The sequence below is a fragment of the Streptomyces sp. NPDC021100 genome (assembly GCF_044333095.1).
In the GTDB taxonomy this organism is placed as follows: domain Bacteria; phylum Actinomycetota; class Actinomycetes; order Streptomycetales; family Streptomycetaceae; genus Streptomyces.
Genome location: NZ_JBIRQH010000017.1, coordinates 114499 through 168775 on the forward strand (window position 1 = coordinate 114499; position 54277 = coordinate 168775).

At 73.4% G+C, this 54277-nt stretch carries 57 protein-coding genes, 4 tRNA genes and 1 riboswitch (2 of these 62 running past the window's edge); of the genes, 37 read left to right on the forward strand and 24 right to left on the reverse strand.

Annotated elements, in window-relative coordinates; genetic code table 11:
* The 3 genes from rph to rdgB form a co-directional block, all read left to right on the forward strand.
* On the forward strand, positions 1-486 hold the 3' portion of the coding sequence (gene rph, locus ACH4PU_RS26740; protein ID WP_398277050.1) for a ribonuclease PH. The gene continues 246 nt to the left of window position 1, outside the view; only the last 486 of its 732 coding nucleotides appear in the window; the start codon falls outside the window, past its left edge; it ends in the stop codon at positions 484-486.
* A gap of 80 nt (positions 487-566) precedes the next feature.
* Positions 567-989, forward strand: coding sequence for a hypothetical protein (locus ACH4PU_RS26745; RefSeq protein WP_398277053.1), 423 nt, complete (start codon positions 567-569; stop codon positions 987-989).
* Between the two features lie 90 nt (positions 990-1079).
* Positions 1080-1682, forward strand: a complete 603-nt coding sequence (gene rdgB / locus ACH4PU_RS26750; protein ID WP_185944241.1) for an RdgB/HAM1 family non-canonical purine NTP pyrophosphatase — start codon at positions 1080-1082, stop codon at positions 1680-1682.
* 71 nt (positions 1683-1753) lie between these two features.
* On the opposite strand, the gene ACH4PU_RS26755 is transcribed toward rdgB, so the two are convergent.
* A tRNA-Leu gene (locus ACH4PU_RS26755) sits at positions 1754-1826 on the reverse strand.
* A gap of 376 nt (positions 1827-2202) precedes the next feature.
* Here ACH4PU_RS26755 and ACH4PU_RS26760 point away from each other — a divergent pair.
* Both ACH4PU_RS26760 and ACH4PU_RS26765 read left to right on the forward strand, forming a co-directional pair.
* Positions 2203-2739: a hypothetical protein gene (locus tag ACH4PU_RS26760; protein ID WP_398277057.1), complete on the forward strand. Its 537-nt coding sequence runs from the start codon at positions 2203-2205 to the stop codon at positions 2737-2739.
* Positions 2739-4013 (forward strand): sensor histidine kinase, encoded by a 1275-nt coding sequence (locus tag ACH4PU_RS26765; RefSeq protein ID WP_398277060.1) that lies wholly within the window; start codon positions 2739-2741, stop codon positions 4011-4013. Before ACH4PU_RS26760 ends, ACH4PU_RS26765 begins: the two co-directional genes overlap by 1 nt.
* A 22-nt stretch (positions 4014-4035) precedes the next feature.
* Here ACH4PU_RS26765 and bcp read toward each other — a convergent pair whose 3' ends face one another.
* A complete protein-coding gene (gene bcp, locus ACH4PU_RS26770; protein ID WP_398277063.1) occupies positions 4036-4503 on the reverse strand; it encodes a thioredoxin-dependent thiol peroxidase in 468 nt (155 codons plus the stop codon).
* A gap of 170 nt (positions 4504-4673) precedes the next feature.
* Between bcp and ACH4PU_RS26775 the strand changes: the two genes are divergently transcribed.
* From ACH4PU_RS26775 to ACH4PU_RS26785, 3 genes are all read left to right on the forward strand, one after another.
* On the forward strand, positions 4674-5000 hold the full coding sequence (locus tag ACH4PU_RS26775) for a DUF3618 domain-containing protein (protein WP_004951101.1): 327 nt from the start codon (positions 4674-4676) through the stop codon (positions 4998-5000).
* A 250-nt stretch (positions 5001-5250) separates the two neighbouring features.
* Entirely contained in the window at positions 5251-5553 is a 303-nt protein-coding gene (locus ACH4PU_RS26780; RefSeq protein WP_051072711.1) for a co-chaperone GroES, read from the forward strand.
* 57 nt (positions 5554-5610) lie between these two features.
* Positions 5611-5675: riboswitch (guanidine-III (ykkC-III) riboswitch) on the forward strand.
* Between the two features lie 31 nt (positions 5676-5706).
* Complete coding sequence (locus ACH4PU_RS26785) at positions 5707-6027, forward strand: DMT family transporter (protein WP_398277067.1); 321 nt, start codon at positions 5707-5709, stop codon at positions 6025-6027.
* Positions 6028-6100: 73 nt separating this feature from the next.
* On the opposite strand, the gene ACH4PU_RS26790 is transcribed toward ACH4PU_RS26785, so the two are convergent.
* Entirely contained in the window at positions 6101-8377 is a 2277-nt protein-coding gene (locus ACH4PU_RS26790) for a transglycosylase domain-containing protein (RefSeq protein WP_398277070.1), read from the reverse strand.
* Between the two features lie 305 nt (positions 8378-8682).
* Here ACH4PU_RS26790 and ACH4PU_RS26795 point away from each other — a divergent pair, with 305 nt between their 5' ends.
* The 4 genes from ACH4PU_RS26795 to ACH4PU_RS26810 are packed head-to-tail and all read left to right on the forward strand — an operon-like array spanning position 8683 to position 11971.
* A complete protein-coding gene (locus tag ACH4PU_RS26795; RefSeq protein ID WP_398277073.1) occupies positions 8683-9483 on the forward strand; it encodes an ABC transporter permease in 801 nt (266 codons plus the stop codon).
* A gap of 4 nt (positions 9484-9487) precedes the next feature.
* Positions 9488-10300 carry an ABC transporter permease gene (locus ACH4PU_RS26800; RefSeq protein ID WP_398277249.1) on the forward strand — a complete coding sequence of 271 codons (813 nt, stop codon included), beginning with the start codon at positions 9488-9490 and terminating at the stop codon, positions 10298-10300.
* 2 nt (positions 10301-10302) lie between these two features.
* Positions 10303-11301, forward strand: a complete 999-nt coding sequence (locus tag ACH4PU_RS26805; protein WP_398277076.1) for an ATP-binding cassette domain-containing protein — start codon at positions 10303-10305, stop codon at positions 11299-11301.
* Between the two features lie 25 nt (positions 11302-11326).
* The gene (locus tag ACH4PU_RS26810; protein ID WP_398277079.1) at positions 11327-11971 is read left to right on the forward strand and encodes a DUF1707 domain-containing protein; all 645 of its coding nucleotides are present in this window, start codon (positions 11327-11329) and stop codon (positions 11969-11971) included.
* Between the two features lie 169 nt (positions 11972-12140).
* Here the strand turns inward: ACH4PU_RS26810 and ACH4PU_RS26815 are convergent, their stop codons facing one another.
* Positions 12141-13472 carry an SGNH/GDSL hydrolase family protein gene (locus ACH4PU_RS26815; RefSeq protein ID WP_398277082.1) on the reverse strand — a complete coding sequence of 444 codons (1332 nt, stop codon included), beginning with the start codon at positions 13470-13472 and terminating at the stop codon, positions 12141-12143.
* A gap of 525 nt (positions 13473-13997) precedes the next feature.
* Between ACH4PU_RS26815 and ACH4PU_RS26820 the strand changes: the two genes are divergently transcribed.
* On the forward strand, positions 13998-15443 hold the full coding sequence (locus ACH4PU_RS26820; RefSeq protein ID WP_398277085.1) for a DUF445 domain-containing protein: 1446 nt from the start codon (positions 13998-14000) through the stop codon (positions 15441-15443).
* Positions 15444-15470: 27 nt separating this feature from the next.
* On the opposite strand, the gene ACH4PU_RS26825 is transcribed toward ACH4PU_RS26820, so the two are convergent.
* Positions 15471-16640, reverse strand: coding sequence for an FAD-dependent oxidoreductase (locus tag ACH4PU_RS26825; RefSeq protein ID WP_398277088.1), 1170 nt, complete (start codon positions 16638-16640; stop codon positions 15471-15473).
* A 96-nt stretch (positions 16641-16736) separates the two neighbouring features.
* Between ACH4PU_RS26825 and ACH4PU_RS26830 the strand changes: the two genes are divergently transcribed.
* The 10 genes from ACH4PU_RS26830 to ACH4PU_RS26875 all read left to right on the forward strand — a co-directional run bounded on the left by ACH4PU_RS26830 (position 16737) and on the right by ACH4PU_RS26875 (position 24860).
* Positions 16737-17342 (forward strand): PadR family transcriptional regulator, encoded by a 606-nt coding sequence (locus ACH4PU_RS26830; RefSeq protein WP_398277091.1) that lies wholly within the window; start codon positions 16737-16739, stop codon positions 17340-17342.
* 457 nt (positions 17343-17799) lie between these two features.
* Positions 17800-18000 carry a DUF3311 domain-containing protein gene (locus ACH4PU_RS26835; RefSeq protein WP_398277094.1) on the forward strand — a complete coding sequence of 67 codons (201 nt, stop codon included), beginning with the start codon at positions 17800-17802 and terminating at the stop codon, positions 17998-18000.
* Positions 18001-18044: 44 nt separating this feature from the next.
* Positions 18045-19538, forward strand: coding sequence for a sodium:solute symporter (locus tag ACH4PU_RS26840; protein WP_398277252.1), 1494 nt, complete (start codon positions 18045-18047; stop codon positions 19536-19538).
* A gap of 128 nt (positions 19539-19666) precedes the next feature.
* Positions 19667-19984, forward strand: a complete 318-nt coding sequence (locus ACH4PU_RS26845; protein ID WP_185944256.1) for a DUF6412 domain-containing protein — start codon at positions 19667-19669, stop codon at positions 19982-19984.
* Positions 19985-20326: 342 nt separating this feature from the next.
* Positions 20327-21145 carry a YidC/Oxa1 family membrane protein insertase gene (locus tag ACH4PU_RS26850; RefSeq protein ID WP_398277097.1) on the forward strand — a complete coding sequence of 273 codons (819 nt, stop codon included), beginning with the start codon at positions 20327-20329 and terminating at the stop codon, positions 21143-21145.
* Positions 21146-21356: 211 nt separating this feature from the next.
* A complete protein-coding gene (locus ACH4PU_RS26855) occupies positions 21357-22214 on the forward strand; it encodes a fumarylacetoacetate hydrolase family protein (RefSeq protein WP_398277100.1) in 858 nt (285 codons plus the stop codon).
* A 96-nt stretch (positions 22215-22310) separates the two neighbouring features.
* Positions 22311-22811 (forward strand): hypothetical protein, encoded by a 501-nt coding sequence (locus ACH4PU_RS26860; protein ID WP_398277103.1) that lies wholly within the window; start codon positions 22311-22313, stop codon positions 22809-22811.
* Between the two features lie 115 nt (positions 22812-22926).
* Entirely contained in the window at positions 22927-23382 is a 456-nt protein-coding gene (locus ACH4PU_RS26865; RefSeq protein WP_398277106.1) for an SRPBCC family protein, read from the forward strand.
* 131 nt (positions 23383-23513) lie between these two features.
* Positions 23514-24089 carry a GNAT family N-acetyltransferase gene (locus ACH4PU_RS26870; protein ID WP_398277109.1) on the forward strand — a complete coding sequence of 192 codons (576 nt, stop codon included), beginning with the start codon at positions 23514-23516 and terminating at the stop codon, positions 24087-24089.
* Between the two features lie 237 nt (positions 24090-24326).
* Entirely contained in the window at positions 24327-24860 is a 534-nt protein-coding gene (locus ACH4PU_RS26875) for an FtsX-like permease family protein (protein ID WP_398277112.1), read from the forward strand.
* A 37-nt stretch (positions 24861-24897) separates the two neighbouring features.
* Here the strand turns inward: ACH4PU_RS26875 and ACH4PU_RS26880 are convergent, their stop codons facing one another.
* Both ACH4PU_RS26880 and ACH4PU_RS26885 read right to left on the reverse strand, forming a co-directional pair.
* Positions 24898-25113: a DUF397 domain-containing protein gene (locus ACH4PU_RS26880; RefSeq protein WP_398277115.1), complete on the reverse strand. Its 216-nt coding sequence runs from the start codon at positions 25111-25113 to the stop codon at positions 24898-24900.
* On the reverse strand, positions 25110-25991 hold the full coding sequence (locus ACH4PU_RS26885; RefSeq protein ID WP_398277118.1) for a helix-turn-helix domain-containing protein: 882 nt from the start codon (positions 25989-25991) through the stop codon (positions 25110-25112). Before ACH4PU_RS26885 ends, ACH4PU_RS26880 begins: the two co-directional genes overlap by 4 nt.
* A gap of 205 nt (positions 25992-26196) precedes the next feature.
* Here ACH4PU_RS26885 and ACH4PU_RS26890 point away from each other — a divergent pair, with 205 nt between their 5' ends.
* Positions 26197-26535, forward strand: a complete 339-nt coding sequence (locus ACH4PU_RS26890; RefSeq protein ID WP_398277121.1) for a hypothetical protein — start codon at positions 26197-26199, stop codon at positions 26533-26535.
* Positions 26532-26747, forward strand: coding sequence for a DUF6255 family natural product biosynthesis protein (locus ACH4PU_RS26895; RefSeq protein WP_398277124.1), 216 nt, complete (start codon positions 26532-26534; stop codon positions 26745-26747). Before ACH4PU_RS26890 ends, ACH4PU_RS26895 begins: the two co-directional genes overlap by 4 nt.
* A 51-nt stretch (positions 26748-26798) precedes the next feature.
* On the opposite strand, the gene ACH4PU_RS26900 is transcribed toward ACH4PU_RS26895, so the two are convergent.
* On the reverse strand, positions 26799-27365 hold the full coding sequence (locus ACH4PU_RS26900) for a GNAT family N-acetyltransferase (RefSeq protein ID WP_398277127.1): 567 nt from the start codon (positions 27363-27365) through the stop codon (positions 26799-26801).
* A gap of 119 nt (positions 27366-27484) precedes the next feature.
* On the opposite strand from ACH4PU_RS26900, the gene ACH4PU_RS26905 reads away from it, so the two are divergent.
* On the forward strand, positions 27485-27697 hold the full coding sequence (locus tag ACH4PU_RS26905) for a VOC family protein (protein ID WP_398277130.1): 213 nt from the start codon (positions 27485-27487) through the stop codon (positions 27695-27697).
* A gap of 278 nt (positions 27698-27975) precedes the next feature.
* Positions 27976-28134 carry a hypothetical protein gene (locus tag ACH4PU_RS26910; protein WP_398277133.1) on the forward strand — a complete coding sequence of 53 codons (159 nt, stop codon included), beginning with the start codon at positions 27976-27978 and terminating at the stop codon, positions 28132-28134.
* Positions 28135-28192: 58 nt separating this feature from the next.
* Here ACH4PU_RS26910 and ACH4PU_RS26915 read toward each other — a convergent pair whose 3' ends face one another.
* A complete protein-coding gene (locus tag ACH4PU_RS26915; protein WP_398277136.1) occupies positions 28193-29275 on the reverse strand; it encodes a Gfo/Idh/MocA family oxidoreductase in 1083 nt (360 codons plus the stop codon).
* A 56-nt stretch (positions 29276-29331) separates the two neighbouring features.
* Between ACH4PU_RS26915 and ACH4PU_RS26920 the strand changes: the two genes are divergently transcribed.
* From ACH4PU_RS26920 to ACH4PU_RS26950, 7 genes are all read left to right on the forward strand, one after another.
* Positions 29332-30393 carry an ROK family protein gene (locus ACH4PU_RS26920; protein WP_398277139.1) on the forward strand — a complete coding sequence of 354 codons (1062 nt, stop codon included), beginning with the start codon at positions 29332-29334 and terminating at the stop codon, positions 30391-30393.
* Between the two features lie 179 nt (positions 30394-30572).
* Entirely contained in the window at positions 30573-30878 is a 306-nt protein-coding gene (locus ACH4PU_RS26925) for a hypothetical protein (RefSeq protein WP_398277142.1), read from the forward strand.
* Between the two features lie 211 nt (positions 30879-31089).
* A complete protein-coding gene (locus ACH4PU_RS26930; protein WP_398277145.1) occupies positions 31090-32034 on the forward strand; it encodes a hypothetical protein in 945 nt (314 codons plus the stop codon).
* Positions 32035-32259: 225 nt separating this feature from the next.
* The gene (locus ACH4PU_RS26935; protein WP_185944270.1) at positions 32260-33039 is read left to right on the forward strand and encodes an HAD-IIA family hydrolase; all 780 of its coding nucleotides are present in this window, start codon (positions 32260-32262) and stop codon (positions 33037-33039) included.
* A 166-nt stretch (positions 33040-33205) separates the two neighbouring features.
* Positions 33206-33841 carry a hypothetical protein gene (locus ACH4PU_RS26940; RefSeq protein ID WP_398277149.1) on the forward strand — a complete coding sequence of 212 codons (636 nt, stop codon included), beginning with the start codon at positions 33206-33208 and terminating at the stop codon, positions 33839-33841.
* A 19-nt stretch (positions 33842-33860) separates the two neighbouring features.
* The gene (locus ACH4PU_RS26945; RefSeq protein ID WP_398277152.1) at positions 33861-34523 is read left to right on the forward strand and encodes a class F sortase; all 663 of its coding nucleotides are present in this window, start codon (positions 33861-33863) and stop codon (positions 34521-34523) included.
* A gap of 163 nt (positions 34524-34686) precedes the next feature.
* Positions 34687-35766, forward strand: coding sequence for a glycoside hydrolase family 6 protein (locus ACH4PU_RS26950; RefSeq protein ID WP_398277155.1), 1080 nt, complete (start codon positions 34687-34689; stop codon positions 35764-35766).
* A 30-nt stretch (positions 35767-35796) separates the two neighbouring features.
* Here the strand turns inward: ACH4PU_RS26950 and ACH4PU_RS26955 are convergent, their stop codons facing one another.
* From ACH4PU_RS26955 to ACH4PU_RS26970, 4 genes are all read right to left on the reverse strand, one after another.
* Entirely contained in the window at positions 35797-37815 is a 2019-nt protein-coding gene (locus ACH4PU_RS26955; protein ID WP_398277158.1) for a galactose oxidase-like domain-containing protein, read from the reverse strand.
* A complete protein-coding gene (locus tag ACH4PU_RS26960) occupies positions 37812-39668 on the reverse strand; it encodes a glycosyltransferase family 2 protein (protein WP_398277161.1) in 1857 nt (618 codons plus the stop codon). The genes ACH4PU_RS26955 and ACH4PU_RS26960 overlap by 4 nt, the downstream gene beginning before the upstream one ends.
* Positions 39669-39872: 204 nt before the next feature.
* Complete coding sequence (locus ACH4PU_RS26965; RefSeq protein ID WP_398277165.1) at positions 39873-40559, reverse strand: FadR/GntR family transcriptional regulator; 687 nt, start codon at positions 40557-40559, stop codon at positions 39873-39875.
* Between the two features lie 125 nt (positions 40560-40684).
* Positions 40685-40758: transfer RNA gene (locus tag ACH4PU_RS26970), tRNA-Lys, on the reverse strand.
* A gap of 397 nt (positions 40759-41155) precedes the next feature.
* Here ACH4PU_RS26970 and ACH4PU_RS26975 point away from each other — a divergent pair.
* Complete coding sequence (locus ACH4PU_RS26975; RefSeq protein WP_398277168.1) at positions 41156-41926, forward strand: C40 family peptidase; 771 nt, start codon at positions 41156-41158, stop codon at positions 41924-41926.
* Positions 41927-42020: 94 nt separating this feature from the next.
* Here the strand turns inward: ACH4PU_RS26975 and ACH4PU_RS26980 are convergent, their stop codons facing one another.
* The 5 genes from ACH4PU_RS26980 to ACH4PU_RS27000 all read right to left on the reverse strand — a co-directional run bounded on the left by ACH4PU_RS26980 (position 42021) and on the right by ACH4PU_RS27000 (position 45226).
* On the reverse strand, positions 42021-42836 hold the full coding sequence (locus tag ACH4PU_RS26980; protein WP_398277171.1) for a cytochrome c biogenesis CcdA family protein: 816 nt from the start codon (positions 42834-42836) through the stop codon (positions 42021-42023).
* Complete coding sequence (locus ACH4PU_RS26985; protein ID WP_398277174.1) at positions 42833-43699, reverse strand: DsbA family protein; 867 nt, start codon at positions 43697-43699, stop codon at positions 42833-42835. The genes ACH4PU_RS26980 and ACH4PU_RS26985 overlap by 4 nt, the downstream gene beginning before the upstream one ends.
* A 77-nt stretch (positions 43700-43776) precedes the next feature.
* Positions 43777-44205, reverse strand: a complete 429-nt coding sequence (locus ACH4PU_RS26990; RefSeq protein WP_398277177.1) for a hypothetical protein — start codon at positions 44203-44205, stop codon at positions 43777-43779.
* Positions 44206-44297: 92 nt separating this feature from the next.
* Positions 44298-44371: transfer RNA gene (locus tag ACH4PU_RS26995), tRNA-Lys, on the reverse strand.
* Between the two features lie 93 nt (positions 44372-44464).
* The gene (locus ACH4PU_RS27000; RefSeq protein ID WP_398277180.1) at positions 44465-45226 is read right to left on the reverse strand and encodes an IclR family transcriptional regulator; all 762 of its coding nucleotides are present in this window, start codon (positions 45224-45226) and stop codon (positions 44465-44467) included.
* Between the two features lie 330 nt (positions 45227-45556).
* On the opposite strand from ACH4PU_RS27000, the gene ACH4PU_RS27005 reads away from it, so the two are divergent.
* On the forward strand, positions 45557-46663 hold the full coding sequence (locus ACH4PU_RS27005) for an LLM class flavin-dependent oxidoreductase (protein ID WP_398277183.1): 1107 nt from the start codon (positions 45557-45559) through the stop codon (positions 46661-46663).
* A gap of 645 nt (positions 46664-47308) precedes the next feature.
* Here ACH4PU_RS27005 and ACH4PU_RS27010 read toward each other — a convergent pair.
* The gene (locus ACH4PU_RS27010) at positions 47309-49069 is read right to left on the reverse strand and encodes a putative bifunctional diguanylate cyclase/phosphodiesterase (RefSeq protein WP_398277185.1); all 1761 of its coding nucleotides are present in this window, start codon (positions 49067-49069) and stop codon (positions 47309-47311) included.
* 395 nt (positions 49070-49464) lie between these two features.
* On the opposite strand from ACH4PU_RS27010, the gene ACH4PU_RS27015 reads away from it, so the two are divergent.
* Positions 49465-50700 carry a M6 family metalloprotease domain-containing protein gene (locus ACH4PU_RS27015; RefSeq protein WP_398277188.1) on the forward strand — a complete coding sequence of 412 codons (1236 nt, stop codon included), beginning with the start codon at positions 49465-49467 and terminating at the stop codon, positions 50698-50700.
* Between the two features lie 61 nt (positions 50701-50761).
* On the opposite strand, the gene ACH4PU_RS27020 is transcribed toward ACH4PU_RS27015, so the two are convergent.
* The 5 genes from ACH4PU_RS27020 to ACH4PU_RS27040 all read right to left on the reverse strand — a co-directional run.
* Positions 50762-50835 (reverse strand) — tRNA-Lys (locus ACH4PU_RS27020).
* A gap of 18 nt (positions 50836-50853) precedes the next feature.
* A complete protein-coding gene (locus tag ACH4PU_RS27025; protein WP_398277191.1) occupies positions 50854-51435 on the reverse strand; it encodes a bifunctional DNA primase/polymerase in 582 nt (193 codons plus the stop codon).
* Positions 51436-51592: 157 nt separating this feature from the next.
* Entirely contained in the window at positions 51593-51970 is a 378-nt protein-coding gene (locus tag ACH4PU_RS27030; protein WP_398277194.1) for a hypothetical protein, read from the reverse strand.
* Positions 51971-52190: 220 nt separating this feature from the next.
* Positions 52191-53576, reverse strand: coding sequence for an AAA domain-containing protein (locus ACH4PU_RS27035; protein WP_398277197.1), 1386 nt, complete (start codon positions 53574-53576; stop codon positions 52191-52193).
* A gap of 14 nt (positions 53577-53590) precedes the next feature.
* Positions 53591-54277 carry the final stretch of a hypothetical protein gene (locus ACH4PU_RS27040; protein ID WP_398277200.1) on the reverse strand. Its footprint extends 882 nt past the window's final position, so only the last 687 of its 1569 coding nucleotides appear in the window; its start codon lies beyond the right edge, outside the window — the gene reads right to left on this strand; its stop codon occupies positions 53591-53593.

A 54277-nucleotide genomic window follows, 5' to 3' on the forward strand; every position in this document is an offset into this window, starting at 1 on the left:
AAGATCGGCGGGCGCACCCACGAGATCTCCCGCCTCATCGGCCGCTCCCTGCGCGCCGTCATCGACTACAAGGCGCTCGGCGAGAACACCATCGTCCTCGACTGCGACGTCCTCCAGGCCGACGGCGGCACCCGCACCGCCGCCATCACCGGCGCCTACGTCGCGCTGGCCGACGCCGTCGCCTGGGCCCAGCGGAAGAAGCTGGTCAAGCACGGCCGCCACCCCCTCACCGGCACGGTCTCCGCGGTCAGCGTCGGCATCGTCGACGGCGTCCCGCTGCTCGACCTCCGCTACGAGGAGGACGTCCGCGCCGAGACCGACATGAACGTCGTCTGCACCGGCGACGGCCGTTTCGTCGAGGTCCAGGGCACCGCCGAGGCCCAGCCCTTCGCCCGCGCCGAGCTCGACGCCCTCCTCGACCTCGCGGTCAAGGGCTGCGCCGACCTCGACGCCGCCCAGCGCGCCGCCCTCGAGCAGACGTTGTAGCTACCATGCTGGAGGGTGCGGCGAGGGGTCCGTGCCCCCGTGACCACCGGGCAGCACGCCCACCGGAGGGGAACCGTCGCATGGCCTCGCGCCACCACCGTCCGCGCCGCACCACCGCCGTCGCGGCCCTCGCCGCGGCGGCCCTCGCGCTGCCCGCCGTGACCTCCTGCTCCCAGGCGCGGGCGGCGGCGGACTGCGGCGCCCTTGCCAAGGACGTCCAGCGCGACGTCCAGGACCTGCGGCGGACCATCGCCGACGACTCCAAGGACCCGCAGAGCGGCCAGGAGTTCATCGACAAGATCAACCGGGATCTCGGCGAACTGACCCGCAGGACCGGGGCCGACACCGACAGCGACGGCGAGTCCCCGGTGAAGGACGCCATCGGCGCGCTCACCGCGGCCGTGGACGACATCCAGGACAGCGTCGGCGACGGCGAGCGCCCCGACGTGACCGCCCTCACCAAGGCGGCCGGTTCGCTGACCGCGGCGTGCATCAAGGGCTGACGCCGTCCGCGGTGCGCGGCGGGGCCGACGCCGTCCGGCGGCCGAGGGCGGAACGGGACGTACCGCGTCCGGCGTGAATAATCGGGCCCCATGAAGCGCCTGATCCTCGCCACCCGCAACGCCCACAAGGTCACCGAACTGCGCTCGATCCTCACCGGGTCCGGCCTCGACGTCGAACTCGTGGGCGCCGACGCCTACCCCGAGATCCCCGACGTCAAGGAGACCGGCGTCACCTTCGCCGAGAACGCCCTCCTCAAGGCGCACGCTCTGGCCCGGGCCACCGGGCTGCCCGCCGTGGCCGACGACTCCGGCCTCTGCGTGGACGTCCTGAACGGCGCCCCCGGCATCTTCTCCGCCCGCTGGGCGGGCCGGCACGGCGACGACAAGGCCAATCTGGACCTCCTCCTCGCCCAGCTCTCCGACATCGCCGCCCCGCACCGCGCCGCGCACTTCGCCTGCGCCGCCGCGCTGGCCCTGCCGGACGGCACCGAGCGGGTGGTCGAGGGACGGCTGCGCGGCACCCTCCGCACCGAGCCCGCCGGCAGCGGCGGCTTCGGCTATGACCCGATCCTCCAGCCCGACGGCGAGACCCGCACCTGTGCCGAGCTGACCGCCGAGGAGAAGAACGCCATCAGCCACCGCGGCCAGGCCTTCCGCGCGCTGGTGCCGGTGGTGCGGGAGCTGCTGGGCTGACGCCCGCGACTCTCCCGGACGTGCCGACGGCCCGGCCCGCAGTCGACTGCGGGCCGGGCCGTCGGCCTGGGTGCGCCCGGTCGGATTCGAACCGACAAACACGACCACCTAAAGATCGCCGCTCAGCCCTTGGCGTACGGGCGCCGGTGCCGTGCCTACTGTACTGGGCCGGGCCGCGCGCGGGAGAGGAGAGTCCGGCCACGTCCGGGAACCGTCCGGGGGCCGGTGCGGGGCCCGGTGACGGAGCGTCGGCGGCGCCCGGTCCCGCGTGCGCCGCGGAACGTTTCGCCTCCGACGCGTCGTACGCGCGTGCGGCGCGTCACACGCCCACGTACCCGCGCGAACCGGTCCCTCCGGAAGGGAACGCGGCCCCCGATTTACCCGTCCCTCACACCGGGGGAGAGACGGGCCCGCCGCGCCGCGGACCGGCCGCCCGCCACCCGGCCGCTCCCGCCGTTCACGACTGTCCCGGTGCGGCCGCCTCCGACCGCCCGGCCGCCCGACCGAGGAAGAGAGTCCGATGACCGACCGTGCCGTGCCCCGTCGGCGGGTCCGCGCGCGCACCCTCCTGGGGATATCCGGCGCGGCGGCGGTACTGGCCCTCGGGGGCTTCTGGCTGGGGCAGGGGGCGGACCGGGCGAACGCCGTGTCCGACGCGCCGCAGACGGCGCGGGCCAAGAAGGAGCAGCAGGGGCAGCGGGACCGGGCGTCGGCCTCGGCCCAGTTCGGCGCCGCCCAGGAACTGCCGGGCGTCCGTGACTGCGGGTACGGCGAGCTGCTGCTGGAGCCGAAGATCATCACCCTGAGCTGCGCCAACGGCGGCGCGGTGGCGAGCGACATCGAGTGGGACACGTACGCCACGGACAAGGCCGAGGGCGACGGCGTGGTGCTGGTCTCCAGCGGCGCGAACGGCTCGGCACGCACCTCGTTCCCGGCGCGGCTGACGCTCTCCCGGCCGCGGAAGGTCGACGGGATGCTGGCGTTCACCTCGGTGGAGGTCGTCTACACGGGGCTCACCCCGGCCGGGAAGACGACCGAGACGTACTCGATCACGTGATGGGCATCCGTGGCCGGATCGCGCTGGCGATCTCCTCCGTCACCGCGCTGGCGGTCGTCCTGCTCGGCGTGGCCGTGCACCACGTCTCCGGGCTGGAGCGGGACCGCCAGGCGCGGGCCCAGCAGGACCGGCTGCTGAGCTCCGCCCTCCAGCTCTACCAGCGGGAGGGCCAGGTGACGCTGAACGCCCAGCTCGACGACGCGGCGCTGCCGGCGCCGCTGGCCAAGGCGGTGGCGCAGGGGCGCTCGGGCACGTACATCAGCGGCGGTGAGGACCCCCGGGTGTGGGCGGCGACGGGCGTGGGCTCCGGCAAGGTGCTGTCGGTCTCGGCGTCCTTCCCCAAGCGGGACGCGTTCCAGCGCGCCCTGGACTGGGCGCTCCTGCTGGCGGGCGCGGTGACCGTGGTGCTGATGGCGGTGGTGGGCTGGTTCGTGGCGCAGGGGCTGTCCCGGCGGCTGCGGCTGAGCGCGGCCGAGGCGCGCCGGATCGCGGCGGGCGAGGCGCCCGTGGCGGGCGGGACCGGGCCCGTGGGCCGGGACGAGGTGGCGGAGCTGGAGCGCTCGGTGCGGGCGATGGCGACGGCGCTGGCGGCCCGGGTGGAGGCGGAGCGCGAGTTCACGGCCGACGTGGCGCACGAGCTGCGCACACCGGTCGCGGGCCTGGTGGCCTCCGCCGAACTGCTGCCGCACCCGCGCGCCGTGGAGATGGTGCAGGAGCGGGCGCAGACGCTGCGGGCGCTGGTGGAGGACCTGCTGGAGGTCTCCCGGCTGGACGCGGGGGTGGAGAGCGCCCAACTGGACGCGGTGGAGCTGCCGTCGCTGGTCCGGGGCGTGGTGAAGCGGGCGCGGGGCCAGCGCGGGGTGGACGACGTGGCGGTCGAGGTGGTCGGCGAGGGCCGCATCGTGGCGACGGACGCCCGCCGGGTGGAGCGGATCCTGGTGAACATCCTGGCCAACGCGGCCAAGCACGGGAAGCCGCCGATCGAGGTCCGGGTGGAGGGCACCCGGATCGTCGTCCGGGACCACGGCGGCGGCTACCCGCCGGAGCTGGTCAGCCAGGGGCCGCGGCGGTTCCGTACGGCCGCCCCGGAGCGGGGCACCGGGCACGGTCTGGGCCTGACGATCGCCGTGGGCCAGGCGGCGGTGCTGGGCGCCCGGCTGGAGTTCGGCTCGGCGGAGGGCGGCGGCGCCCAGGCCGTCCTCGACCTGCCGGAGGCCGAGGACGAGCCGGAGGACCGTCCCGTGCTGCGCGGGGAGGGGGTGTACGGGCGGTGAGCGCCTCAGGGCCCGGGGGCCCTCAGAGCCCCAGATCCTTGATGATCTTCGCGACGTGGCCGGTGGCCTTGACGTTGTACAGCGCGCGCTCGACCTTCCCCTCCTCGTCGACGATCACGGTGGAGCGGATCACGCCGGTCACGGTCTTGCCGTAGAGCTTCTTCTCGCCGAAGGCGCCATACGCCTCCAGCACCTTCTTGTCGGGGTCGCCGACGAGGGTGACCCGCAGCTCCTCCTTCTCGCGGAACTTCGCGAGCTTCTCCGGCTTGTCGGGCGAGACGCCGATGACGTCGTAGCCGTGGCCCGCGAGGAACTCCAGGTTGTCCGTGAAGTCGCACGCCTGCTTGGTGCAGCCGGGGGTGAGGGCGGCGGGGTAGAAGTAGACGATGACCTTGCGGCCCTTGTGGTCGGCGAGGGAGACGGGCCGGCCGTCGGCGTCGGGCAGGGTGAAGGCGGGGGCGGTGTCGCCGGGCTGGAGTCGCTCGCTCATGGTTCTCCTGTGCTTCGGGGCGGTGGGCGGGTCTGCCGGGGACCGAGCCTAACGAGCCCCGACGACCACGGTCGGGCCCACCGGGGGTGCCATGGGGCGGGGCGCCGAGCGAACTGACAGACTGTTGTCATCACTCGTCATCACTCTTATGAGACTACGGAGGCAGCGCGGTGCCGGAAGCCAGGACCCCTGCGCAGATCGAGGCGGACATCGCCCGCAGGCGCAGTGAGCTCGCCGTGACGCTCGACGAGATCGGTGTGCGGATGCACCCCAGCACGATCATCGGCGACGCGAAGGCGAAGGCGGCCTCGAAGGTGGACCACACCCTCGGGCGGGCCTGTGCGATCGCGAACCGGGTGGTCTCGGACGTGCGGGCGCAGTTCGTGACGGACGAGGGCGTGCCGCGCCTGGAGCGGATCGTTCCGGCGGCGATGCTGGCCGTCGGCGTGCTCGGGCTGCTGACGGCGTCGTCGCGCCGCGGCAAGGACAAGAAGTAGCGTTTCCGGTCCGTCAGAGGCGGCGACCCGACGGGTCCGTACGGCGGCCGTCCGCGCACGGTCCCGTACGGCGCCCGCCGGTAGCGGCGTGTGACGGGCGGGACGCGGGGCGTGGCGGGCCGGCCTTCCGGCCCGGAACCCGTGGGCCGGCCTCTCCCGTTGTGGTCCCGCTCTGGTCTCACGGGCCCGCCCGGCCGGGTACGGTCGTGCCGTGCGTACGAACACGACCCACGACAAGCTGCCCATCCGGATGCTCCACGACCGCGTGCTGGTCCGGACCGACATCCCCGAGGGCGAGCGCCGCTCCAGCGGCGGCATCGTCATCCCCGCGACGGCGGCGGTGGGCCGCCGGCTGGCCTGGGCCGAGGTCGTGGCCGTCGGGCAGAGCGTGCGCACGGTGGAGCCCGGCGACCGGGTGCTCTACGACCCCGAGGACCGCGCCGAGGTCGAGGTCCGCGGCGTGGCCTACGTCCTGATGCGCGAGCGCGACCTGCACGCGGTGGCGGCGGAGCGGCTGGAGGGGTCGGACGACTCCACCGGGCTGTACCTGTGAGCGGCCTGCACCTGTAGACCGGCCGCTACCTGTAGCGGTACTCCGCGCGGGCCGGCCGTTTGCTACCGTCGGAAGGACCCCGACGAGACGCGCCGTACCGGGTCAGGACAAGACGACGCACCCCTGGAGAAGCGATTCCACGGAGGTGCCGTCATGGCATGGATCCTGCTCGTCGTCGCCGGCCTGCTGGAGGTCGGCTGGTCCGTCGGCATGAAGTACACCGACGGCTTCACCCGGCTCTGGCCGAGCGTCTTCACCATCGCGGGGATCGTGGCCAGCATGCTGCTGCTGTCGCGGGCAGCCCGGACGCTGCCCATCGGCACGGCCTACGGCGTGTGGGTCGGCATCGGAGCGGCGGGCGCCGCCGTGCTCGGCATGACGGTGCTGGGCGAGCCGGCCGGCGCGGCCCGGATCTCCTTCGTCGTGCTGCTGCTGGTGGCCGTGATCGGCCTCAAGATGACGTCGGGACACTGAGCTCCCCCGCGAACGGGCGATGCCCCGGCCCTTCCGGGACCGGGGCATCGCGGCACTGCGGCACCGCGACGGCTCAGTAGTCGTACCCCAGCAGATCGTGGTCGCCCGTCCGCGCCTCGCGGCCCGGATTGGGCCCGAGCGTGATGATCGGCAGCGAGGGCGGCCCGGTCGGCTCCGGCGGCTCGGTCGGGAACGAGGGGCGCACCGGACGCGACGGGGGCGCGGTCGTCGTGGGCCTGCGCGGGGGCGCGGAGGTGGGCGGGGGCGGACTGGAGGGCGCCGGGGGCGCGGAGGTGGCGGTCGGCTCCGGGGGCGGGCTCTCGGCGCCCTGCTGGATCTCCAGGTCGAAGTCCCGGGCGGGGGTGCCCTGCAGCGCGTCGGCGGTGTACGCGGCCCAGATCTGCGCCGGATAGCCGCCGCCGTTGATGCGGGGCAGCCCGGTGGCGCCGTACAGCGGCTTCTGTTCGCCGCTCTCGGAGTCCTGGCCCATGACGGCGACGACGGTGGCCAGGTCGGGGGTGTACCCCGCGAACCAGGCGGCCTTGTCCTCCTCCGCGGTGCCCGTCTTGCCGGCCGCCGGCCGCCCGGAGGCGCGCGCGGCGGCGCCCGTACCGCCCGGGCTCTCGACCACGCTCCGCAGGACGGAGGTGGTGGTGTCGGCGGCCTCCCGGGGGACGGTCTGTTTCCGCTCCTGCCGGTCGGGCAGGTGGAGGGTCTCGCCGCCCTTGGTGGCCTTCTCCACCAGCGTGTACGGGCCGTGCCGCCCGTGGTTGGCGAGGGTGGCGTACGCCTGCGCCATGTCCAGGACGCTGGCGGTGGCCGGGCCGAGCGCGATGGAGGGGGAGGCGGTCAGGTCGGGCGTCTTCTCGGGGACGCCGAGGGAGACGGCGGTCGCCTTCACCCGCGACGGGCCGACGTCCTCGGCCATCTGCGCGTAGACGGCGTTCACCGACAGGTCGGTGGCCTTGGTGACGGTGATCGGGCCGTAGCTGCGGTCGTCCTCGTTGGCGGGGGCGTAGCCCACGGGCCCGTCGGGCCCCTGCACCGGCCGCTTGTTGGTGCCGTCGTACACCGTGTACGGGGTGATGGGCCGGCCCTGCTGTGTGCTGGAGCCGTTCTGCACGGCCGAGGTGAAGACGAACGGCTTGAAGGTGGAGCCGACCTGGTAGTCGCGGCGGGTGGCGTTGTTGACGTACTGCCGGGTGTAGTCGATGCCGCCGTAGAGGGCGACGATCCGGCCGGTGCCCGGGTCGATGGAGGCGCCGCCCGCGCGGACGTAGGAGTCGGTCTTGCGGGAGTCGCTGAGCTGGTCCATCAGCTCGGACTGCACCGCGTCGGCGAACGCCTTCTGCTTCTTGCGGTCGATGGTGGTGGTGATGCGGTAGCCGCCGGCGGCCAGCGTCTGCTCATCGACGATCTTGTTGCCGGTGAGGTAGTCCTTGACCGCCTCCACGAGGTAGCCGCGCTGGCCGGACATGCCGAGCCGCGGCTTGCTCTTGCCGGGCGCGGGGAACTTCACCGCGGCCCGCTGCTCGCGGGTCAGCCACTTCTTCTTGACCATGCCGTCGAGGACGTAGTTCCAGCGGGCCACGGCCCGCGGCTTGTTCTCGGGGTGGGCGCCGACGTCGTACGCGCTCGGCGCGTTGAGCAGGGTGGCGAGGTAGGCGCCCTGCGCGACGTCCAGCTTGTCGGAGTCCTTGCCGTAGTACGCCTGGGCGGCTGCCTGGATGCCGTAGGCGTTGCGTCCGAAGTAGCTGGTGTTGAGGTAGCCCTCCAGGATGTCGTCCTTGCCGGACTCGCGGTCCAGCTTGATGGCGATGAAGAACTCCTTCACCTTGCGGCTGATGGTCTGCTCCTGGCCCAGGTAGTAGTTCTTCACGTACTGCTGGGTGATCGTGGAGCCCGACTGCTTGCCCTTGCCGGTGACGGTGTTCCACGCCGCGCGGACCATCGCCTCGGGGTTGACGGCGGACTCCCCGTAGAAGTCGCGGTCCTCGGCGGCGAGCACCGCGTGCTGGACGGCCTTGGGGATGCGGCTGAGCGGGACGCTCTCCCGGTTGACCTCCCCGTCGCGCGCGAGCTGGGTGCCGTCCGCGTAGAGGAAGACGTTGCTCTCCGCGGTCGCCGCCTTGTTGGCGGCCGGGATGTCGACCAGCGTGTACCCGGCGATCAGGCCGCCCGCGAGGAGGAGGACGACCAGCAGGAACCCGCCGAGCACCATGCGCCACGTGGGCAGCAGACGTCGCCAGCCGGTGCGCTTGCGGGAGCGGGCGGCGTCGCCTCGCGGTGCCCAGCCCGGCGGGTCATCCCCCCTGGCACGGATGCGGTGCTGTGACTGCTCGTCGCTCATCTTTCCCGGAACTCCTCGGCCCGCCGCCGGGGTTGCGGCCACGGCGGACGGTGTCGGTCAGGCGGTGCCGCACGACCCGGCAGCGCTGCCGTGCTTCCCGGAAGCACTGTCGCACCACCGGTCCCGGCCGGGGGCATCCAGCGCCCCCGTACGGCGCGGTCAGGTCCGTTCGGCGGCGGGCGACCACTCCGAGGGGTGAATAATCCCTGGCACGGGACTGAGGGGTACGGCTACGCTCCTGCGCTTCGGGTTCGGCCCTGCCGGTCGGCGGACTGACAAGGTTCAACGAGACGAGGGGGCGTGGGATGCGGCTGTACGCCGCCGTCGCGGTGAGCGGCTTCCGGCGCCACGCCACGTACCGGATGGCCACCGCGGCCGGGGTGTTCACCAATACGGTCTTCGGATTCATCCTCGCCTACACCTTCATCGCCCTCTGGGACGAGCGCCCGCACCTGGGCGGCTACGACCGGGGGCAGGCCCTCACCTTCGTCTGGGTCGGCCAGGCCCTGCTGGCGGCGGTCTCACTGCTCGGCGGCGGATTCGAGCAGGAGTTGCAGGCGCGCATCCGCAACGGCGACATCGCGATCGACCTCTACCGGCCCGCCGACCTCCAGCTGTGGTGGCTCGCCGCCGACCTGGGCCGGGCCGCCTTCCAGCTGCTGGGCCGCGGGGTGGTGCCCCTGACGGCGGGCGCCCTCTGCTTCGAACTCACGCTCCCCCGCGACCCGTTGCGCTGGCTGCTGTTCCTGTGCGCCGTCACCCTGGCCGTCGTCGTCGGCTTCGCGCTGCGCTTCCTGCTGGCGCTCTGCGCCTTCTGGCTCCTCGACGGCGACGGCGTCATCATGATCGGCCAACTGCTGTGCCTCTTCTTCTCCGGCACACTGCTGCCGCTCACCGTCTTCCCCGGCGCCTTCGCCGATGTGGCACAGGCCCTGCCGTGGTCCGCCGTCTTCCAGGTGCCGGTGGACGTGCTGATCGGCCGGTACGCCGGGACGGGCCTGGCGGGCGCGCTCGGCTTCCAGGCCGGCTGGGCCGCGGTGCTGCTGGCCCTGGGCCGGCTGACCCAGGCGCGGGCCACCCGGAAGGCGGTGGTCCAGGGTGGCTGAGCGCATGGCCCTCTGGGCGCACGGCGTCCGCGCGTACCTGCTGATCGCCGGGATGTGGGTGCGCTCGACGATGACGTACCGCGCGTCGTTCGTCCTCATGACGATCGGCAACTGCGTGGCGGGCGGCCTGGACTTCGTCGCCATCCTGCTGATGTTCTCGCACATCGACGCCCTGGGCGGCTTCACCCTCCCCGAGGTCGCGCTGCTCTACGGCGCCACCTGCACCTCGTTCGGCCTCGCCGACCTGATCCTGGGCAACGCGGAACGCGTGGGGCAGCGGGTGCGCGACGGCACGTTCGACACCCTGCTGGTGCGCCCGGTGCCCGTCCTGGCCCAGGTGGCCGCCGACCGCTTCGCGCTGCGCCGGCTGGGCCGGACGAGCCAGGGGCTGGCGGTGCTGGGCTGGGGCGTCGCCTCGGCCGACGTGGCCTGGACGCCGCTCAAGGCGCTGTTCCTGCTGGTGACCGTGGTCGCCGGGGCGGCGATCTTCTGCGCCGTGTTCCTGGCCGGCGCGGCGTTCCAATTCTGGGCGTCCGACGCCTCCGAGGTGGCGAACTCCTTCACGTACGGCGGCGTCACGCTGCTCCAGTACCCGCCGACGGTCTTCGCCCGCGACCTGGTGCGCGGGGTGACGTTCGTCGTCCCGCTCGCCTTCGTCAACTGGCTTCCCGTACTGCGGCTGCTGGGCCGGGACGACCCGTTGCACCTGCCCGGGTGGGTGTCGCTCTGCGGACCGCTGGTGGCGGTGGCGCTGCTCGCGCTCACGGGACTGGTGTGGCGGGCGGGGCTGAGAAGCTACAGGAGCACGGGAAGTTGAGAGTGAACGAGCGGGAAGAACGCGATGAGGAGCTCGATGAGGCGTTCATCGAACTGGACGGCGTGGAGAAGGTCTTCCACGTCCGCAGGCGCGCCGGCCTGCTGCGCCGGGAGCGCCGCGAGGTCCGGGCCGTCGACGGCCTCTCCTTCCGTGTGCCGCGCGGCGAGATCGTCGGCTACATCGGCCCCAACGGCGCCGGCAAGTCCACGACGATCAAGATGCTCACCGGCATCCTGATGCCCAGCGGCGGCCGGCTGCGCGTCGCCGGCATCGACCCGGCCCGCGACCGCACCCGGCTGGCCCGCCGGATCGGCGTCGTCTTCGGGCAGCGCACCACCCTGTGGTGGGACCTGCCGCTGCGCGACTCCTACGGCCTGGTGCGCCGCATGTACCGCATCCCCGACGCCCGTTACCGCGCCAACATGGAACGCTGCGTCGACCTCCTCGACCTGGGCGACCTCCTCGACGTCCCCGTCCGGCAGCTCTCCCTCGGCCAGCGGATGCGCGGCGACATCGCGGCGGCCCTGCTGCACGACCCCGACGTGCTCTACCTGGACGAGCCGACGATCGGTCTCGACGTGGTCAGCAAGGCGAAGGTGCGCGGTTTCCTCCGCGACCTCAACGCCGAGCGCGGCACCACCGTCCTGCTCACCACCCACGATCTGACCGACATCGAGCAGCTGTGCGGCCGGGTGATGGTCATCGACCACGGCCGGCTGGTCTACGACGGCGGGCTGGACGGCCTGCACACCGTGGGGGAGAGCGAACGGATGCTCGTCGTCGACCTCGAACGCGAACTGCCGCCGATCGACGACGTCCCCGGCACCCGCGTGGACCGGGTGGAAGGCCCCCGCCAGTGGCTGGCCTTCCCGGCGGCCCGCAGCGCCGCCCCCATCGTGGCGGCCGTCGCCGAGCGCTACCCCCTGGTCGATCTCTCGGTGCGCGAACCGGACATCGAGCAGGTCATCGCCCGCCTCTACGCCGATCGGCCGAGTCGGTGACGCCGTCAGGCCCTACCCTGTGGTCATGACAAGCGAACGTCCTGAGATGCGGGCCTCCGACGCCGAGCGCGAGCGCGTCGCCGAGGCGCTGCGTACGGCCGTCGCCGAGGGGCGGCTGGACATGGAGGAGTTCGGGGAGCGCCTGGACGCGGCCTACAAGGCCCGGACCCACGCCGACCTCGCCCCCCTCGTCCGTGACCTGCCGGCCGCCGGGACCGAACTCGCCGTCCCCGCCGCGGTGGCCCCCGCCGCCACCGACGAGAGCTGGGAGGGCCGCATCGGCGGAACCCCCTCCTCCAAGGGCGCCGTCGCCGTCATGGGCGGCTTCCGCCGGCACGGCCGCTGGACCGTGCCCCGCGTCTTCACCGCCTTCGCCTTCTGGGGCGGCGGCCAGATCGACCTGCGTCAGGCGCACTTCGAGGGCCGCGAGGTGACGATCCGCTGCATCGCCGTGATGGGCGGCATGGAGATCGTCGTCCCTCCGGATCTGGACGTACAGGTCAACGGCCTGGGCCTGATGGGCGACTTCGACACGAAGGGCACGGGCTCGGGCTCCCCGGGCTCGCCGCGCGTGCGGATCACGGGGTTCGCGTTCTGGGGCGGGGTGGGTGTGACGCGGAAGGAGCGCAGGGAACAGCGGGCACGGATGTCCCTGGAAAAGGGCGAATAGCCTGTCCGGGGTTCGAGGACACGCGCGGAGCGCTTACCCACTCACCCCCTCCAGCCCGTCCGGCGTTTGAGGACGCGTGCCGTAGGTGCGCTCGGGGGTGCGGGGGGCAGAGCCCCCGCAAGAAACGGCGAAAGGGCGGGACAGGGGCACCCCTCCGCCCTCCGGGCGGCTAGAGCGCCGCGTCCACCGGCCGCCCGACAAGCGCACCGAGATCGACGGCCTCGGCCATCCGCTGATACCCCAGATCATTCGGATGCAGCCGATCCCCACTGTCATAAGCGGGCAGCAACCGCTGCGGAGCGGCCGGATCCCGCAACACCCGATCGAAATCCACCACGGAGTCGAACACCCGCCCCGCCCGAATCTCCGCGTTGACGGCCAGCCGCACAGGCTCCTGCCGCGCCGGAACCACCCCCGGATGCCCGCCGAACGGCGTCAGCGTGGAGCCGACGACCACCAGCCCCCGCGCGTGCGCCCGCGCCACCAGCCGCCGCAGCCCGTCGACGATGCGCCGGGCGTCGAGCTGCTGCGGCCGCCGCAGGATGTCGTTCACCCCCAGCTCGACGACGACGGCCCGTACGCCCGTCCGTCCGAGCACGTCCCGGTCGAACCGGTCGAGCGCGCTGGGATTGTTGGGCCGTTCCCGGCCGCCGCGGTTGCTGAGCAGGATGCGGTTGCCGCTGATGCCTTCATTGAGCACGCCGTAGCGCGGAGCGCCCGGCTCGGAACGCAGCCGCGCGGCCAGGAAATCGGTCCAGCGGTGATTGGCACTCATCGTCGAGTTGACGCCGTCGGTGATGGAGTCGCCGATGGCGACGGCCGAGCCCGCCGCCTGCGTCCCCCAGACGTCGAGTCCGGTGACGTACCGCCAGTAGGGCGTCCGGACGGTGTACGGCGTACCGCCCGTGTCCTCCGTCCGGTCGCCGCGCGCGAGCCACGACACCTGCCGGGCGTGCGGATGCAGCGTCACCGGCCCGGACGGGGCGGCCGCGTAGAGGGTGACGAGCAGGTCGGACGCGGGGGCGACGGTGAGCGGCACGGGGTCGCTGACGGCGTCCCCGCCGGCGGGCACGCTCACCGCGCCCCGGCCGCCGAACGACAGCCGCCGCATCGTCCCGGGCACCGCGGCGGCCGTGCCCGGCCCGGCGGAGACGGCGAGCGAGGCGTGGGTGAGGAGCAGCGGCCGGTTGCCGAAGAGATTCGAGAGGTGGATGCGGGCGCCGGTGCCGCCGACGCTGGTGTGGATCACGTTGCGGATGGTCGTCCCGGGGAGCCCGGCCGGTGCCCGCGGGTCCGCGGCGGCGGGCGCGGCGGCCCAGGAACCGGTCCAGCCGCTGACCGCGGCGGGCGCGGCGTCCGGCCGCCGGCGCTGCGGTTCCCCGCCGCCCGTGGTGCCGCCCGCGGTCCCCAGGAAGATCGCCGCGGAGACCAGGGTGACGACGGCCACCAGCGCGGCGAGCAGGGCACCGGCGGTACCGCGGGACAGAGGGGGCCTGGTCATGCGGGAAGTCTCCTGAACGGCGGGCGGACGGAGCGGGATCCAAGCGAGCCGTCGGGGAAGGCGCCCGTGCGGGTGCCGCCGCGGCCCGGTCGCCGGGTCCATGATCCCACGCGGGTCGCGGGGGCTCCGGGCGGCCGGACCACCGGTGCGGACCGGCCGCGACGTGTCAGACGGTGGGAACTACCGGGCCGTTCCCCGAGTCGAGCGGGTAGAGAGAAAAGAGCTTTCCCGAGTGGGACGGGGAAACTTCCGAGAGAACGCGGACGGGTGGTACGGATGAATCGGTCCCGAGAGGACGCGGCGGCGGGCGCCGACGACGGCGGGAAGCCGTCCGGAGGCGGACGGTCCGGTGCGGGGGCGGCGGGGGAGACCGCTGAGACCTCTAAGGCCTCTGAGACGTCTGAGGCCCCTGAGACGTCTGGGGTTCCTGAGGGGGCACCTGGAGACACACCTGAGGAGACGTTCCGGAAGACGCCCGGCGGGGCACCCGGGAAAACGCCCGAAGAGCGGTCCTCCGAGGGAGTGATGCCCGGAGAACCCCGGCCCGGAACGGACCGGCAGACGGGGGCGCCGCCGGGCGGGGGTGGGCCGACGGGCCCGGCCCCGGCCTCGGCCCCAGGCCCGGCCCCGGGCTCATCCTCGTCGAGAGGGACGAGGACACATGGCGGGGCTCCGTTCGCGGGGGCACCCGCCCCCACCCCGCCCGTCGGCTTCACCTACAGCGAGGCCGACGAGCGCAAGCGCCGCGGCGTCCGCCGGATGAAGGCGTTCGCGACCGGTCTGCTGCTCGGCGTCGCCCTCGTCTACGCCCTCGCCACCTGGGCGAAGTCCTCGGGCGCGGGCCCCTGGGCGGGCTATGTGGCCGCCGCCGCGGAGGCGGGCATGGTGGGCGCGCTCGCCGACTGGTTCGCCGTCACCGCGCTGTTCCGCCGCCCGATGGGCCTGCCGATCCCGCACACCGCGATCATTCCGACCAAGAAGGACCAGCTCGGACAGAGCCTCGGCGAGTTCGTCGGCGAGAACTTCCTCTCCGGCGACGTCGTCCGCCGCCGGCTGCGCGCCGTCGGCATCGGTTCCCGCCTCGCCGCCTGGCTCGCCGCCCCCGAACACGCCGACCGGGTGACCGCCGAACTGTCCACCGCCCTGCGCGGCGCCCTGCGCGTCCTCCGCGACGCGGACGTACAGGCGGTGGTCGGCGAGGCCGTCACCCGCCGGGCGGACGCCCAGGAGATCGCCCCGGGCGTCGGCCGGATGCTGGAGCGGATCATCGCCGACGGCGGCCACCACAAGGCCGTCGACCTGGTGTGCGCCCGCGCCCACGACTGGCTGGTCGCACACGGGGACTCGGTGATGCACGCCGTCGCCGGCGGCGCGCCCGGCTGGACGCCGCGCTTCGTCGACCGCAAGGTGGGCGAGCGGGTCTACAAGGAGCTGCTGCGCTTCGTCACCGAGATGCGCGACATGCCCGAACACCCGGCGCGCGGCGCGGTCGACCGCTTCCTCGCCGACTTCGCGCACGACCTCCAGTCCGACCCGGACACCCGGGCGCGGGTGGAGCGGCTGAAGTCGGAGGTCCTGGGCCGCAGTGAGGTGCAGGACCTGATCGCGTCGGCCTGGAGCTCCGTCCGGGCGATGGTGGTGGCCGCCGCCGAGGACGAACGCAGCGAACTGCGGCTCCGCACCCGCACGGCGATCCTCTCCCTGGGCGCCCGGATGACCGCCGACGAACGGCTGCGCGCCAAGGTCGACGGCTGGCTGGAGGACGCGGCCGTGTACGTGGTGACGACGTACCGGGACGAGATCACGTCGTTGATCACGGAGACCGTGGCGGGCTGGGACGCGGAGCAGACGTCCCGCAAGATCGAGGCGCACATCGGACGGGATCTGCAGTTCATCCGCATCAACGGCACGGTGGTGGGCGCGCTGGCGGGGCTGCTCATCTACTCGGCGTCGCGGCTGCTGGGGGCGTGAGGTCCGGATGAGGCGCCCGTCCCGGCTTCAGGCCCGCACTTCTGCCTCCCAGTCGACGCGGAACCGGTGCAGGTGCCCGAACATCCGCTCGGGGTCGGGGAGGCTGAAGGAGCCGGCGTCGGCACCGGTGCCGGCCTTGGCCCGGTTCGTCGCGGCGGCGGCCTGGCCGACGGCCTCCACGCGGGGCCGGCGCAGCCGCTCGTAGGCGGCGAACGCGTCGGGTACGGGCAGGTCCCGCAGGCAGCGGGCGAGTTCGAGGGCGCTCTCGACAGCGAGGGAGGCGCCCTGCCCCGAGCTGGAGGACGGCGCGTGGACGGCGTCGCCGACCAGCACCATCGGCCCGTGGTGCCAGCGCGGCACGGACGGCATGCGCTCCATCGGACCGGTGGCCATCAGGTCCTCCGGCCGCGTCCGGGAGATCAGCGCCTCGCCGGGCACGTGCCCCGCGTACAGCTCGCGCAGCCGGGCCAGCCAGTCGGCGGCGGGGACTCGGGCGACCTCGGCGGTGGTGAGGGGCTCGGTGTGGGGGAGCGCGGCGAACCAGCACACGCGTCCGTCGGGCAGCCGCCAGTGGCCCAGGAAGACCCGCCCGAAGCCGAAGTGCATCACGCCCGGCTCGACCGGGGTGTCCGGTTCCTCGTCGAGGACGCCGCCGAAGCCCAGCACCCCGCCGTACTCGGGCCCGGGCGCGCCCGGGGCGATGAGCGAGCGGACGGTGGACCGGATGCCGTCGGTACCGATCAGCACGTCGGCCTCGGCGGTGCCGCCGTCCGCGAAGAAGGCGGTGACGCCGTGCGGCGTCCGCTCGGCGCCGACGAGCCGGCTGCCGTGGACGACGTGGATGCCACGGGCCACCGCGTGGTCGGACAGCGCCCGGAACAGGTCCGCGCGGCGCATCGCCAGCGTGGGCGGCAGCCCGGGGAAACCGTCGAAGCGGGACAGCCGGCCGCCCCGGCCGTCCTCCAGCGCGACGGAGGGCACCGGGTGCCCCACCGCCTCGACGGCCCGGTGCGCTCCGATGGTCCGCAGCGCCTCCAGCCCGTTGGGAGCGATGGTCAACATCGCCCCGATGCCGTCGGCGGCCGCCGGGCGGGCCTCGTGGACGGTGGCCCGTATACCGGCCTCGGCCAGGGCCAGGGCCGTCACGGGCCCGGCGATGCCCCCGCCGATGACCAGGGCGGTGCGCGCCTTGTGCATGTGCTTCTCCTCGCTGGTGATCGCTGCCTGATTCGATAGTTGCAGTGAAACTAGTATCCAGTCAACTAGTTGCTGGAGTGGAGATACGATCCCCTCATGACGACCCCCGTCCGCGACTCCCCGCTCGCCCTGACCGTGCTGGCACTGCTGCACCAGCAGCCGCTGCACCCGTACGGGATCCAGCGGCTGCTGAGGCAGTGGGGGAAGGACAAGGTCGTCAACGTCGGCCAGCGCGCGAGCCTGTACCGGACGATCGAACGCCTCTGCCAGGCAGGCCTGGTCACCGTCCAGGAGACAGGCCGCGACCAGGCGTACCCCGAGCGCACCGTCTACGCCCTCTCCGACGAGGGCCGCCGGGTCGCACGGGAATGGCTGGACGAGATGCTGGCCGTCCCCCGACAGGAGTTCCCCCGCTTCCCGGCGGCGCTCTCCAACCTGATGATGGCGGCCCCGGACGAGGTGGCGGCGGCGCTCCGACGACGGGCGGACACACTGACCCGCACCCTCAAGGAACTGGACGCCGAACTGGCCGACCAGACCGACGCCTTCCCCCGGGTCACGGCCCTGGAGGCCGAGTACCTGCGCGCGGTGACGGAGGCGGAGGAGCGGTGGATCCGCTCCATCCTGAACGACCTCCGGACGGGCCAGCTGACCTGGACACCGGCTCCCGGCTCGCCCGGTGCCGGCCCGTCCGGCGCTTGAGGACGCGGGCCCCCATCAGCCCCTCCGACGTTTGAGGGCCGCCAGCCCCTCCAGCTGTCCGGCGCGCGAGGACGGTGCAGCCAGCACCGACCCACCCACCCCCGCCGCGCACCCCCCCCAGCCTGTCCGGCGTTTGAGGACAGCGCGTGCAGCGCGCTGCGGGGGTGTGGGGGTGTGGGGGCTTGCCCCGCAAGAAACGGTGAAAGGGCGGGACCGGGGCACCCCAAAAACCACCACGCGACCGCAACGCCTCCCCACGGCCGAAGCCCCCGCACCCCCTCCCGGGCCGACGGACGCCGTCCCGAGCGCCCAAGGCCGGCTCCCCCGCCGCCCGGGCGAACCGCCCGCCGGGCGAAACCGCCCCCACCGCCCGGGGCGATCCCACCGCCCGGGACGAACCCACCGCACGAGGCGGGGCGAAACCGCCACACAAGCAAGACCACCTAGGGTCAACGCCGTGTTGAAGAAACGTCCCACCCTCCTCTGGCTCCTAGCCCCCTACGCGCTCTACCTGGCCACCCTCCCCCTGACGAACCGCGTCCACCCCACCATCCTCGGCCTCCCCTTCCTCTTCTTCTGGCTGCTCCTGGCAACCCTCCTCACCCCAGCCGCCGTCTGGCTCGCCTGGCGCGGCGACCGCAAGCGAGGCCGAGCGTGAACTCCACCAACGCCACCACCGCGACGACCGTCTTCGGCGTCTTCATGGTCCTCACGGTCGCCCTGGGCCTTCTGGCCGTCCGGGGCAGGGGCGGGGGCGGCGGCATCGCCGAGTGGTCGGTCGGCGGCCGCAGCCTCGGCACGGTGATGATCTGGGTGCTGATGGCCGGCGAGGGCTACACCAGCTTCAGCTATCTGGGCGCCGCCGGGTGGGGCTACAACTTCGGCTCGCCCGTCCTCTACGTCATCGCCTACCTGTCCTGCGGGTACGCGATCGGCTACGTCGTCGGCCCGACCCTCTGGTCGTACGCCCGCCGGCACGGCCTCGTCTCGATCACCGACATGGTCGCCCACCGCTACGGCCGCCCCTGGCTCGGAGCCCTGGTCGCGGTACTGGCGACCGTCTGCCTCCTGCCCTACATCCAGCTCCAGATCACGGGCATGGGCGTCGTCGTCTCGACCATCTCCTACGGCGCCATCAGCCTGAACTGGGCCTACTTCATCGCCTTCGCCGTCACCACCGCCTTCGTCGTGGTCAGCGGACTGCGCGGCAGCGCATGGGTCTCGGTACTGAAGGACGTCCTCGTCATCGGCACCCTCGCCTTCCTCGCGATCTACGTCCCGCTGCACCACTTCGACGGCTACGGCCCGTTCCTCGACCGGCTGGTGGCCGAGAAACCGCAGTGGCTCACCCTCAGCGGACACGGCGGCAGCGGACTCGGCGCGACCTGGTTCGCGACCACCAGCTTCCTCAACTCCCTCACCGTCGTCATCTTCCCCACCACGGTGGCCGGTTACCTGGGCGCGCGGAGCGCCGACGCCCTGCGGCGCAACGCCGTCCTGCTGCCGTTCTACAACGTGCTGCTCTTCGTCCCCATGCTGCTGGGCATGGCCGCGATCTTCGTCGTGCCCGGACTGACCGGGGCGGGCTCCAACCTGGCCCTGTTCAAGCTGGTCGTCGACTCGCTGCCGGCCTGGCTGGTCGGGGTGATCGGAGTGGCGGCGGCCCTGTCGTCGATCGTGCCGATGGCGGTGTTCATGCTGGTCATCGGGACGATGTGGGGCCGGAGCGTACTGGGCACCGTGCCCGCCCTCGTGGACCGGCCGCGGCGGCAGCGGTTCGCGGCGCAGACCGTGGTGGTCGTGGCGGGGGCGGCGGCGCTGATCCTGACGTACGCCGCGCCCAACACGCTCGTCAGGCTCTCACTGATCTCGTACGAGGGCATGGCCCAGCTCGTCCCCATGATCCTGCTGGGTCTGGTGTGGCGAAGGATGACGCTGTGGGGTGCGCTGAGCGGACTGGCCGTGGGCGGCGCCCTGGTCTGCGCGCTCGTCTTCACCGAACACGACCCGGTGGGCGGGGTGAACGCGGGGGCGCTGGCGCTCGGCGTGAACCTCGTGGTCGCGCTCGTGGTCTCGTGGCTGGGACCGAAACCGGCGGACGACCGGCCGGACGCCGAGGTACTGGCCTCGGACCCGGGACCCGAGGAGTCCGGGTCGGCCGGGACCGGACGAGTGCCTGCGGCGGAGGGGGCCTGAACGAAACGTGAGTAAGGTCCAAGCGGCTCTGAACAGGGCGGACGATCCCGGCGGCGCCGTTGTCAGTGGGGCCGTCTACTATCGGAACGACTGAAGGACCGACCGGATCGGACCGAGGGGGGAGCATGATGAAGCGCGTCATCCGCACACACATCGCCATGTTCCTCATCCTGTGCGCCGAACTCCTGCTCGCGCAGTGCGGACTGCTGAGCATCCTGATGAGCGCGGTCGCCGTCGCCTCGACGACCGCCGTCGCGGCGGCCCTGACGGTACGCGCCGTCCTCGTGGCGGCGGCCGTCCGCACGGGCCCGCTGACCCCGACCCGAATACGCACCGCGATCCGGGACAGGGAACTGCGTACGGCCTTCCTCGCCCAACGCGACCCCGACGCCAGGGGCCGCCGGCGCCCGAGGGCGCCCGGACGTCTCGTCCTGACGGCCGCGTAGCCGCTCCCCGCCGCTCCGGCGCGGGGCCTCACCGCCCCCTGCCGCGTGCGCGCACCGCCTCCGAAACAGCGGTGCGGCACGGGCGACACACGACGCGCCCTCCCGGCCGAGCCGCTTGACGGCTCGGAGGATGGCCCGTCCCCCGCCGAGCACCGCACGTCGACACCGGCCCCCTCACCCGCCAGGGGCCAGGCCGACGGCGAGGAGCAGCGCGGCTCGTCACGCCGAATCCGGCGGACCGGTGGCTGTGTCGGCTACGACGCCGACTACGACGCAAGGACGACACCACCGGCCCGCCGTACCGAACTCCGGCACGACGAGACCCCCGTGGAGGGCTCCACCATGTCCTTTTTCGCGCCCCTGGGTGCACTCCTGTCCCATGTCGCCGACGCGCTCGAACCCGCCTTCGGGGCCTCGGCGACGGCCGTCACCATCGTCCTGCTCACCCTGTGCGTACGGCTCTGCCTGCACCCCCTGTCCCGGTCCGCCGCCCGCGGCGAACGGGCCAAGGCGGCCCTGGCCCCGCGGCTGGCGGAGCTGAAGCGCAAGCACGGCAAGGACCCGGAACGGCTGCGGCACGCGACGGCGGAGCTGTACGCGGAGACCGGGGTGTCCCCGCTGGCGGGCTGCCTGCCCATGCTCGTCCAACTGCCCGTCTTCTACGTCATGTACCACCTGTTCTCGACCGGATCCGGAGGTGACCTCCTCGACCACACCCTGTTCGGTGCCCCGCTCGGCGGCCGGTGGACGAACGCCCTCGCCGACGGCGGCCCGCTGGGCTCGCACGGCCTCGTCTACCTGGCCCTGTTCGCCGTGGTGGCCGCCGTCGCCACCTGGACGTTCCGTCGCGCCCGCCGGACGGCCGCCACGACGCCGCTCCCCGCCACCACCGACGACTCCGTCCCGGGCGCGGAGGCGGTCGCCCTGGTGGCGCGGATCTCGCCGTTCCTGTCCTTCGCCACTCTGATCACCGTGGCGGTCGTACCGCTCGCCGCGGCCCTGTACGTGGTGACGACGACGCTGTGGACGGCGGCGGAACGGGCGTACCTCCACCGGGGCGGGACCGGTCCGGCGGCCGGTCCGGCGACCGCTCCGGCGGCCGCTCCGGCAGCTGCCGAAGCCGCACCGGCCCCCCGCCGCCCCCGTCCCGCGACCGGGTGAACGGACGGACGGCGACGGCCGTCCGAAGGCCGGTCGTCGCCGTCCACAGGCCGAAACGCCACTTGCCGACCGCCCCCCGGATCTTGGACGATCGACCGGTCGTGTAGGACGCACCGAGCGCAGTGGGCGCACCAAGCGCACCGAGTGCGTCGATCGCGCCGAGCCCGCGCATCACGCACCGAGTTCGCCGAGGCACCGGAGGGTTGGACCGATGAAGCTGCTCCGGGTCGGCCCGGCGGGGGCGGAGCGCCCCGCGCTGCTGGACGAGGAGGGCACGCTGCGCGACCTGTCCGCGCTCGTCCCGGACGTGGACGGCGCGCTGCTCGGCGACCGGCCGCTGCTCGCCCACATCCGGGCGGCCGTCGGCGCGCGCGTGCTCGCGGCCCTGGACCCGGCGGGCCTGCGGATCGGCCCGCCGGTGGCCCGGATCGGCAAGATCGTCTGCGTGGGACTCAACTACCGCGCCCACGTCGCGGAGATCGGCGCCCGTACGCCCGCCGAGCCCGTCCTCTTCCTCAAGGCCCCGGACACCGTCGTCGGCCCGGACGACCCCGTGCTCGTCCCGCCCGGCAGCCTCAAGACCGACTGGGAGGCCGAACTCGCCGTCGTCATCGGTCGCACGGCCCGCCGGCTGACCACGGACGAGGAGGCGCTGGCCGCCGTCGCCGGCTACACCATCAGCAACGACGTGTCCGAACGCGCCTACCAGCTCGAACGTGGTGGCCAGTGGGACAAGGGCAAGAACTGCGAGACGTTCAACCCGCTGGGCCCCTGGCTCGTCACCGCCGACGAGGTGCCCGACCCCCAGGAACTGGTGATCCGAGCCTGGGTCAACGGCGCGCTGATGCAGGAGGGGAGCACGGCGGACCAGATCTTCCCCGTGGCTCATCTCGTGCGCTATATCAGTCAGTTCATGACGCTCTACCCTGGTGACGTCATCAACACCGGCACCCCGGCGGGCGTCGCCCTGGGCCGACCCGAGCCCAAGCCGTACCTCCGCTCCGGAGACGTCGTCGAACTCGCGATCGACGGTCTGGGGCGGCAGCGGCAGCACCTCGAGGACGGGTAGGCGCGGAGGTCTCCCGGCGGCGGGGCGGGGTGCGTTCGGGGGAACGGGCGCGTGTGCTGCCCGAGGGGGTCGGTCGCGGTGTGCTTATTTTCGGATATGCGGCACAGTCTTCGCCGGGCCCGCCTCCGGGTCCGTCCCACCGCCCGGGCCACGGTCGCCGCGACGGCGACGGTCATGGCGACGACGATCAGCGGCGCCCTGCTGCTCTGCGCCTTCACGGCCCCCGGCACCACCGACCCCGACGCCGCGGCCCGCTGCGCGGCGGGCGCCCCGGGCGCCTGCGTCGGCGGCGCCCCCCTCACCGGCGCCGACCGGCTCGAAACCGAGGCGGGCCAGGACGACGATCAGGACGCCCCGCCCTGGCCCCTCGGCTCCGCGGCCCCCACCGCCCTCCCCACCGACCCCGCCCTCCGCGCCCGCCTCCCCATCACCGTCGCCCCCTTGTCCGCCGCCCGCCCCGCCGCCGACGGCCGGGAACAGGGCCACCGCGGGCCGCCGATGAGCGGCGACATGGCCCTCGGCGGCTCCCTGGTCCTCCTGGGTTCGGGCCTGGCCCTGGCCGTCCTCTACCGCTCACGGACAGAAGACGACATGTGACCCACGTCACTCCGCAATCTGTCACGTCCGCACCTCGCCGCCCGTCCAGACACCGACCGGCCCCGCAGTCGACCGGCTCGCAGCCGGCCGGCCCGGTCTGGAGAGAGGACGAGACATGGAAACCGTGACGGTACGACGCGTCATCGCGGCCCCGATCGCCGACGTCTTCGAGTGGTGCGCCACGACCACCAACTACACCCGCTCCCCGTTCGTCCTCAAGGCCCGCCTGGCCCGTCCGGGCGCGGGCGCGCCGTACGGGGTGGGCGCCGTCCGGCTGCACACCTGGCTGATCGGCTGGTTCCGCGAACGCATCACGGCCTACAACCCGCCCTACGACTTCGCCTACGACGTCGACCGCAGCTACCCGCCGGCCCGCCACGAACTGGGCCGCATGACGTTCACCGAAGTCCCGGAAGGCACCCTCGTCACCTGGACGACCACCTTCGGCCTCCCCTTCCCGGGCGGCACCCGCCTCGCCCGTCACTTCGCCAAGCCCATCATCGCCCGCGTCTTCGCCGGCATCCTGACCGCCGCCGACAGGTCCCTCACCGCGACGACGGCCCGGACCTGACAGACCCGAAGCGATTCCGGCCCGCGACCGACCCGGAACGTCCCGTATCGCGCGTCCGCCCCACCGCCATTCCACGGCGCCCATGAGAAGATCCGTGCCCTGCCCGCCGGTTCCGACCCGTGGAGAACGACGTGTACGCGATACCCCTCGACGACAACGGCGGCGAGCTGGGCCCCCTCGAACCCTGGCACGCCGAGGAGTTCCTGGCCTGCGTCATCCGGGGCCGGGACTTCGTCGGACGGTACCTCCCCGTCCCGAACAAGATCACCGACCTGGAGTCGAGCCGCGCCTACCTCCGCTCGTACATGGAGAAGGCCGCCACCGACACCGGCCGGCTGTACGGCATCAGGCTGGACGGCACGCTGGTCGGCGTCGTTCTGTTCCGCGTCATAGACGTCGAACAGGGCACGGCGGAGGTCGGCTGCTGGCTCGAACCGGCGGCCGCCGGCAGGGGCCTGGTCACCCGGGCCGCCCGGCACATCATCGACTGGGCCGTCGAGGAACGGGGCCTCCACCGCATCGAGTGGCGCGCCGCGACCGACAATCAGCCCAGCATCGCCGTCGCCCGCCGCCTCGGCATGACGAAGGAGGGCGTCCTGCGCGGGTACTTCCTCCACGCGGGCAAGCGCCACGACTTCGAGGTCTGGTCGGTCCTCGCTCCGGAGTGGCTAGCGGCGAAAACCGACGTCTCCGCGCGGACTTCCTGACGCACGCGATACCCGGCAGCCGGATGCCCGGGCCCCAGGCGACCGGTCGACCGTGAAACTGATGGCCGGATAAGGCGGTCGCGCCTCGGCCACCATGGGAACTGCGGTACGAATCAAACGTGCGTCTATATCGTCTTCTCCTGGCCGAAGTGCGGGTGTACCCCGCACGCGTGCTCGGCGCGGCGTTCGCCTGCGCGGCGACGGCCGCCGCGGTAGGGGCCTGCCTGCTGCTGTCCCGTGAATCCGTGCTGGCGCACACCGGACGCGCCGGCCGACCGGATCTTCCTCACCGGTGACGGCAGCGGGTGGCCGACTGCTCCCGGGCAGCGGGTGCGGGCACACGACGACTACCTCTCGCGACCTCAACCGCGCAACCCGGCTGATCCCTGCGCCACTTACCTGATCGTGGCCGTCGTCACCGGCTACGCTTTGCTGTCCGCGGCCAACACCTGCGCCCTGGCCCAAAGGGACCGGAACTCCGAGAGGGCCCGCCTCCGCGCCATGGGCCTGAGCCGGCCACAACTCTTCCGGTTGGTCGCCCTGGAAACACTGGCCGCGACGGCCGTGGGTGCTGTCCTGGCCTTCTTCGTCTCTCCCGTCTGCCACGCGCCCCTGGTACGTCAGTTGGGGCTGGGCCTGCGGCCGGTCTTCAACTGGTCATGGCTGATGGGTGTTACCGCGGCGACACTCGTACTGACCACCGGCGTGTCCGTATGCGCCGCGCACCCCGCGCGCCGAATCGGCAGGCAGTACGCCGAGGCATCGGCGTAAGAACGCCGTCGACTCGTTGTCGCTGTACCTGCCACGCTCACTTCAAGCCATCCTGCTCCCGCACCGCCGCGATGAACGCCGCCCAGGCGCCCGGCTCGAAAGTGCAGGTCCCTCGGGGCCGCGCCTTGCTGTCACGGACGGCTATGCGGCGGTCGGGGGTGCGTCGGTATTCGACGCACTGCTCGTCTCCGTCGGGGCAGTACGAGGACTTCCGCCAGCGGCTTTCCGGGGGGTGGGGGTGTTGGCGTATCACTGTTCACCCCTTGTGTGTTGTTCGAGCTCAAGCACGATGGACTCCATCAGCTCGGTGGACTGCGCTGTCGACAGAGCGACCGACTGCAGACGGGTGATCACCCTCCAGGATTTCCTGACCACTTCATCATCCTCCAGGTACAGACTGCCGTCGAGGTACGGGATATGTACGACATCCAGGTCAAGGGGTGTGGGGTACGAGAACACGGTGAAAGGTCCCTGGACGCCGGCCCACACGTGTTGGCGAAAGGGGACGACCCGGATCGTCAGCTCGGGTTCCCGATTCACGGCGAGGAGATGCCGAAGCTGGTCGGCCAGGACGGTCGGGCCGCCGACCTGCTGGCGGAGCGCACCTTCCTGGAGCAGGGCCAGGTATCGAGGCGGATTGTCCCGTCGGAGGATTTGCTGCCGCGCTAGGCGGAGACCGACGAAGAAGTCGACTTCCGCTTTGGTGAGGTGGGATGACCCATTGCGGATGACCGCTGTTGCGTAATCCCGAGTCTGCAATAGGCCTGGGATGAGTTGGGGCTGGAACGCGGTGATGCGCGCGGCATCCGACTCATGGGTCAGCAATTCCTTGAAGTCGGCGTTGAGCCTGCTGCTGTGGCCCCGCCACCACGTGCGCTGGTTTCCTTCGGCGGCGAGCGCGATCAGCCATTCGCGCGTCTTCTCGTCGGCGATCTCGTACAGCGCGAAGAGCGTCTCGAGTTCCAGGCGGGTCACGCGGTGGCGACCCGTCTCGATCCGGCTGATCTTGGTGTTGTCGGTGTGGATCGCCTGGGCCGCGTCGGTGGCGGTGATGCCCGCAGCCTCGCGGGCCTCCCTGAGGATGGTGCCGAGCCTGCGGCGGCGGGCGGTACGGCGGGACGCGTGTGCCATGTGCTGCTTCTCCCCTTAAGCGTTCGGGTCCAGCGTGCTGCGTGGGAGGGGCGCGTCGCCTCAATGTGCAGGTTGACCACCCGGAAGGGTGATTCTTCCAATTTGGAAGGCTATTCCTTGCCGGATGGGCGCAGACTGATGGAGCAAGGTCACAACAAGCAACCTGCACAGGCGCGTTGCTGTTCACCATCGGGGGGCGGGGCTCATGACGTACAGAACCGGCACCTACGTCGTCGACGTGCGGGAGAACCGGCTGGTCCAGGTGATCGGCGCCGCCGAGGACCGCGTGCAGGTCCGCAGGCCGGGCGGCGGCCTGGAGTGGGAAGTGCCGCCGTCCGCCCTGCGGTTGGCGACGCGCGAGGAACGCAACGCGGCGGGGTTGCGGCCTTACCAGACCGGTTGCGGCCGGTGCGCGGAGCTGGAGACGGCGAGGTGGGCCGCCGCGGGCGGGGGTGACGCGGCGATGTCGGGGGACGCGACGGCGGCGGCGCTGACCCACTGGGTGACCGAGCACTGTGGGCGCGGAGACGAGGAGCGACGATGAGGGCGGGAACGGCGAAGACGCACACCACCACCGGCCGCCTCGTGCGGCACTGCAAGCACACGGAGGGTTGGGAATCACGCGGCGGGGCGGACCGCTGCCGGGCCTGCGGGACGTGCCGGTTCACGGAATACCGAGCGGTACGGCCGCCCGGTCCACTGCCGCCGGGGCCGCCACCGCCCGAGGGTGCGCCGACACGGCAGGGGAGGGGGTGACCGCCGTGCGGACGACGGAGGTTCAGGGGCCGGCGGGGGAGCGCCTCCGCCTCACTCGTCCCCGCTTGCCGCCGTGCGATCGAGCAGCATCACCGCGTGGACGCCGTTGCTCCAGGGATCGACCTCGGCGATCGTCCGGTAGCCCCACGAGCGGTACGCGGCCCGGGCGGGGGCCGCGGCGTGGTGGACGGTGAGGAGGATCCTGTCCGCGTCGGTCGTGCGGAGCAGGGCGTCATGCAGCCGGCGGGCGAGACCGAGCCGCCGGTGGGCGGCGCGGACGGCGAGTTCCAGCAGGCAGAAGGTCCGGTGCCGGTCGGCGGGGGCGACGTACGGGTCCCACCAGCCGGACCGCCGGTCGAGGGCGGTGCCCAGCGCCATGCCGGCGGGTTCGCCCGCCGACGTACGGGCTAGGGCCGCGCGAAAGGCGGGGTGCGCGGCCTCCCCGCGGAAACGGTCGAAGGTCAGGGTGACGTCCGCTTCCGTCTCGCCGTACGGGGGTTCGGCGAACGTCTCGGCGTAGACGAGGCGGAAGGCGTCCATGACCCGGACCGCCGCCGAGCCCTCCATGGTCTCCACGGCGGGGAGATCGGCTGCGGCGCGGAAGGCGAAGTGCGTCATGCCGTCATTGCAGCACCCGGTGCCGGGCGAAGCCCGGGCGAGGCGAGGAGAACGGAGGTGATCTACAGGTGCGAAGACCGACGTGGCAGGTAGGGAACCCCCTGCTCATTCTGGAGGGCATGAACATCACTCACGCCAAGCTCGTCACCCTCCCGGTCACCGACCAGGAGCGAGCCAAGGACTTCTACGTCGGCACTCTCGGCTTCGGGGCGCTGGCGAACGTCAGGCGGGCCCCGTGCGCCGGCTCCAGGTGGGACCGGCCGGTGCGCAGACCGGCTTCATGTCGGCCACCGCCGAGCAGGGCTTCGCCCCGGGGAGCGTGCGCGGGGTGATGCTGGAGACGTCGGACCTGGGCGCCGACCGCGCTCGACCGGCGGCGGGGGCCGCGTCTGGTGTGCCGTCACGGAGCCGGAGTTCCTGGCCTGGTGGATGATGCCGGGCGACTTCCGGCTCGCCCTCGGCCACCGCTGCGCGGTGCCGGGCATGGCCATGCCCGGCACCGGGTTTTCCGGCGCGATCCGGGCCGAGGTTCTGGCCTTAGAGCCGGATCGGATGCTCAGGGTCGGGTGGCGGACGCCGGCTCCCGGTCCGGCGCCGACCGGACGATCACTTGGACCCTGGAGGGGAGGGCCAGGGCACGCGTCTCTTCCTCGTCCACGAGGGCTTCGACCCGGACAACGCCTTCCGGATGCACGCCCCTTCGATCATGGACAGTGGCCGGCGGTCCGGCATGCTGCGCGGCCTCAGGGCGGCCCTCGACCGCAAATGACGGCCGGACCGCGGGGAGCGGGGAGCGGGGGCCGTCCCGCAGGGCGGGACGGCGGTGGTCAGAGGGTGACCGTGCGGCCCTCCGTCGCCGACACCCTCGCCGCCTCCAGGACGCGCAGCGCCGCCGCCGCCTCCGCCGCGGTGACCGGCGGCCGGCCGCCGGTGCGCAGGGCCTCGACGGTGGCCGCGTAGTAGGCGGGGTAGTCGCCGGGGAGGGTCGGCACGGGCTCGCCGCCGCCGGTCAGCGGGGACTCGCCCTCGCCGAGCCGGCCCCACAGGGACTGCGGCTCGACACCCCAGGGCGTGCCGTCGTCCGGGCGCAGGCCCTCGCGAAGGGCGGCTTCCTGTGGGTCGAGGCCGTACTTGACGTAGCCCCCGTCGCTGCCCAGCACCCGGAAGCGGGGGCCGAGTTGGGCCGTGGTGGCGCTCATCCAGAGGTGGGAGCGGACGCCGTCGGCGTGGCGGAGGGCGATGAAGGTGTCGTCGTCCGCCTCGGCGCCCGGGCGGCGGACGTCCGCCTCGGCGTAGACGCTGACGACGGGGCCGAAGAGGGTCAGCGCCTGGTCGACCAGGTGGCTGCCGAGATCGTAGAGGAGGCCGCCCAGTTCGGCGGGGTCGCCGGACTCGCGCCAGCCGCCCTTGGGGCGCGGGCGCCACCGCTCGAAACGGGACTCGAAGCGCAGCACACGCCCGAGGCTGCCGTCGCCGACCAGGGAGCGGACGGTACGGAAGTCGTTGTCCCAGCGCCGGTTCTGGAAGACGCTGAGCAGCAGCCCGCGCCGCTCGGCCAGCGCGCCCAGTTCCTCCGCCTCGGCGGCGGTGGCGGCGAGGGGCTTGTCGACGACGACCGGCAGCCCGGCCTCCAGGGCGCGGCGGGCCAGCGGCACATGGGTGCGGTTGGGGGAGGCGACGACGATCAGATCGAGGTCGCCGGCGCGGGCGAAGAGCTCGTCGGGGTCGGCGGCGGTCCGGGCCCCGGGGTGTTCGGTGGCGACCTGCCGCTGTCGCTCCGGGTTGGCGGTGACGACCGTGTCGAGGACCAGGCCCTCGGTGGCGGCGATCAGCGGGGCGTGGAAGAACGACCCCGCGACGCCGTAACCGATCAGGCCGACGCGGAGGGGGGTGTCGGAGATGCCGTCCATGCCCGCCACTTTGGCAACAGTGTTGCAAAAGCGCAAGCGCCCACGACAATGGTTCCGTGAACAGGACCGATCCCGGAGCCAACCTGGCCGCGCTGCGCGACCACAACACCGCCGTCGTCCTCGGGCTGCTCCGCTGCGCCGGCCCGGCCGGTGCCAGCCGGGCGGAGCTGGCCGCCGGGGCGGGGCTCACCCCGCAGGCCGTCAGCAAGATCACGGGCCGGCTGCGGGACACGGGGCTGGCCGCCGAAGCGGGCCGCCGCGCCTCCACCGGCGGCAAACCGGCGACGGCCCTGCGCCTGGTCCCCGGCGCCGCCCACGCCGTGGGCGTGCACCTCGACCGGGACGCGCTCACCGTCACCCTCGTCGACCTCACCGGCACCGAGACCGCCACCCGTACCGCGCCGCTCGACTTCGGGGCCGGGGCGGAGGCCGTGCTGGACGCGGTGGCCGACGCGGTGAGCGCGTTGCTCGCCGACCACGCCACCGGCGACGTGCTCGGCGCCGGCGTCGCCGTCCCCGGCCCCCTCGACCACCGCAGCGGCGTCCTGCACCGGGTCACCGGCTTCCCCCGGTGGGACGGCTTCCCGCTCCGCGACGCGCTGGGCGAACGGCTCGGGCTGCCCGTCGTCGTCGACAAGGACACCAACGCCGCCGCCCTCGGCCTCGCCCTCCGCGCCCCCCGCGCCACCGGCTCCTTCGCCTATCTGCACCTGGGCACCGGCCTCGGCGCCGGGCTCGTCCTCGACGGCGGCGTCCACCGCGGGCCCCGCACGGGCGCGGGGGAGTTCGGGCACCAGGTCGTCATGGTCGACGGCCCCCTGTGCGCCTGCGGGGACCGCGGCTGCCTCGAAGCGCTCTGCCTCGCCGCCGTCGCCGAGGGCGACACCGCACGCGCCGCGCGGCTGCTCGGTGTCGGCGCGCTCAACCTCGTACGCCTCCTGGACGTCGACGGCGTCCTGCTGGGCGGCGGTGTGGTGCTCGCGCGGCCCGCGGCCTTCGTGGGCGGGGTCCGGGACGCGCTCGGCGGCGCGGTGCCGGTCGATGTCGCTCCCGAAGGGGCGCGGGTGGTCGTCGGGGGCGCGGCGGAGCTGGTGCTCGCGCCGCTGTTCGGGGTCTGACCCCCGCCCTGTTCGGGGTCTGGCTCCCGCCCTGGTCCGGGATCCGAAGGGTGGCCGGACGCCCCGGCCGCCCGGTGCCCATCACCCCTCCGGGGGAACGAAATGCACCCTTACCAACCAACCGCGTTGTTCCTCATGCGATGTCCGCTTTCCGATCCGCCACCCGGAAGGGAACCCCCATGAGAACCGCCGCCCTCCTCCCCGCCCTCGCCGCCGCCCTGTTGCTCACTGCCGCGGTCCCCGCCACCGCCGCGCCGCACGGGATCAGCCGGACGTACCAGGACCCGGCCGGCAAGGCCGCCACCCACACCCTCCTCTGCCCGGGGCGCGAACACGCGCACAGCGGAGGGGCGCAGGTGGAGCCGCACAACTACGTGGCGAGCTCCGCGCCGACGGACGACCGCCGCGGCTGGACGATCACGACCGAGCCGCTCCCCGGCAACACCCGGGGCCGCAAGGTGATCCTCTACGTCCTCTGCGCCTGACCGGACGGCCCTCTCGGGGCAGCGCTCCGGCCGCCGGCCCGCCCCCGTCCGGGTGAGCCGCCCCTCGTCCCAACGGGCGGAAGTCCGCCGCCGGTCGGGGGACATGCCCGTCGTGTCCTTCGCCATCCGGCGCTCGGCGGGGATGTTTCCGCCACCGGGAGTCATCAAAGTCACCAGAGTTCCCGGAGCCCCCAGCAGTAAAGGTTCCCCGATGCCGTTGTCCCGCGCGCTGCCGACCCCCGTATCCGCCGCGCACGCCCTCCCGGCGCGCGCGGCGGCGCTCGCCCTGCCGCTTCTCGCCTCGCCGCTCCTCGCCCTGGCGGTGCTCGTCCTCGGCCCCGGCGCATCAGCACCAGCCGCCGCCTCCGTCCCAACCGCCTCCGTCCCAACCGCCGCCTCCATCGCGCCCGCGACACCGCCCGCGACACCGGCCCCGTCCACCACCGCCCACCGCGGCGACCGGCCGGGATGCGGGGACGCCGGCCGCACCGAGTTCCCGATCGCCTCCCGGCTCACCGGCGGCCCCGACGTCTACGAGCGCGGCGCGGACGCCCCCGCCTGGGAGCTGGAACTCCGCAACGTCACGGGCCAGGAGTGCCGGGATGTGCACCCCGTCGCCGTCCTGGCCGACGGCAAGCGGGCGCTCCGGCCCGAGCACATCCACCTGGAGTTCTACGACAAGGAGGGCGCGCGCTGGCGGCCGGTGCGGTTCGAACGCACGGAGGAGGCGGAGAACGTCGGCGTCTTCGACGGCGGTTCGTCCGGCTTCCACGGCTTCTCCGTCCCCGCCCGCCGGACCGTCGTCGTCCCCCTGCGGCTCGGTTTCACCGACGCCGCCCCCGACGGGCCCGTCACCGCGAACGTCACCGCCGTCCAGCGGCGCGGCGCGGACGGCGCCTGGGTCGGGGAGTCCGGCGACTACACCTTCACCGTCGCCCCCGCCCCGACCGTCCCTGCCCCGACCGCCTCCGCCCCCGCCCCCGTCAGGCCGGGCCCCACGCCGCACGCCGTCCCCGTGCCGGGCCGCGATCCCGGACCGCCGGTCCTCGCCGCGACCGGCGGATCGCACACCGTTCCCGTGCTCGGCGCCGTCGCCTGCGTCTGCCTCGCCGGCGGGGCGGGGCTGCTGCTGTGGGCCCGCCGGATGCGGCGCTGAACCGGCCCCGGCGCTGAACCGGCCCCGTCGGGGAAGCCCTCGGCGGGAGAAGCCTCCGTCGGGGAAGCCCCCGGCGGGGAAGCCGTCCGGAAGGCCGCCACCGCGGGCTGACTAGGCTGGGAGGTGCCGGCCGGCGGGCGAGCCCCGCCGGTCCGGTTCGTCCCCGATCCGGCGAGGGGCCCCCGGGCCCGGCGGCGGGCCGCCCAGCATGGCAGGAGTTCCGCAGTGGCAGAGCGCAAGCCCATCGAGTCCTGGCTCACCGACATGGACGGTGTGCTGATGCACGAAGGCGTCCCGGTGCCGGGGGCGGACACCTTCATCTCCCGCCTCCGGGACTCCGGGAAACCCTTCCTGGTGCTCACCAACAACTCCATCTACACCCCGCGCGACCTGCACGCCCGCCTCCAGCGGATCGGCCTCGACGTGCCCGTCGGCAACATCTGGACCTCGGCCCTGGCCACCGCCCAGTTCCTGGACGACCAGCGGCCGGGCGGCACGGCGTACGTCATCGGCGAGGCCGGGCTGACCACCGCGCTGCACGACATCGGCTACGTCCTCACCGACGCGGACCCCGATTACGTCGTTCTGGGCGAAACGCGGACGTACTCCTTCGAAGCGCTCACCAAGGCGATCCGGCTGATCAACGCGGGCGCCCGGTTCATCGCCACCAACCCCGACGAGACCGGCCCCTCCGCGGAGGGTGCCCTGCCCGCCACCGGTTCCGTCGCCGCGCTGATCACCAAGGCGACCGGCCGGGAGCCCTACTTCGTCGGCAAGCCCAACCCGCTGATGATGCGGGCCGGTCTGAACGTCATCGGCGCCCACTCGGAGACCAGCGCGATGATCGGCGACCGGATGGACACCGACGTCCTCGCCGGGCTGGAGGCCGGCATGGAGACGTTCCTGGTGCTCACCGGGCTGACCCGGCCCGACGAGATCGACCGCTACCCCTTCCGGCCGTCCCGCGTCGTCGACTCGATCGCAGATCTCACCGAACTGATCTGAAACGGGCACACGCGGATAGGAACGCCGCCCCGGATGGCGGACACCCCTGCCCGCCGTCCGGGCGGTACGGACATCCGGTTCGTCACCGGTTGGAGTAACGGGAGCACGGAGCGGATGCGCGGCCGCTCCCGGGCAGGTGAACTTCTGAGGTATCAGGAGGTTCATCATGGTTTCAGTCCGCTCCGCACTCTGTGGTGCGCTGGCGGCGGTCGCCGTCGGTGCCGCTCCCGCCCATGCCCTCGATGACCCCGTGACCACCCGGACCACGACGGTCGACATCGTCCCCCTCACCGCGAAGCCCGGCGCCGACGTCCGCGTCCGCGTCTCCGGGTGCACCGGCGAACGCGCCACGGCCGTCTCGGAGGCGTTCGTGACCGATGCCAAGCTCACCCGCGACACCACCGGGCACCTCGCCGACGCCACGGTCCGCTCCACCACCGCGGCCGGCACCTACCCGGTGCGGATCAGCTGCGACGGGCGGGACGGCGTCGCCGAAGGCCAGTTGATCGTCCTTCCGGAGGCCGGCGCCGCCTCCCTGGTCGACGGCCACGACGGCCACGACGGCCGGGGCCCCGCCGCGGGCGGCCACGACGGGCACGACGGCTTCGTCGCCCAGGAGCGCGCTCCGGAGCACGACCACGGTGTCCCCGTCGCGCCGGTCCCGGCCGGCGGCGGTGGCACCGCCCCCGTCGCCGCCTCGGGTACGCCCTCCACCCCCGGCCTGGTCGTCGGCGGCGTCGGCGTCCTGATCGCCGGCGGTCTGATCTGGTACCGCCGACGTACCGAGGCGGGCAGACGGTGAACGGAAGCGACCGGGTGCCATGTCGGAACCACGCGCCAGCGGCCACGGCCGCCTCCTGACGGGCCTGGCCTGGGCCGCCCTGCTGGTCGCCCTGTGGCTGTGGGGGCGGCAGGCCACCGAGGTGCCCATGGGCTCCTGGCCGGCCACCGGCGACGTGGCCGCCGCCGGCCGGCCGCCCGCCCGGGAACTGCCGCCGCCCCTCGCCCCGCTGCCCGGCGCCGAGCCGGAGCGGCTGGCCGTCCGGGCCATGGGACTGCGCGCCCCGATCGAGGGCCACGGCCTCACGCCGCAGGGGGCGGTGGAGCCGCCGCCGTACGAGCGGCCGGACGCCGTCGCCTGGTACCGGGGCGGCCCGCAGCCGGGCAGCCTCGGCGCGGCCGTGCTCGTCGGGCACGTCGACACCGAGCGGGCGCCCGCCGTCTTCGCCGACCTGGGCAAGCTCAAGCGCGGCGAGACCGTCACCGTCACCCGGGTCGACGGCTCCACCGCCGACTTCACCGTCGAGGACGTCACGGTCTTCGCCAAGGACCGGTTCGACGCCGCCAAGGTCTACGGACCGCACGACGCCGGCCGGGCCGAGCTCCGGCTGATCACCTGCGGCGGCGACTACGATCGCGCCCGCCGCGAGTACAGCGCCAATGTGGTCGTCTCCGCCTATCTGACCGGAAGCGGACGGGCCTGAACCGTACAAGAAGCGGCAATTGTGCTCCGAGAGAGCGATCTGCCGTCATGTCATGAGATGACTGCCCACGCTCATGGGCACGCTGTGCCAGCATGGGGGCGACCGGTTCATTGTCCCGAGGGGACCCGAGACGTCTCCCGGAAGTACACCCAAGGGGGAGTGGATGTACGGCAGTCACACCGGCCACACCCGCCCAGCCTGTTCGGCTCACACGGTTCTGACCCGTACCGGCTCCGCGATGGCCGCCCTGGCCGCGCTCGCCGGACTCGCCGGGCTCACCGGCTGCTCCTCCTCCGACGACGAAGCCGCGGGCCCCGGCCCGCAGCCCTCCGCCGCCTCCCCGTCCCAGCTCCCCCGGGACCACTCCCCGTTCTGGGTGAACCCCAATGGCAACGCCGCCCGGCAGGCGGCCCGGCTCCTCGGCTCCGGCAAGGAGCAGGAGGCCCGGCTGATCGCGAAGATCGCCCAGCAGCCGGTCGCCGAGTGGATCGGCGTCGACGACCCCGAGAGCCAGACCCGTGGCTTCACCGAGGCGGCGGCCAGGGCCGACCGCGACGCCCTCCTCGTCCTCTACAACATCCCGCACCGCGACTGCGGCCAGTACTCCCAGGGCGGCGCCGCCGACGGTGACTCCTACCGCGCCTGGCTGGACCGCGCGGCGAGCGGCATCGGCGACCGCAGGGCCACCGTGATCCTGGAGCCCGACGCGCTGCCGCACATGGAGGACGGCTGTACGCCCCAGCAGTTCCACGAGGAGCGGTACGCGCTGCTCAAGGAGGCCGTCCGCAGGCTGAAGGCGCTGCCGCGCACCAAGGTCTACCTGGACGCCGGCAACCCCAGCTGGGTCACCCCGGCCGACCGGATGGCCGAGCCGCTGCGCCGCGCGGGCATCGACCGGGCGGACGGCTTCGCGCTCAACGTCTCCAACTTCCAGACCACACAGGCCAGCAAGGAGTACGGGCACACCCTCTCGGCGCTGGTGGGCTACAAGCACTTCGTCATCGACACCAGCCGCAACGGGAACGGGCCGCTCTCCGACGGCGATCACGAGAAGGCCTGGTGCAACCCCTCCGGGCGGGCGCTCGGCGAGCCGCCCACCACCCGTACCGGCGACCGGCTGGTCGACGCCTACCTGTGGGTCAAGCGGCCCGGCGAGTCGGACGGGGCCTGCAAGGGCGGCCCCGACGCGGGGGAGTGGTGGGAGACCTACGCCCTGGAGCTGGCCCGGAACGCCCGCTCCTGAGCGGGCCACGGCCCCCTCGCCCAAGGGTGCTCAGTCCTTTTTCTCCTCCTTCTCCTCTTCCTTCTCGTCCTTCTTCTCCGCCGTCGGCACCTTCACCCAGACCGCCTTCGACGGCGTGCCCTTCTCGTCCACCACCATGACCATGTACCACCCGGGCGGCACCAGGGACGGGTCCTTCGGGAGGGTCACGGTGAAACGGTCGGTCCCCTCCTTCTTGAGGTCCAGTGCGATCGACCGCTGTTCGATGTTGGTGACGTGGGTGAACGAACCCGGCCGGATCAGGCGGGCCTTGGCGACTCCCTGCGCGGAGGTGATCCGGTAGGTGGTCTTGTCGCCGAGCTTCACGATCCGCCGGTCGGTGTCCCTGATCTCCGGACGGTCGCCCTTGTGGAAGAGGTACGGCGGGGTGTACAGGTCGATCTGCTGCTGGAAGACACCGGGTTGGGTGTTGTCCTTGTCCCGGAAGAGGGAGTCCGAGCCGAAGGTCATCACCCGTCCGTCGGGCAGGAGCAGCGCGCCGGAGTGGTAGTTGCGGCCCACCAGCGGGTCGGCGACCCGGTGGGCGGCGTTGGCCTTGGGGTCGTAGATCTCGGCCTTGAGGACGTTGGAGGCGCTGCGGCCGCGGTAGTCGCCCGAGCCGTTGGTGGTGAGGACCGTGTCGTCCGGCAGGATGACGCTGCTGGGGTAGCGGGCCTTGGCGTAGAGGTCCGGGCCGTCGTGGAAGCGGGGGCGCTCGGTGTGCAGGTCGACGATGCGCGTCTTCGCCGTCGACTTCTTGTCCTCGCCGACGCCGCCGCCGCCGAGCACCATGTACCGCTGGTCCTGGGCGGGCGGCAGCAGCACGGACATCGAGGTCTCCAGGGCGTCCGGGTCGCTGATGCCGGGGACCGGGATGAACGAGTTGTTCCCCAGGTCCCACACGCCCGGGTCGCGGCCCTTGTCGGCCGGGCCGTAGCCCGCGTTGGAGCCGGTGTAGAAGATCTTCCCCTTGTCGGTGAGGAAGAGGGCCGGGTAGGTGGGGAAGAACCGCTCCTGCGGGAGGTAGGTCCACTTCTTGGTCTTGGGGTCGTAGACCTCGTTCTTGCCCGGGACCACCTGGCCGATCTCGTCCAGGCCGGAGACGGAGAGGACCTTGCCGTCCTGGAGGGTGGTCAGCGTGGGGTACCAGCGGGCCTCGTTCATCGGGTCGACGGTGACGTAGCGCTCCGCGACCGGGTCGAACTCGAAGGCGTCCTTGATGCCCTGGAAGTCCTTCTTGTCGAACGACAGCTTGTTGGCGATGCCGTAGAAGTTGCGGCCGTCGTCGCCCGTGAGGCCGTCGATGCGGTAGTTGTCGGTGAGGCCGGTGGCGTGCTCCTGGCCCTGCTCCAGCGCCTCCACATAGACCCGGGCGGTGCTGACGGTGACCTTGACCTTGCCGTCCTTGCCCTGTTCTTTCTTGGCGCGCGGCACCAGGACGGCGTCCTTCGACTCGAAGGTCTTGCCGGACTGCTTGCCGGTGAACCGGGTGCCGGCCGGGAAGGTCATCGGCTTGTCCGGGTTCTCGTTGTGGACGATCATCAGCCCGCCGGCCCGGGTGACATCGCCCTCCAGCTTCTCGTAGCGCTGGGTGCCGCCCGCGACCAGCAGCTTTCCGTCCGGCAGCTGGGTGTGGCCGGAGCAGAAGAGGTCCTTGGGGGTGGGGATGTCCTTGAAGGTGTTCTTCTCGGGGTCCCACAGGACCGTCCGGAACGTCTTCGCCGCGAAGTTGGCGGCGTTGTTGCCCGAGCCCGCGACCAGCAGCACCTTGCCCGTCTGCAGCAGTGCCGCGTGGATCGTGTTGATCCGGTACTCGTCCGGGACGTCCACGACGTCCCAGTGGCCGTTCGCCGCCTTGTACTCCGGCTTGTTGATCTTGTACTCGTGGTATTGGTCCGAGGCGTAGCCCCAGATCGCCGGCCCGTTCATGCCCGCCAGGACGAGGGCCACCGCCGCGCCCACCGCCGTCCGGCGGGTGCGGCGGCCGATGACGGGCCCGGAACGGCGGTCGGTCAGGTGCCGGAGTCTCATGGCTGGGCTCCCTCGGGCTGCTTGCCGTGGCGCGCGGTCCACCACCAGGCGACGATCGGCGCGACCGTGATGACGACGGCCAGGGCCGCCCAGATGCGCATCGCCGCATGGCTGTGGCCGAGGAAGAACGAGGCCACCAGCGAGCCGCCGAAGATCAGTAGGAAGAAGAGGTGGATGCGGAAGGTGCCGAAGAGGGTGTCCGGGCTGGCGGAGTCGCCCTTGGGGGTGACCACGAAGCGGCTCTTGCGGCGCAGGACGGCGTCGAGCAGCGAGCGGGCGTAGATGGGCGCGGAGAGTGCGGACATCACCATCCCGGCGACCCCGCCGGAGCCCTCGGGCTCGTGGGGGGAGACGTTGTGCCGGCGGTTCCAGATGTAGAGGCCGATCTGGAGGGCGGCGGCGTCGCTGTAGAGCATCATCCAGATCTGTGAGTCGATCTGGATGCCGGCCGCGCCCAGGCCCAGGAAGAGGGTGCAACTGAGGGCCCCCAGCATCCAGTTGACCGCGGTCATCGGGTAGTAGATGACCATCAGCGTGTAGTTGAGGAAGGGCCCGGGCGCGAGGGTGAAGGGGCCCTTCCAGTACTGCTTGATGATCGTCTCGTAGGTGCCCCGGGACCAGCGCAGCTGCTGGGTGAAGAAGTCCGTCCAGGCGTTGGGACCCTCCCCGACGGCGAGGACGTCGGGCGTGTAGACGGAGCGCCAGCGGCGGCCGGTGGCCGGGTTGCGGTGGCGGTGGAGCTCGAAGCCGGTGGCCATGTCCTCGGTGATCGAGTCGTAGAGTCCGCCGACGCTCTTGAGGGCGCTGACCCGCACCGCGTTGTTGGTGCCGACGAACATGGGGGCGCCGTAGCGGTTGCCCGCGCGCTGGATGAGGGCATGGAAGAGGAACTGCTGGCTCTCGGCGGCCTTGGTGACCGTCGCGTCGTAGTTCCCGTACACCTGAGGTCCAACGACAAAGGCGACATTGGGGTCACGGAAGTAACCGAGCATGCGCTCCAGGAAGTTGGGCAGCGGCACGTGGTCGGTGTCCACGGAGGCGAAGAAGTCGTAGTCGTCGCCGTGCGCGTCCAGCCAGGCGTTGTAGTTGCCGTGCTTGGTCCGCGCCCGGTGCGGGCCCTTGGGGCGGTTCCATTTTTCGATCCCCTTGCGGGTGAAGTGGCGCACCCCCAGCCGGGCGCACACCGCCTTGACCTCGGGATCGTCGCCCTCGTCCAGGAGCCAGACGTCCACCGGGCCGCGGTGGCGGACCCGCACGGCGGCCTCCAGGGTGCGGGTGACCATCGCGATCGGCTCCTTGCCGGGCACGAACGAGGTGAGGAACGCGACCCGGGTGCCGGCCTCGGGGATGACGGGTATCGGGTCGCGGGCGACCAGCGTGGCGTGGGCGTTGGAGACGACGTTCAGCGTCCGGAAGAGCTCGATCAGCCCGATGGAGACCAGCATGACCAGGTCGAGGACGCGCATCAGCGGTCCGGCGTGGTCGCGCTGCACCCAGTGGGCGGGCTGGAGCAGCCAGAGGAGGAGGACGACGGAGACGACGGGGGCCGCGCCCAGCAGGAGCGCGGCCCGGACCCGGTGCGGCTCGTCGGCCAGCAGGCTGCGGTAGCGGACGGTGTAGGGGCCGTCCCCCGGACGGGTGAGCGGGCCGGCGAGCCGGCTGTAGTGCTCGTAGTCGTAGCGGGGATGGAAGGGTCTGGGGGCACGCGGGCGGGCCGAGCGCGGGGGAGTGGCTCTGCGCCGCGCGTCGTCCGGCACCGGAGGCGCGGGGATGCGCGGCCGGGTGGCGACCGACGGGTCGCGGGGCGGATCGTACGGGATCTGCCGCCGCGCGTCGGCAGGCGTGGACGTCATCAGTCATTCCCCCCACACGCGGGAACCCCGCGTGGTACGCCGGTACATGAACCCCGGCCGGCTCCCCCTCGGCCGGCGCGGGCGCCTGGACACCGGCTCCCTCCGGTGTCTCCCGGCTCACTGTGTGCATGGTGAGACGGGGATCACAGCCGCCGTTCAGGATCTCTGACGCCTCTTCATGATCGCAAGGGTGAAACGAGCGGTTTACCGGGCAAAGCGGTAGTCCAGTCGGAGACGTGTACGAATGTCGCAGAAATGGTCACGGATGGCCTCTTCCGTTCGTTCCGCGTCACCCGTTCGAACCGCCGCGACGATGGCCCGGTGCCGGGCGCAGACCGTCCCCGGGTCGGCCGGCGCGGAGGGCGGGCCGGAGCGCACCCGGTGGAGGGCGGTCCAGTACGCCTCCGGAACCGTGTCGAGCAGGGGGTTGTCCAGCCCCCTGCGGAGGGCGGCGTGGAAGGCCCGGTCGGTCTCCGCGCGGACCGGGCCGGCCAGGGCCTCGTCCGCCATCCGGGCGACGATCGCGTCCAGCTCGGCCAGATCGGCCGCGGGTACCCGCCCCGCGAGCCGCCGGGCCAGCCCAGCCTCCACCGCCTCCCTCAGCTCCAGCAGCTGGAGCAGGCTGTCCTCGCCGCGCCCGTGGCCCGCGACGGTGCGGAACGCGAGGGCCTCGACCACGGGTTCCAAGGTCATCGGGCCCACATAGGTGCCGAAGCCGTGCCGGATCTCCACGATGCCCATCGCCTGGAGCGCCTTCAGCGCCTCGCGCACCCCCGTGCGGCCCGTTCCCAGCAGCTCCGTCAGCTCGCGCTCGGTGGGCAGCGGCGCCCCCGGCGGCAGCCGGCGGTCGACGATGAGCCTCTTGATCCGCTCCGGATGGTCACTGGCCATTGGGAGACTGTGCCCCGGTGTCATCCGCTTGGCCAGCACACGAAAGCTGGGGGCAGAACCGTACGGGTGACGGTGGAAACGCCGAGAGGCCCCTCACGGTGAGTGAGGGGCCTCTCGGCTGTCTGTGCGCCGCCAGGGACTCGAACCCCGGACCCGCTGATTAAGAGTCAGCTGCTCTAACCAACTGAGCTAGCGGCGCCTGCTGACAGAGAAAACTGTACCTCACTCCTGAGGGTGCCGATGACCACCCTGGCGGAGTACGGACCCGCGCCGGGTGGACCGCTGTCCGGGTCCGCGCTGGTGGGAGGCCCGGCGGGGCCGGTGGACCGCCGTGAGGTGCGGGGCGTGCGGACCGTTGAGAAGCTGGCGGAGCGGTGCCTGAGGCAATCGATCGCACGCCTGTGGGCGACCGCGGACCGAGGGCGGAAGGCGGTGGAACGGTGCGGACGACAGCCGGTGGACCGATACCGGACGGCCGTGTGCGCCCCCGGCGCGACACGACGTCCGCCCCGCCCGGCGCGGGCGGAGGCGCTGCGGAGAGTGACGACGACGCCGGGTACCGGCGGTGCGCCGTCCGGGGCGCCATCGTGGCGGCCGTGGGCGCGGCCGTCATAGCCGGCTCGGGCACGGCCGCGGCCGCGCCGGGCGACCCGCCGGATCCGGTGGCCGCGCCCGCCGCCGCTCCCGCCGCGCCGGAGGCCCCGGCGGAGGCGTCCACGGACGCCGACGCCGGCGCGGACGAGGACGGGGTGGCAGAGGAGGCGTCCGGTGCCGGGGGCGAGGAAGAGGGTGGTGCGCTCCCTGCGAAGCCTGAGACGCCCGCGTCGCCCGGGGCGGGGGAAGGGGGGCTGCCGGAGTCGGACGGGACGAGAGCCGACTCGGGCGGCCCGGGAGACACGGCCGTACCCGCCGAACCGGCCGCGCTGCCCGCACCGGAGGCCGAGACACCGGCCGCCGGCGCGGACGCCATGGCCGCCATGGACTCAGCCGCCGTGGCCAAGGGGCTGGAAGCGGCCGTCGCGTACGCGCTGGCGCACATCGGCGACGCGTACGCGCTGGGCGGCACGGGCCCGCACCGCTGGGACTGCTCCGGGCTGGTACAGGTGGCGTACCGGCGGGTGGGCGTCCGGCTGCCGCGCATCGCCGCGGATCAGTACCGGGCCACGGCACGGATTCCGCGTACGTCCCTGCGCCGTGGGGACCTGGTGTTCTGGTCGCGGAACGGGCGGGCGTCCGGTGTCCACCACGTGGCGATCTACCTCGGCGGCAGCCGGTACCTGGAGGCGGCCCGGCCGGGCACCAAGGTGCGGATCTCGACGTTCGCCCGGTACAAGCCGAATCTCTACGGGCGGGTGCGGCTGCCCTGAGCCCTTGCCGCTCCTGACAGGGGCCTCGCCGCTCTCCTGAGGGACCCCTCGCCGTTCCCGCGTGAGGGTCCTCGCCGTTCCCGTCAGGGGGACGTCACCGCTTCCGGAACGCCACCCTCGCCAGCACCCCCGCCACCACCAGTGCCACGACCGCCAGCACCACGAGGTCCGGGACGGCGTTGCCGAGGCGGGAAGCGGTCTCCTCCAGGCTCGTCTCCTGGTCGGCGTCGAGGAGGCCGGGGAGCCCGGTGGTCCCGTCGTACCGGAGGAAGAGGACGCCGATGGCGATGAAGAAGAGGCCGGAGAGGAGGGAGGTGGTGTGGAGGCGGAGGCGGCCCATCCGGATCTCTCGCCCTCTGAGCCAGCCGCGGGTGCCCAGCCGGAAGCGGTCCCAGAACAGGGCGAGGACGAACAGCGGGAGGGCCATGCCCAGGGCGTAGACGGCGAGCATGGCGGCCCCCTGGAGCGCCTCGCCGCGCATCGCCGTCATGGCCAGGACCGAACCGAGGATCGGCCCCGCGCAGAAACCGGCCAGCCCGTACACACAGCCCAGCAGGTAGGTGGAGGCCGCCGTGCGCGGGGTGATCCGGCCGGCCGCGGCCTGGGCCCGGCGCGAGGCGAAGCCCAGGCCGAGGATCTGGGCGGCGCCCAGGGCGATGACGATCCACCCCCCGGCCGTCACGAGCGCCTCGCGGTGGCCGTTGAACAGCCGGCTGGCCGCGCTGGAGGCCGCGCCCAGCGGGACCAGCGTGGTGGCGAGCCCGAGGTAGAAGACGCCGGTCCGGGCCAGCAGCCGGCCCGGGCTCGCGAGCGAGTAGGCGAAGAACGCGGGCAGCAGCAGGGCGCTGCACGGGCTGACCAGGGCGAGGACGCCGCCGAGGAACGCGGCGAGGTAGCCGATGTCGGTCATGCGCCCGGCCCGCCCTTCGGCTTCCCGGAGTTCTCGCTGTTCCGCGGGGTCCTGGCGGCCTTGACCAGCCGGGCCTGCTCGACGGCCGCCTCGAACTCCTTCATCGGCTGGGCCCCGGCGAGCGGCCGGCCGCCGACGAGGAAGGACGGGGTGCTGCTGACGCCGAGGCGGTAGCCCTCCTGCTGGTCCTTCTTCACGGCCTCCTCGGAGGCGTCGCTCTTCATGTCGGCGCGGAAGCGGTCGAGGTCGCCGACCCCGGCGGTGCGGGCCATGTCGACGAGCTTGTGCTCGGCCAGGGCGTCGCCCTTGCGGGTCTTGGCGTAGAGCTCGTCGTGGAACTGCCAGAAGCGGCCCTGCCGGCCGGCCGCCCAGGAGGCGCGGGCCGCGCGCTGCGAGGGATCACCGAAGATCGGGAAGTTGCGGAACTCGATCCGCAGGACGCCCTCGTCCACATACTTCTTGATCAGTTCCGGCTGGCTCTCGCGGGTGAAACGGCCGCAGAACGAACACTGGTAGTCGGCGTACTCCACCAGCACCACGGGCGCGTCCGGCTTGCCGAGGGCGAGCGGGTCGCCCTTCTCGCGGCGGCTGGTCATCCGCTCGGCCTCGTCGAAGAGGGACTGCCGGGGGTCGGCGGAGGCGGTGGCGGCGGGCCTGGCGCGGTCGTCCGAGCCGCCGGAACCGCCGGAACTCTTGGCGATCGCCAGGCCCGCGGCGACGACCGCCACGACCAGGGCGGCGCCCGCGCCCACGGCGGCGAGCCGGCGGCCGGTGGTGGAGGAGGCGGCCGGGGTCTTCTTGTCGGACCGCGCTTTCTGCCCGTTCTTCGGGGTGCGCGCGTTGTTCTTGTTGGAAGGGGACATAGCGGGCGGAGCTCCCAAGGTCTCTGCGGAATCCAGGCATGCCGGAGTACGGCCCGGCGCGGGCCGTACGGGCGGGTCTAGATCCGCAGGACGGGGAGGAGTTCGGCGCTGCCGACGAGCGCCGCGGGCGGCGCCCGGGGGACGCGGGCCTGCGGTGCCGGGGCCTGGGGGAGCGGCGTGCGCGCGGTGGCGGACGCGGTCAGGGGGTCGGTGGGGGCGTGCGGGACGACGACCTCGGTGCCCTTCGGCGGCACGTCGAGCGGCCGGCAGCTCCCGCCGCCGGTGTCCTGCCCGTTCCGGGCGGAGACGACCGCCGCGCCGGTCGGGGACGGCGCCTCCGGCCGCGCCGCGGTGAGCGGACGGGCGGTGGCGGCGGCCGGCGCCGGGCCGGACGGGCTGGAGAGGGCCGGACCGAAGAGAGTGGGGCCGGCGGAGGCCGGGCCGAGGACGGCCAGCAGGAGCAGCAGCAACAGGCCGGCTGCCGAGGGGCGACGCCGCTGGGGCACGTGGCTGCTCCTTTCCGCCGACTTTCCCGACGTCCGCTGGTCTCCGCTACGCAGAAGGCCCCTCACCGGAGTGAGGGGCCTTCTGCTGTCTGTGCGCCGCCAGGGACTCGAACCCCGGACCCGCTGATTAAGAGTCAGCTGCTCTAACCAACTGAGCTAGCGGCGCCTGCTGACGAGATAAATACTACCTGGTCCCGAGGGGTGCTTCGCACCACCTGCCGCTCGCGGGCCACTCCGGCCTCACCGGAGGGGGCGGGCCTCACCGGAGGGCCAGGGAGAGCAGCATCGGGGCGGCGTGCCGGTTGAGCGCGTCCGCCGCCTGGCGGAGCCGGTGGGCGTGGGCGAGCGGCAGCGAGAGGGCGAGGCAGCCGACCCGCTTGCCCGCCGTGACGGGGACGGCGGCGCAGACCGTGCCCACCGCGTACTCCTGCAGGTCGAGGACGGGGACGCTGGCGGGCTGCGCGGCGAGCCGGGTGAGCAGCGTCTTCTCGTCGGTGATCGTCCGGGAGGTGAGCCGGGCGGTCCGGTGCCGGGAGAAGTGGTCGCGCCGGTCGTCGTGGTCGAGCTGGGTGAGCAGGCACTTGCCCAGCGCGCTGGCGTGGGCGGAGGTGCGGAAGTCGACCCACTCGTGCACGCGGGGCGTGCCCGGCCCGTCCGCGTACTGGGTGATCCGGACTTCCCCGTCGACGTACCCGCTGAGGTAGACGGCCGCGCCGACGGTGTCGCGCAGCCGGACGAGCGCCCGCTGGAGCCGGTCGGCCAGGGCGGCGTCGCGGTCGCCGCCCACGGTCAGCAGGGCGAGCGCGGGGCCCGCGGCGTAGGCGTCCTCCCCGACTCGGGTCACGTACCGCTCGCGGCGGAGCATCGCCAGCAGGTGGGCGAGGCGCCCGGCGGGCAGGCCGGACTCCCGGGCGAGCTGGGCCTCGCTCACGCCGCCGGAGTACTTGGTGACCGTCTCCAGGACGCGTAGGGCGTGCTGCACCGAGTGGAACGGTGTGATCGGCTCGGGCTTGAGCGCCACGGTCTCCCCTTGGCTGGTCGCGCGGGTGTTCCGCTTCTCACGATAGGGCGAAGCGGGCCCCGCGGAGAGGGTGTTGCGCGAGAAGGGGAGGCTCCGGAACGCTCCGGGCTGTGGGGCCGGTCGGGGGCATATGCCGTCGGTATGTCGGGGTGGGCGGCCGAAGCGGTGTCCGGCAGCGGGGAATAAAACGGAGAGAGGCTCCGGTTCTCTTCCGGCAGGACCGGTGGAAGGACGTCCCCGCGGCGCTCTCAGGGGTAGCCGCGGCACGCCCGCCGGACCCACGACAGAGCAGCGCGCACCGCGCGACGGCGAGCAGGGAGGCGGGCCACCGTGGCCGACGAGCACGACGAGATCATCCGGGCGACCCCTCGCGGACGCGCCCCCGTCCCGCTGTCCGTACTGGACCTGGCCACCGTGGGCGCCGGCCGTACGGCGCGGCAGGCGCTGGAGATCACCGTCGAACTGGCCCGGCTGACCGAGCGGCGCGGCTACCACCGCTACTGGGTCGCCGAACACCACTCGATGCCCGGCGTCGCCAGCTCCTCGCCCGCCGTGATCCTGGCCCACCTCGCGGCCCGGACGGACCGGATCCGGCTGGGTTCCGGCGGGGTGATGCTGCCCAACCACGCGCCGCTGGTGATCGCCGAGCAGTTCGGCACCCTGGAGGCGTTCGCGCCGGGGCGGATCGATCTGGGCCTCGGGCGCGCACCGGGCACGGACGGCGCCACCGCCGCCGCCCTGCGCCGGGCGGACCGGCTCGCGGAGGGGGCGGACGAGTTCCCGCAGCAGCTCTCGGAGTTGATCCGCTTCCTCGACGACGACTTCCCGGACGGTCACCCCTACGCCCGGATCCACGCCGTGCCCGGACCCGTCCAGGGCCGGGTGCCCGGCGGCGTGCAGCGGGCCGACCGGCCGTCCGTCTGGCTGCTGGGCTCCTCCGGGTTCAGCGCCCGGCTGGCCGGGGCGCTGGGGCTGCCCTTCTCCTTCGCCCACCACTTCTCGGCGGCCAACACCGTCCCCGCCCTCGACCTCTACCGCGCGTCCTTCCGCCCGTCGGCCGTCCTCGACCGCCCCTACGCCAAGATCGGCGTCCAGGCGCTGGCGGCGGACGACCCGAAGGAGGCGCGCCGCCAGGTGCTCACCGGGGCGCTGTCCATGCTCCGGCTGCGCCGGGGACGGCCGGGGCTGGTGCCGACTCCCGAGGAGGCCGAGGCGTACGAATACGGCGAGGCGGAACGGGACTTCGTCGACGACTGGCTGCGGAACGTGGTCTACGGCACCCCGGACGAAGTACGGGAGGGGCTGGACGCGCTGGTGCGGCGGACGGGCGTCGACGAGCTGATGATCACGGCCAATGTGCATGGCGCGGACGCCCGGTTGCGCAGCTATGAGCTGATCGCGGACGCCTATGAGATGCCGGGCGCCTTCGGCGTGTAGGGGGCTCGGGCGCGGGGGTGCGGCCGGCCTGCGTGGCCCGACTGGCCCACTCTGCCCGATCGGAGTGACCAGCACACTCGGCCCGACCGGAGTGACCGGCGTCGCCGGCGGGGTCGACGCCGTGCGGCCGGGGCGCCGGGTGCACGGCCGGCCAGCCCCGGGCACCTGCCCGGCCGGACATACGGACATACGGACATACCGGGCCGCCGGGCGGGTGGCCGGTCACATCCGGGCGCGGCCCGGCCGGCCGGGCGCACCGAGGAGCCGTGGGGGCGGCCGGTCTGCCGGGGTGCCGGAGGCGGCCGGTTGTGCTGGGGCACCGAAGAAGGCGCGGCGCGCCCGGGGCGCCCCGGGTGTGCGGAGGGCCGGCGTGTGCGGCCCGCCGCGTGCGGTGTGCCCGGCCGGGACGGGCGTGTCGCAGTCCGTGCCGCGTCGGCGCGCGCGGGCCTGTGGCTCGGCCGTCACTTGCGCCCTGCCCGGGAAGCGCGCCTGGGGGCCCTGGATACAGGCAGAGTCGGCGTGTGCGGCCCGCCGTATTCGGCGTGCCCGGCCGCAGATGGGCGCGCGGCGTCGGTCGCGTACCGCGTCGGCGCACGCGGGCGCGCGGCCCGGCCGCCATTCGCGCCCTGCTCGGGGCGCGCCCGCTCAGACCGCCGCTCGCGCCCCCACCCCCAGCAGCGCGGAGATCCGCTCCGCGCCCACCGGGCGGGAGTAGAACCAGCCCTGCCCGGTGTCGCAGCCGATCCGCCCCAGCCGTTCCGCCTGTTCCGCGTTCTCCACGCACTCCGCCGTCACCGTCAGCCCCAGCCGGTGCGCCAGTTGCACCAGGGCCTCGACGATCGTCTCGTCCGCCGGGTTCGGCGGTTCGTCGGTGCGGAAGCCGTGGACGAACGAGCCGTCCAGCTTCAGCGTGGAGACCGGGAGCCTGCTGAGGTAGGAGAGGTTGGAGTAGCCGGTGCCGAAGTCATCGATGGCGATGGCGACGCCCATGTCGCTCAGCCGGCGCAGCTGCTGGAGCGGCCGGCCCGCCGAGCCCATCACCGCCGATTCCGTCAGCTCCAGTTGGAGGAGGCGCGGCGGCAGCCCCGTCTCGGCGAGGATCGCCGCGACGTCCGCGACGAGGTCCGAGTCCCAGACCTGACGTACCGCCACATTGACGCTGACGACGAGCGGTTCGTCCGGCCGCTCCAGCTGCCAGCGGCGGGCCTGGCGGCAGGCGGTCTCCAGCACCCAGCGGCCGAGCGGCACGATGGCGCCGGTCTCCTCGGCCAGCCCGATGAACCGATTCGGCGCGAGCGTGCCGAACTGCGGGTGGTGCCAGCGCACCAGGGCCTCCACCCCGCGGACGACTCCGTCGCCCAGGCCGACCAGCGGCTGGTACTGGAGGACGAACTCGCCGCGGTCGACGGCCGGTCGGAGGGTGCTGGAGAGGGCCTGCCGGGTCATCCGGTGGGCGTTGCGCTCCGGATCGAAGAGGGCCCAGCGCGCCTTGCCGTCCGCCTTCGCCCAGTACAGCGTGGTGTCCGCGGCCTGCATCAGCTCGGTCGCGTGCGTCCCGGCCGCCGGGCGCTCGACGACGCCGATGCTCGCCGACACCGACAGCCGCTGCCCGCCCACCTCGAACGGCCGCTGGAGCGCGGCCAGTACGGCGGTGGCGAGCGCGACGAGCTGCTCGGTGCCGGCCGACTCCTCCACCAGCAGGGCGAACTCGTCGCCGCCCAGCCGGGCGACCAGGTGGCCGCCCTCCGCGGCGCAGTCGCGCAGCCGGCGGGCCACCGCGCAGAGCAGCCGGTCGCCGGCGCGGTGGCCGAGGGTGTCGTTGACGGCCTTGAAGCCGTCGAGGTCCAGGTAGCACAGGCCGATCCGGGCGTCCCCGTCCCCCTCCGCCGTGGCCAGCGCGGTGGCCAGCCGCTCGAAGAACAGGCTGCGGTTGGGCAGCCGGGTCACCGGGTCGTGCATCCGCAGGTGCCGCAGCCGGGCGCGCAGGTCCCGGCGCTCGCTGATGTCCGCGACCGACAGCAGGGCGTCGCGGCCGCCCGGCAGCGGGGTGACGGCGACCTCGGCCCACACCGCCCGTCCGCCGGGACGCCGCAGCCGGCGCGTGCAGTGGAGCCGGGCCCGGCGGCCGAGCAGCACGTCCCGGTACGCGTTCCAGGTCCGGGAGTCCTCGCGCAGCCCGGTGAACTCGGCCGCGGGACAGCCTTCCAGTCGGGCGGGGTCGGTGCCCAGCAGCGCCCCGAGGGCGTCGTTGGCGACGCGCACCAGGCCGTCGGCCCCGACGACGGCCATCCCGAGGTGCGCGGCCCGGAAGGCAGCGCGGAAATCGTCCGCGTTGACGTGACGTTGTGTGACGACGGGCGCTGCCGCGCCCGGCGCGCCGCCCTGGCCGTCGAGGGTTCCGCTCACCGCTCGCTCCCGCGTGGCAATCGTTCCGCACCGTCTGGTGCGGCTTTCATGAGTCTCGTACGCGTGGTCGAATTGACGGCATTCGGCCGCCGGTTGGGGTAATCCATGCTGCAAATGTGGCGATCATAGGGCTCGTGCGGGGCCCGTTCCAGCGGCCGGGTCTCGATCAGGGGAGCCGCGACCCTGGATTCGACCGTTTCTGTACGTCCATGCCCGCTCGGGGCCGAGGCTGCATGGGCGTGCATCTCGATGACATCTCGATTGACCGTCCGTGACTGAGTGTGATGTACCCAGAAGTCGGCCCAGTCACTCGACCGGGGGACCGGAACAGGGCATAACCCCACAAACCACCCGAGGGTGGGAGAGGTGTCCCGATTCCGTCCCGGGAGGTCGACGTGGTGCGTCCGCAGACACCCAGGGGGGTGGAACGGTCCGGGCTGCGCCGGCTGTGGGCGGTGCTGACCTGCCTGTGCGCCATCGCGGCGACCCTGGTGGCGGCCCCCGCCCGGGCCGTCGGGCCGGGCGGCCCCTGCGCGCTGCCCCGCAGCGACGCCCACCACTCCGAGGGGCTGGACACCTGGAACCCGTCCTACCCGCGTGCCCTCGGCAGGCTGGACGCCGTCATGGTCTTCCTCTCCTTCCCGGACTCCCGGCCGGTCGCCACCCCCGCCCAGCTCATGGCGGACCACTTCCCCGGCACCTCCCGGTTCTTCGAACGGGCCTCGTACGGCCGGTTCTCCGTCCGCGCCCACCCCGTGGACCGGTGGTTCCGGATGCCCCGGCCCTCCACCGCGTACCGGATACAGCGCGACTGGGACGGCGAGCTGCGCACCGCCTATCTGAGGGACGCCATCACCGCCGCGCGCGGCGCCGTGGACTTCGGCCGCTACGGGCTGGTCTACCTGGTCGCCGACCCGGACGCGCCCGGGGTGGACTCCGACGCCACCAAGGTCGTCAACCTGGAGCGGCCGCTGGAGGTCGACGGCGCCCAGTTGCGCCGGGTCGTCACCGTCTTCGAGCACCACCCACCCGACCGGAACGTCCTCGCCCATGAGACCGGGCACGTCCTGGACCTGCCCGACCTCTACCACCGGCCCTCCGAGGGCAAGGGCGACTGGGACACCCACGTCGGCGACTGGGACCTCATGGGCAGCCAGTTCGGGCTGGCCGCCGATCCCTTCGGCTGGCACAAGTGGAAGCTGGGCTGGCTCGACGCCCGGCAGGTGGACTGCGTCCTCGGCCGGGGCGGCGCCGTGCACACCGTCCAGCCGCTGGAGGCCCCGATGCCGCCGGGGGACACCCGGACCCGGCTGGTGGTGGCCAGGACCGGGGTCAGCAGCGCCGTCGTGGTCGAGGTCCGGACCGCGACCGGCAACGACGCCGCCACCTGCACCGAGGGTGTGCTGGTCTACCGGGTGGACAGCGAGACGCCGTCCGGCGGCGGGCCCGTGCAGGTGGTGGACGGCCATCCCGGCACCCTGGCCTGCCCGGGGGAGGCCGTCTACCCGCCGCTGGCCGACGCCCCGCTCGGGGTGGGCGAGTCCCTGACCGTCGCGGAGGGCGGGGTGCGGGTGGCGGTACGGGGGCGGGCGGCGGACGGGGCGTGGACGGTCCGGGTCAGCCGGGAGTGATCCACGGGACTCCCGGCACGAAAAAGCCCCTCCACCGAAGTGGAGGGGCTTCCTCTGTCTGTGCGCCGCCAGGGACTCGAACCCCGGACCCGCTGATTAAGAGTCAGCTGCTCTAACCAACTGAGCTAGCGGCGCCTGCTGACAGAGAAGACTCTAGCACCCTGATCCGGTGGAAAGAAAATCCGTATGTTTGAGACCGGCGCGGGCGGTGCGGACGCAGGACCAGAGCAGGACGTCGGGCCCCGGCAGCCACGGGTGCCGGACGTCCGGGGCGACCACCCAGCGCGAGGCGGGCGGCACCGGCTCCGTCCCGTCCGGCGGGTACGGCGGGGGGACCGTCACCGCGTCGCCCGTGCCTAGGCACAGCAGCGGCGGGACGGCCCGGGCCCACTCCTCCCAGCGCAGCAGCGCCGGCAGCCGCTGGGCCGTGCCCGGCGCCGCGAACAGCAGCAGCCGGCCCTGCTGGGCGGCGACCGGCCCGGAGCCGGGCCCGTCCGACCACAGCCGGTCCAGCATCCGGCGGCCGAACAGCGACGGGACGCCGATCACGTCGAAGGCCCGTCCGCACGGCAGCAGCAGCGGTGTCCGCGGGTCGGCCGCCCACAGGGCCAGCACGCTGCGGGGGAGCGGACCGGCCGAGGCCAGCCACTCGGCACCGGCGGGACGGACCGGCTCGCGGACGGCGGCCGGCTGCGGGAGGCGGGCGGGGTGCGGAACGCGCGGGCTGGAGTCCATGCCCTCATGGTCGGCTCGCGGCCGGGGGCGGGTGGCGGCAGTTCCGTGAATTCGGGACAGCGCGGGGCGGGGTGCGCTAGGTTGTGCGCCGCATATGCCAACGGCCCATGAGACGGGTCATGGGCCGGGAGCGCGGCGAGGGGCCGCCTGGGCGGGCTCAGTCGGCCGTTCTGCCACTGCGCAGCAGCTCACGGCCGAACTCCACCATCTTCTCGGCGTAGTCCTCGCTCCACTCGGCGCGCTCCGCGATCACTGCGGTGGGCAGCCGGTCGAACCGCCGGGGGTCGGCGAGCTGGGCCGCCGCCACGGCCTGGAACTCGATCGCGCGGTCGGCCGCCGCGCGGAAGGCCAGGGCCAGCTCCGTCGAGCGGGCCAGCAGTTCGCGCGGGTCCTCGATCGACTCGAGGTCGAAGAAGTGCTCGGCCTCCGAGACGGCCTCGGGCGGCTCGAAGAGCAGCGGCGCGGGCCTGCGGCGGGGAGCCGCGCCACCGCCCGGACCGGGAGCCTGTTTCGGCTCGCACTCGCACATGTACATACCTCCAGGATCGTCTGCGCCGCCATCCATTGTCGCGCCGCGCGCAAGGGGGCCCGCTCTCGCCGGGGGCCGGCCGGTCAGGGCCGCCACCGGACCCGGTGTTCGTTTCAGGTGCGTCAGGACCGCGAAGTTCGCCTCCCACCCGTCAGGGCTGTGTTCTTCGGCCGCCTCCGGCGGTGTGCCGGACGCCGTCCGGCGGGCGGGTGCCGGGGGCCGGCGGTCAGGGTTTCCATCGCACCCGGTGTTCGTTCAGATGCGTGAGGACCGCGAAGTTCGCCTCCCACCCATCAGGGAACTTCACCGCCACCCCCAGCCGCACCGGCTCCGTCGACGGGTGCTCGTCCAGCAGCCGGTCCACGCCCGCGCGGCACACCACCACGCAGGCGTGCCGGTGGCGTGAGGCCAGGACGCAGAGGCGGCCGGTCTCCAGGTGGAAGGCGGTGGCGTCGGGGCGGCCCGAGAGGGGGTGCAGGACGACGGTGACGTCGAACTCGCGGCCCTGGAGCCGGTTGGCCGTGTCCACCGTCACGCCGGTCACCCCGTGCTCCGCCAGCGCCGCGCGGACGGCCGCCGCCTGGTCCCGGTGGGCGGTGCCCACCGCGATCCGGGCGGCGGTGAGCGGGACGGGATCGGGGGCGCGCTCGCTGGTCACGGCCGCGCCGCGGTCGAGCATCCGGCGCACCACCAGGGCCACCGCCTCGACGGCTTCCGGGTCCGTGCGCGGCACGTGCCGCTCGGGCAGCTCCAGCAGCCCCCAGCCGGACGCGGCGGCCTCGTCCAGCACCCGGTCCACCGCCGACCCGTCCTGCCGGACGCCGAAGGACATCAGCCGGTCGCCCTGGTCCGTGCCGCTGCGGAAGCGGGTGTACGGGTAGAACGCGTCCGACACCAGGCGCGCGGCGGACGCCGGCAGCCGCCAGGACACCGGGAGCCGGTGCTGCGGCAGCCCGGGGTTGTGGGCGAGGAGCGTGCTCACCGCGCTCACCGACGGGTCGTACGACAGGCCGGCCCACTGCGCCGTCCCCTCGGCGCCCACCACGCTGAACGGGTCCAGCTGGCCCGGGTCGCCGACGAACAGGGCCCGGTCGAACAGGCCGGCCACGGCCAGCAGCGCGTCCGAGCGCATCTGGTACGCCTCGTCGACGATCGCCTGGCCCCAGGGCTCGGTCACCTTGGTGTGCGCCCACTTCGCGGCGGTGGAGACGACCACGTCAAGACCGGCGAGGTCCGCGGCCTTCGTCGACGTGACGACCTGGTCGAGCCCGTCCAGCGCCGGGTCGTACGGCCGCGGGTCGCTGCTGTGCAGCCGGCCGACCGGCAGGTCCGCGTCCTCCTCGGCCAGCCGCAGCACCAGGTCGTCCACCTGGGCGTTGGTCTGCGCGACGACCATCAGCGGCCGGCCCGCCCGGGCCAGCTCCAGGGCGGCGCGGACGACCAGCGTCGACTTGCCGGCGCCGGGCGGCGAATCGACGACGACGCCGCGGTGCCGGCCGTCCAGCGTGTCGCGCAGGATGGCTCGCGTGGCCGCGGCGGCGGCCGCGGACGGGTCGAAGACGCGGGGCTCCCGCACCGCCCCGGCGGGGGCCGGAATCGCTTCCTGGGTCACAGCAGACTCCTGGGTCACAGCAGGTCCTCCCCGGTCACCGGATCGGGCTCCTCCGCCACCGTGCCGGGCGGACCGCCGTGGGTCCAGGGCGTGCGCTCGGGCTCGGGCAGCTCGGGGCCGCCCCTGGGCGCGTGCTCGAACAGCGTCCAGCACACCCGGTCACCGGGCGCGGGCACCGTCCCCTCGTCGGGAACCTTGCCGCGGCCCATGCCACCGGTCAGCCGGACCGTCAGCCCGGCCGGGCCGGCGGCCACGAACTCGGCGGGCTGCGAGCGGCCGTCGGCGAGTACCCGGTGCACCCGCGCGCCCTCCTCCAGCAGCGGTGCGTCGTCCGTACGGACGGTGACCAGCGGCCGCGGGCGCGGCACCTTCGCCTCCGAGAGGACCATGACCACCTCGGTGACCTCCCCGGCGAACGCCTCGCCGGCCAGCCGCCGCCCGGCCATGACCAGCGGATCGTCCAGCGCCTCCTGGGCGTCCAGCCGGGCCTGCGCGGTCTCCCGGGCGGCGAGCTTCCGCGCGGCGGTGACCGCGTCGTCCCGGCGCGGCTGCGGCGGCTCGCCGGCCCGCAGCCGGTCCCGGTGCCCGGTGTACGACCAGCGGTCGCGCTTCCAGCGCTCGGCGACCGAGGCGCCCTCGGGAAGGGGGCGCAGCAGGTCGACGCCGCGCCAGACGGCGTTCCAGGTGGGCCGCAGCTGCGA

What these genes read in the sequence shown, in the direction of transcription:
- ACH4PU_RS26745 (WP_398277053.1), top strand. Translation starts at nt 567, where the DNA reads ATGGCCTCGCGCCACCACCGTCCGCGCCGCACCACCGCCGTCGCGGCC.
- rdgB (WP_185944241.1), top strand. Translation starts at nt 1,080, where the DNA reads ATGAAGCGCCTGATCCTCGCCACCCGCAACGCCCACAAGGTCACCGAA.
- ACH4PU_RS26760 (WP_398277057.1), top strand. Translation starts at nt 2,203, where the DNA reads ATGACCGACCGTGCCGTGCCCCGTCGGCGGGTCCGCGCGCGCACCCTC.
- ACH4PU_RS26765 (WP_398277060.1), top strand. Translation starts at nt 2,739, where the DNA reads ATGGGCATCCGTGGCCGGATCGCGCTGGCGATCTCCTCCGTCACCGCG.
- bcp (WP_398277063.1), bottom strand. Translation starts at nt 4,503, where the DNA reads ATGAGCGAGCGACTCCAGCCCGGCGACACCGCCCCCGCCTTCACCCTG.
- ACH4PU_RS26780 (WP_051072711.1), top strand. Translation starts at nt 5,251, where the DNA reads ATGCTCCACGACCGCGTGCTGGTCCGGACCGACATCCCCGAGGGCGAG.
- ACH4PU_RS26785 (WP_398277067.1), top strand. Translation starts at nt 5,707, where the DNA reads ATGGCATGGATCCTGCTCGTCGTCGCCGGCCTGCTGGAGGTCGGCTGG.
- ACH4PU_RS26790 (WP_398277070.1), bottom strand. Translation starts at nt 8,377, where the DNA reads ATGAGCGACGAGCAGTCACAGCACCGCATCCGTGCCAGGGGGGATGAC.
- ACH4PU_RS26795 (WP_398277073.1), top strand. Translation starts at nt 8,683, where the DNA reads ATGCGGCTGTACGCCGCCGTCGCGGTGAGCGGCTTCCGGCGCCACGCC.
- ACH4PU_RS26800 (WP_398277249.1), top strand. Translation starts at nt 9,488, where the DNA reads ATGGCCCTCTGGGCGCACGGCGTCCGCGCGTACCTGCTGATCGCCGGG.
- ACH4PU_RS26810 (WP_398277079.1), top strand. Translation starts at nt 11,327, where the DNA reads ATGACAAGCGAACGTCCTGAGATGCGGGCCTCCGACGCCGAGCGCGAG.
- ACH4PU_RS26815 (WP_398277082.1), bottom strand. Translation starts at nt 13,472, where the DNA reads ATGACCAGGCCCCCTCTGTCCCGCGGTACCGCCGGTGCCCTGCTCGCC.
- ACH4PU_RS26820 (WP_398277085.1), top strand. Translation starts at nt 13,998, where the DNA reads ATGCCCGGAGAACCCCGGCCCGGAACGGACCGGCAGACGGGGGCGCCG.
- ACH4PU_RS26825 (WP_398277088.1), bottom strand. Translation starts at nt 16,640, where the DNA reads ATGCACAAGGCGCGCACCGCCCTGGTCATCGGCGGGGGCATCGCCGGG.
- ACH4PU_RS26830 (WP_398277091.1), top strand. Translation starts at nt 16,737, where the DNA reads ATGACGACCCCCGTCCGCGACTCCCCGCTCGCCCTGACCGTGCTGGCA.
- ACH4PU_RS26840 (WP_398277252.1), top strand. Translation starts at nt 18,045, where the DNA reads ATGGTCCTCACGGTCGCCCTGGGCCTTCTGGCCGTCCGGGGCAGGGGC.
- ACH4PU_RS26845 (WP_185944256.1), top strand. Translation starts at nt 19,667, where the DNA reads ATGAAGCGCGTCATCCGCACACACATCGCCATGTTCCTCATCCTGTGC.
- ACH4PU_RS26850 (WP_398277097.1), top strand. Translation starts at nt 20,327, where the DNA reads ATGTCCTTTTTCGCGCCCCTGGGTGCACTCCTGTCCCATGTCGCCGAC.
- ACH4PU_RS26855 (WP_398277100.1), top strand. Translation starts at nt 21,357, where the DNA reads ATGAAGCTGCTCCGGGTCGGCCCGGCGGGGGCGGAGCGCCCCGCGCTG.
- ACH4PU_RS26860 (WP_398277103.1), top strand. Translation starts at nt 22,311, where the DNA reads ATGCGGCACAGTCTTCGCCGGGCCCGCCTCCGGGTCCGTCCCACCGCC.
- ACH4PU_RS26865 (WP_398277106.1), top strand. Translation starts at nt 22,927, where the DNA reads ATGGAAACCGTGACGGTACGACGCGTCATCGCGGCCCCGATCGCCGAC.
- ACH4PU_RS26885 (WP_398277118.1), bottom strand. Translation starts at nt 25,991, where the DNA reads ATGGCACACGCGTCCCGCCGTACCGCCCGCCGCCGCAGGCTCGGCACC.
- ACH4PU_RS26890 (WP_398277121.1), top strand. Translation starts at nt 26,197, where the DNA reads ATGACGTACAGAACCGGCACCTACGTCGTCGACGTGCGGGAGAACCGG.
- ACH4PU_RS26895 (WP_398277124.1), top strand. Translation starts at nt 26,532, where the DNA reads ATGAGGGCGGGAACGGCGAAGACGCACACCACCACCGGCCGCCTCGTG.
- ACH4PU_RS26900 (WP_398277127.1), bottom strand. Translation starts at nt 27,365, where the DNA reads ATGACGCACTTCGCCTTCCGCGCCGCAGCCGATCTCCCCGCCGTGGAG.
- ACH4PU_RS26905 (WP_398277130.1), top strand. Translation starts at nt 27,485, where the DNA reads ATGAACATCACTCACGCCAAGCTCGTCACCCTCCCGGTCACCGACCAG.
- ACH4PU_RS26915 (WP_398277136.1), bottom strand. Translation starts at nt 29,275, where the DNA reads ATGGACGGCATCTCCGACACCCCCCTCCGCGTCGGCCTGATCGGTTAC.
- ACH4PU_RS26925 (WP_398277142.1), top strand. Translation starts at nt 30,573, where the DNA reads ATGAGAACCGCCGCCCTCCTCCCCGCCCTCGCCGCCGCCCTGTTGCTC.
- ACH4PU_RS26930 (WP_398277145.1), top strand. Translation starts at nt 31,090, where the DNA reads ATGCCGTTGTCCCGCGCGCTGCCGACCCCCGTATCCGCCGCGCACGCC.
- ACH4PU_RS26940 (WP_398277149.1), top strand. Translation starts at nt 33,206, where the DNA reads ATGGTTTCAGTCCGCTCCGCACTCTGTGGTGCGCTGGCGGCGGTCGCC.
- ACH4PU_RS26945 (WP_398277152.1), top strand. Translation starts at nt 33,861, where the DNA reads ATGTCGGAACCACGCGCCAGCGGCCACGGCCGCCTCCTGACGGGCCTG.
- ACH4PU_RS26950 (WP_398277155.1), top strand. Translation starts at nt 34,687, where the DNA reads ATGTACGGCAGTCACACCGGCCACACCCGCCCAGCCTGTTCGGCTCAC.
- ACH4PU_RS26955 (WP_398277158.1), bottom strand. Translation starts at nt 37,815, where the DNA reads ATGAGACTCCGGCACCTGACCGACCGCCGTTCCGGGCCCGTCATCGGC.
- ACH4PU_RS26960 (WP_398277161.1), bottom strand. Translation starts at nt 39,668, where the DNA reads ATGACGTCCACGCCTGCCGACGCGCGGCGGCAGATCCCGTACGATCCG.
- ACH4PU_RS26965 (WP_398277165.1), bottom strand. Translation starts at nt 40,559, where the DNA reads ATGGCCAGTGACCATCCGGAGCGGATCAAGAGGCTCATCGTCGACCGC.
- ACH4PU_RS26980 (WP_398277171.1), bottom strand. Translation starts at nt 42,836, where the DNA reads ATGACCGACATCGGCTACCTCGCCGCGTTCCTCGGCGGCGTCCTCGCC.
- ACH4PU_RS26985 (WP_398277174.1), bottom strand. Translation starts at nt 43,699, where the DNA reads ATGTCCCCTTCCAACAAGAACAACGCGCGCACCCCGAAGAACGGGCAG.
- ACH4PU_RS27025 (WP_398277191.1), bottom strand. Translation starts at nt 51,435, where the DNA reads ATGGACTCCAGCCCGCGCGTTCCGCACCCCGCCCGCCTCCCGCAGCCG.
- ACH4PU_RS27030 (WP_398277194.1), bottom strand. Translation starts at nt 51,970, where the DNA reads ATGTACATGTGCGAGTGCGAGCCGAAACAGGCTCCCGGTCCGGGCGGT.